This window comes from Streptomyces sp. NPDC034043 (genome assembly GCF_055575675.1).
Genome location: NZ_JBVISF010000001.1, coordinates 325,505 through 381,724 on the forward strand (window position 1 = coordinate 325,505; position 56,220 = coordinate 381,724).

General features: G+C 75.2%; 48 protein-coding genes and 2 pseudogenes (2 of these 50 only partly in view). 21 read left to right on the plus strand and 29 right to left on the minus strand.

What is annotated here, in order from left to right; genetic code table 11:
* Positions 1–220 carry the 3' end of an ROK family protein gene (locus ACZ51S_RS01855; RefSeq protein WP_388936730.1) on the plus strand. Its footprint begins 1,043 nt before the window's first position, so the window shows 220 of its 1,263 coding nt (coding positions 1,044–1,263); its start codon lies off the left edge, out of view; its stop codon occupies positions 218–220.
* 142 nt (positions 221–362) lie between these two features.
* Here the strand turns inward: ACZ51S_RS01855 and ACZ51S_RS01860 are convergent, their stop codons facing one another.
* Positions 363–908 carry an ATP-binding protein gene (locus tag ACZ51S_RS01860; protein ID WP_468476170.1) on the minus strand — a complete coding sequence of 182 codons (546 nt, stop codon included), beginning with the start codon at positions 906–908 and terminating at the stop codon, positions 363–365.
* A gap of 209 nt (positions 909–1,117) precedes the next feature.
* Here ACZ51S_RS01860 and ACZ51S_RS01865 point away from each other — a divergent pair, with 209 nt between their 5' ends.
* On the plus strand, positions 1,118–2,281 hold the full coding sequence (locus tag ACZ51S_RS01865) for a PLP-dependent cysteine synthase family protein (protein ID WP_468476171.1): 1,164 nt from the start codon (positions 1,118–1,120) through the stop codon (positions 2,279–2,281).
* Between the two features lie 72 nt (positions 2,282–2,353).
* Here the strand turns inward: ACZ51S_RS01865 and ACZ51S_RS01870 are convergent, their stop codons facing one another.
* The 5 genes from ACZ51S_RS01870 to ACZ51S_RS01890 form a co-directional block, all read right to left on the minus strand.
* On the minus strand, positions 2,354–4,819 hold the full coding sequence (locus ACZ51S_RS01870) for a right-handed parallel beta-helix repeat-containing protein (RefSeq protein WP_468801760.1): 2,466 nt from the start codon (positions 4,817–4,819) through the stop codon (positions 2,354–2,356).
* Positions 4,820–5,008: 189 nt separating this feature from the next.
* Complete coding sequence (locus ACZ51S_RS01875; protein ID WP_468885295.1) at positions 5,009–5,596, minus strand: Rv1733c family protein; 588 nt, start codon at positions 5,594–5,596, stop codon at positions 5,009–5,011.
* 188 nt (positions 5,597–5,784) lie between these two features.
* Positions 5,785–6,612 (minus strand): MOSC domain-containing protein, encoded by an 828-nt coding sequence (locus tag ACZ51S_RS01880; RefSeq protein ID WP_468959273.1) that lies wholly within the window; start codon positions 6,610–6,612, stop codon positions 5,785–5,787.
* A 103-nt stretch (positions 6,613–6,715) separates the two neighbouring features.
* The gene (locus ACZ51S_RS01885) at positions 6,716–7,258 is read right to left on the minus strand and encodes a DUF6643 family protein (protein WP_468476175.1); all 543 of its coding nucleotides are present in this window, start codon (positions 7,256–7,258) and stop codon (positions 6,716–6,718) included.
* A gap of 265 nt (positions 7,259–7,523) precedes the next feature.
* The gene (locus ACZ51S_RS01890; protein WP_468959275.1) at positions 7,524–8,708 is read right to left on the minus strand and encodes a glycosyltransferase; all 1,185 of its coding nucleotides are present in this window, start codon (positions 8,706–8,708) and stop codon (positions 7,524–7,526) included.
* A 671-nt stretch (positions 8,709–9,379) separates the two neighbouring features.
* Between ACZ51S_RS01890 and ACZ51S_RS01895 the strand changes: the two genes are divergently transcribed.
* Positions 9,380–10,174, plus strand: a complete 795-nt coding sequence (locus ACZ51S_RS01895; RefSeq protein ID WP_468801763.1) for a glutamate racemase — start codon at positions 9,380–9,382, stop codon at positions 10,172–10,174.
* A 25-nt stretch (positions 10,175–10,199) separates the two neighbouring features.
* Here the strand turns inward: ACZ51S_RS01895 and ACZ51S_RS01900 are convergent, their stop codons facing one another.
* Positions 10,200–11,099: an aldo/keto reductase gene (locus tag ACZ51S_RS01900; RefSeq protein ID WP_468476208.1), complete on the minus strand. Its 900-nt coding sequence runs from the start codon at positions 11,097–11,099 to the stop codon at positions 10,200–10,202.
* Between the two features lie 385 nt (positions 11,100–11,484).
* Between ACZ51S_RS01900 and ACZ51S_RS01905 the strand changes: the two genes are divergently transcribed.
* On the plus strand, positions 11,485–12,636 hold the full coding sequence (locus ACZ51S_RS01905) for a hypothetical protein (RefSeq protein ID WP_468801764.1): 1,152 nt from the start codon (positions 11,485–11,487) through the stop codon (positions 12,634–12,636).
* A 142-nt stretch (positions 12,637–12,778) separates the two neighbouring features.
* Here ACZ51S_RS01905 and ACZ51S_RS01910 read toward each other — a convergent pair.
* Positions 12,779–13,686 (minus strand): annotated as a pseudogene (locus ACZ51S_RS01910) (ADP-ribosylglycohydrolase family protein).
* 8 nt (positions 13,687–13,694) lie between these two features.
* Positions 13,695–14,297: a TetR/AcrR family transcriptional regulator gene (locus ACZ51S_RS01915; RefSeq protein WP_468959278.1), complete on the minus strand. Its 603-nt coding sequence runs from the start codon at positions 14,295–14,297 to the stop codon at positions 13,695–13,697.
* A 236-nt stretch (positions 14,298–14,533) separates the two neighbouring features.
* On the opposite strand from ACZ51S_RS01915, the pseudogene ACZ51S_RS01920 reads away from it, so the two are divergent.
* Positions 14,534–15,562, plus strand: a pseudogene (locus ACZ51S_RS01920) (FAD-dependent oxidoreductase); the annotation flags it as partial.
* A gap of 58 nt (positions 15,563–15,620) precedes the next feature.
* Here ACZ51S_RS01920 and ACZ51S_RS01925 read toward each other — a convergent pair.
* A complete protein-coding gene (locus ACZ51S_RS01925) occupies positions 15,621–16,145 on the minus strand; it encodes a hypothetical protein (protein ID WP_468959280.1) in 525 nt (174 codons plus the stop codon).
* A gap of 107 nt (positions 16,146–16,252) precedes the next feature.
* On the minus strand, positions 16,253–16,726 hold the full coding sequence (locus tag ACZ51S_RS01930) for a VOC family protein (RefSeq protein ID WP_468476183.1): 474 nt from the start codon (positions 16,724–16,726) through the stop codon (positions 16,253–16,255).
* Positions 16,727–16,854: 128 nt separating this feature from the next.
* On the opposite strand from ACZ51S_RS01930, the gene ACZ51S_RS01935 reads away from it, so the two are divergent.
* The 3 genes from ACZ51S_RS01935 to ACZ51S_RS01945 all read left to right on the plus strand — a co-directional run bounded on the left by ACZ51S_RS01935 (position 16,855) and on the right by ACZ51S_RS01945 (position 19,648).
* Positions 16,855–17,370, plus strand: a complete 516-nt coding sequence (locus tag ACZ51S_RS01935) for a hypothetical protein (protein WP_388937486.1) — start codon at positions 16,855–16,857, stop codon at positions 17,368–17,370.
* Between the two features lie 90 nt (positions 17,371–17,460).
* Positions 17,461–19,086, plus strand: a complete 1,626-nt coding sequence (gene lnt / locus ACZ51S_RS01940) for an apolipoprotein N-acyltransferase (protein ID WP_468959282.1) — start codon at positions 17,461–17,463, stop codon at positions 19,084–19,086.
* A gap of 37 nt (positions 19,087–19,123) precedes the next feature.
* Positions 19,124–19,648, plus strand: coding sequence for an NUDIX hydrolase (locus ACZ51S_RS01945; protein ID WP_468476185.1), 525 nt, complete (start codon positions 19,124–19,126; stop codon positions 19,646–19,648).
* Here ACZ51S_RS01945 and ACZ51S_RS01950 read toward each other — a convergent pair.
* Positions 19,627–20,397, minus strand: a complete 771-nt coding sequence (locus tag ACZ51S_RS01950) for a trypsin-like serine peptidase (protein ID WP_468476186.1) — start codon at positions 20,395–20,397, stop codon at positions 19,627–19,629. The genes ACZ51S_RS01945 and ACZ51S_RS01950 overlap by 22 nt on opposite strands.
* 291 nt (positions 20,398–20,688) lie before the next feature.
* Here ACZ51S_RS01950 and ACZ51S_RS01955 point away from each other — a divergent pair, with 291 nt between their 5' ends.
* Positions 20,689–21,978 carry an ATP-binding protein gene (locus ACZ51S_RS01955; protein ID WP_388936679.1) on the plus strand — a complete coding sequence of 430 codons (1,290 nt, stop codon included), beginning with the start codon at positions 20,689–20,691 and terminating at the stop codon, positions 21,976–21,978.
* Positions 21,979–22,139: 161 nt separating this feature from the next.
* On the opposite strand, the gene ACZ51S_RS01960 is transcribed toward ACZ51S_RS01955, so the two are convergent.
* From ACZ51S_RS01960 to ACZ51S_RS01980, 5 genes are all read right to left on the minus strand, one after another.
* Positions 22,140–22,754, minus strand: coding sequence for a hypothetical protein (locus tag ACZ51S_RS01960; RefSeq protein WP_468885285.1), 615 nt, complete (start codon positions 22,752–22,754; stop codon positions 22,140–22,142).
* Positions 22,751–24,373: a serine/threonine-protein kinase gene (locus ACZ51S_RS01965; protein WP_468959284.1), complete on the minus strand. Its 1,623-nt coding sequence runs from the start codon at positions 24,371–24,373 to the stop codon at positions 22,751–22,753. Before ACZ51S_RS01965 ends, ACZ51S_RS01960 begins: the two co-directional genes overlap by 4 nt.
* A gap of 145 nt (positions 24,374–24,518) precedes the next feature.
* The gene (locus ACZ51S_RS01970; protein WP_468476189.1) at positions 24,519–25,775 is read right to left on the minus strand and encodes a Tm-1-like ATP-binding domain-containing protein; all 1,257 of its coding nucleotides are present in this window, start codon (positions 25,773–25,775) and stop codon (positions 24,519–24,521) included.
* A gap of 48 nt (positions 25,776–25,823) precedes the next feature.
* Positions 25,824–26,318 (minus strand): NUDIX hydrolase, encoded by a 495-nt coding sequence (locus ACZ51S_RS01975; protein ID WP_468476190.1) that lies wholly within the window; start codon positions 26,316–26,318, stop codon positions 25,824–25,826.
* Between the two features lie 73 nt (positions 26,319–26,391).
* The gene (locus tag ACZ51S_RS01980) at positions 26,392–27,435 is read right to left on the minus strand and encodes a cation diffusion facilitator family transporter (RefSeq protein WP_468476191.1); all 1,044 of its coding nucleotides are present in this window, start codon (positions 27,433–27,435) and stop codon (positions 26,392–26,394) included.
* A 160-nt stretch (positions 27,436–27,595) separates the two neighbouring features.
* On the opposite strand from ACZ51S_RS01980, the gene ACZ51S_RS01985 reads away from it, so the two are divergent.
* Genes ACZ51S_RS01985 through ACZ51S_RS01995 form a run of 3 tightly spaced genes read left to right on the plus strand, consistent with a single transcriptional unit; the run spans position 27,596 to position 31,544 of the window.
* On the plus strand, positions 27,596–29,956 hold the full coding sequence (locus ACZ51S_RS01985) for an FHA domain-containing protein (RefSeq protein WP_468959287.1): 2,361 nt from the start codon (positions 27,596–27,598) through the stop codon (positions 29,954–29,956).
* An 8-nt stretch (positions 29,957–29,964) separates the two neighbouring features.
* On the plus strand, positions 29,965–30,585 hold the full coding sequence (locus ACZ51S_RS01990; RefSeq protein ID WP_468801773.1) for a hypothetical protein: 621 nt from the start codon (positions 29,965–29,967) through the stop codon (positions 30,583–30,585).
* Positions 30,585–31,544 (plus strand): serine/threonine-protein kinase, encoded by a 960-nt coding sequence (locus ACZ51S_RS01995; RefSeq protein ID WP_468801774.1) that lies wholly within the window; start codon positions 30,585–30,587, stop codon positions 31,542–31,544. The genes ACZ51S_RS01990 and ACZ51S_RS01995 overlap by 1 nt, the downstream gene beginning before the upstream one ends.
* A 32-nt stretch (positions 31,545–31,576) precedes the next feature.
* Here the strand turns inward: ACZ51S_RS01995 and ACZ51S_RS02000 are convergent, their stop codons facing one another.
* A complete protein-coding gene (locus tag ACZ51S_RS02000) occupies positions 31,577–32,839 on the minus strand; it encodes a streptophobe family protein (protein WP_468801775.1) in 1,263 nt (420 codons plus the stop codon).
* Positions 32,840–33,191: 352 nt separating this feature from the next.
* On the opposite strand from ACZ51S_RS02000, the gene ACZ51S_RS02005 reads away from it, so the two are divergent.
* Positions 33,192–34,304: a DUF6777 domain-containing protein gene (locus ACZ51S_RS02005; RefSeq protein ID WP_468959290.1), complete on the plus strand. Its 1,113-nt coding sequence runs from the start codon at positions 33,192–33,194 to the stop codon at positions 34,302–34,304.
* A gap of 120 nt (positions 34,305–34,424) precedes the next feature.
* On the plus strand, positions 34,425–36,545 hold the full coding sequence (locus ACZ51S_RS02010; RefSeq protein WP_468476197.1) for a SpoIIE family protein phosphatase: 2,121 nt from the start codon (positions 34,425–34,427) through the stop codon (positions 36,543–36,545).
* A gap of 3 nt (positions 36,546–36,548) precedes the next feature.
* Here ACZ51S_RS02010 and ACZ51S_RS02015 read toward each other — a convergent pair whose 3' ends face one another.
* The 3 genes from ACZ51S_RS02015 to modA all read right to left on the minus strand — a co-directional run bounded on the left by ACZ51S_RS02015 (position 36,549) and on the right by modA (position 40,512).
* Positions 36,549–37,445 carry a DUF4328 domain-containing protein gene (locus tag ACZ51S_RS02015; RefSeq protein ID WP_468959292.1) on the minus strand — a complete coding sequence of 299 codons (897 nt, stop codon included), beginning with the start codon at positions 37,443–37,445 and terminating at the stop codon, positions 36,549–36,551.
* A gap of 169 nt (positions 37,446–37,614) precedes the next feature.
* Entirely contained in the window at positions 37,615–39,543 is a 1,929-nt protein-coding gene (locus tag ACZ51S_RS02020; RefSeq protein ID WP_468476199.1) for an ABC transporter permease, read from the minus strand.
* A gap of 147 nt (positions 39,544–39,690) precedes the next feature.
* Positions 39,691–40,512, minus strand: a complete 822-nt coding sequence (modA, locus tag ACZ51S_RS02025) for a molybdate ABC transporter substrate-binding protein (RefSeq protein ID WP_468801779.1) — start codon at positions 40,510–40,512, stop codon at positions 39,691–39,693.
* A gap of 133 nt (positions 40,513–40,645) precedes the next feature.
* Here modA and ACZ51S_RS02030 point away from each other — a divergent pair, with 133 nt between their 5' ends.
* Positions 40,646–41,101 (plus strand): RNA-binding S4 domain-containing protein, encoded by a 456-nt coding sequence (locus ACZ51S_RS02030; protein ID WP_468476201.1) that lies wholly within the window; start codon positions 40,646–40,648, stop codon positions 41,099–41,101.
* 88 nt (positions 41,102–41,189) lie between these two features.
* On the opposite strand, the gene ACZ51S_RS02035 is transcribed toward ACZ51S_RS02030, so the two are convergent.
* The 5 genes from ACZ51S_RS02035 to ACZ51S_RS02055 all read right to left on the minus strand — a co-directional run bounded on the left by ACZ51S_RS02035 (position 41,190) and on the right by ACZ51S_RS02055 (position 44,572).
* Positions 41,190–41,597 (minus strand): PTS-dependent dihydroxyacetone kinase phosphotransferase subunit DhaM, encoded by a 408-nt coding sequence (locus tag ACZ51S_RS02035; protein WP_468959295.1) that lies wholly within the window; start codon positions 41,595–41,597, stop codon positions 41,190–41,192.
* A complete protein-coding gene (gene dhaL, locus ACZ51S_RS02040; protein WP_468801781.1) occupies positions 41,594–42,202 on the minus strand; it encodes a dihydroxyacetone kinase subunit DhaL in 609 nt (202 codons plus the stop codon). Before dhaL ends, ACZ51S_RS02035 begins: the two co-directional genes overlap by 4 nt.
* Positions 42,203–42,242: 40 nt before the next feature.
* On the minus strand, positions 42,243–43,250 hold the full coding sequence (gene dhaK / locus ACZ51S_RS02045) for a dihydroxyacetone kinase subunit DhaK (protein WP_468801782.1): 1,008 nt from the start codon (positions 43,248–43,250) through the stop codon (positions 42,243–42,245).
* Positions 43,251–43,419: 169 nt separating this feature from the next.
* Complete coding sequence (locus ACZ51S_RS02050) at positions 43,420–43,983, minus strand: dihydrofolate reductase family protein (RefSeq protein ID WP_468479905.1); 564 nt, start codon at positions 43,981–43,983, stop codon at positions 43,420–43,422.
* 124 nt (positions 43,984–44,107) lie between these two features.
* Positions 44,108–44,572, minus strand: coding sequence for a MarR family winged helix-turn-helix transcriptional regulator (locus tag ACZ51S_RS02055; protein ID WP_468479904.1), 465 nt, complete (start codon positions 44,570–44,572; stop codon positions 44,108–44,110).
* 111 nt (positions 44,573–44,683) lie between these two features.
* Between ACZ51S_RS02055 and ACZ51S_RS02060 the strand changes: the two genes are divergently transcribed.
* Positions 44,684–45,241: a DoxX family membrane protein gene (locus ACZ51S_RS02060; protein WP_468479903.1), complete on the plus strand. Its 558-nt coding sequence runs from the start codon at positions 44,684–44,686 to the stop codon at positions 45,239–45,241.
* 55 nt (positions 45,242–45,296) lie between these two features.
* A complete protein-coding gene (locus ACZ51S_RS02065) occupies positions 45,297–47,090 on the plus strand; it encodes a glycoside hydrolase family 15 protein (RefSeq protein WP_468479902.1) in 1,794 nt (597 codons plus the stop codon).
* A gap of 165 nt (positions 47,091–47,255) precedes the next feature.
* Here the strand turns inward: ACZ51S_RS02065 and ACZ51S_RS02070 are convergent, their stop codons facing one another.
* Both ACZ51S_RS02070 and ACZ51S_RS02075 read right to left on the minus strand, forming a co-directional pair.
* Entirely contained in the window at positions 47,256–49,460 is a 2,205-nt protein-coding gene (locus ACZ51S_RS02070) for a PP2C family protein-serine/threonine phosphatase (RefSeq protein WP_468801955.1), read from the minus strand.
* Between the two features lie 46 nt (positions 49,461–49,506).
* Entirely contained in the window at positions 49,507–50,979 is a 1,473-nt protein-coding gene (locus ACZ51S_RS02075) for an MFS transporter (protein ID WP_468801956.1), read from the minus strand.
* Positions 50,980–51,148: 169 nt separating this feature from the next.
* Between ACZ51S_RS02075 and ACZ51S_RS02080 the strand changes: the two genes are divergently transcribed.
* Positions 51,149–52,057 carry a LysR family transcriptional regulator gene (locus tag ACZ51S_RS02080; RefSeq protein WP_468801784.1) on the plus strand — a complete coding sequence of 303 codons (909 nt, stop codon included), beginning with the start codon at positions 51,149–51,151 and terminating at the stop codon, positions 52,055–52,057.
* Positions 52,058–52,159: 102 nt separating this feature from the next.
* Positions 52,160–52,876, plus strand: coding sequence for a class I SAM-dependent methyltransferase (locus tag ACZ51S_RS02085; RefSeq protein ID WP_468959298.1), 717 nt, complete (start codon positions 52,160–52,162; stop codon positions 52,874–52,876).
* A 116-nt stretch (positions 52,877–52,992) separates the two neighbouring features.
* Here the strand turns inward: ACZ51S_RS02085 and ACZ51S_RS02090 are convergent, their stop codons facing one another.
* Positions 52,993–53,904 (minus strand): alpha/beta hydrolase fold domain-containing protein, encoded by a 912-nt coding sequence (locus tag ACZ51S_RS02090; RefSeq protein ID WP_468959300.1) that lies wholly within the window; start codon positions 53,902–53,904, stop codon positions 52,993–52,995.
* Positions 53,905–54,131: 227 nt separating this feature from the next.
* Here ACZ51S_RS02090 and tdh point away from each other — a divergent pair, with 227 nt between their 5' ends.
* Complete coding sequence (tdh, locus tag ACZ51S_RS02095) at positions 54,132–55,160, plus strand: L-threonine 3-dehydrogenase (protein WP_468959302.1); 1,029 nt, start codon at positions 54,132–54,134, stop codon at positions 55,158–55,160.
* Positions 55,161–55,654: 494 nt separating this feature from the next.
* Positions 55,655–56,220 carry the 5' portion of a glycine C-acetyltransferase gene (locus ACZ51S_RS02100; protein WP_388936610.1) on the plus strand. It continues 643 nt past the right edge of the window, so only the first 566 of its 1,209 coding nucleotides appear in the window; its start codon is at positions 55,655–55,657; its stop codon lies beyond the right edge, outside the window.

Below are 56,220 nucleotides of genomic sequence, written 5' to 3' on the forward strand. Positions count from 1 at the left end.
CCCGGACCGGATCATCCTCGGCGGACTGCACCGGGAGCTGCTGTACGCCGACCCGGAGCGGCTGCGGGCGGTGGTCGCCGACCGCAGCCTGTGGGGGCGCAGCGGGGGCGTGCCGATCCTGCCGTGCACCCTGGACCACAACAGCCTGGTCGGGGCGGCGGAGCTGGCGTGGCAGCCCGTACTGGACGATCCGTTGGGGGCGCTGGGCGCCGCCGTCTGAGCCGGGCGGCCGGGCCGGTGCATGAGACGAGCCGTGTGCAGGGCAGCCGTCTGAGCCGGGCGGCCGGGCCGGTGCGCCCCTGCGGGGGCCGGCCGGGTGTCCGGGCCGGGGTCCGGGGGCAGGGCCGGTGCCCGAGGGGGAGTCAGCCGGGCCCGGTGCCGGCCGTGACCGACGCCGGCACGCCGGTCCCGACGGCCCGGGCGTCGACGGCGGCGAGCACCGGGCGGGCGGGTCCGCGTACGGTCTTCTTCACGCCGATACTGACCGTGCGCGTCGGCGCCGCCGGTGCGGGGGCCGCCCGCATCGAGAACCACACCACCTTGCCGGGGCCGTCCGCGCGGTGCCGGGCCCCCCAGGCCTCGCTGACCGCCTCGACCAGCGCCAGTCCGCGCCCGCAGGTCTCCAGGCCGTCGGCCGCCCGGCGGACGGGCAGCCGCGGATCGCTGTCGTGGACGGAGACGGTCAGCCGCCCGAGGCGGAGTTCGATCTCGACCGTGCACGCCTTGTCGGGCTGCGCGTGGCGGTGGACGTTGCTGAGCAGCTCCGTCACGCCGAGCGCAGCCCGGTCTATGAGCGGGTCGAGCTGCCAGTGGCGCAGTTGCGCGGAGACGATCCTGCGGACCTGACCGATCCGCGCTGGCAGGGCCTGCAGTTCGACGACGCAGTGCCTGCGGGAATGACTGATCACGGCTGCGACTCCCCGACATCATTGTTACGGGTGCTGCACCCTCGGTGACGCGAGTACCAGGGTCACCCACCGTGGCGCCGCCCGCAACCGAACGCGGCGGAATGGGGCCGAAAGCGATCCGCATGGAAACCCAAAGCAATCATTTGCGCAGGTGAGGAGGGTACATTGCGAAAGGAGGGGGCCCTGGAACCGACAAAGGAGCAAGGCGCATGAGCACCACCGGCACCACCGGTACACCGGCCTCGAACACGGCCGGAAGCACGGTGACGACGACGGTCGACGTCGACCGCAGCGACGCCGCCTACCGCGCCTGGCTCAAGGAGGCCGTGCGCAAGGTCCAGGCGGACGCCAACCGCTCCGCCGACACCCACCTGCTGCGCTTCCCGCTGCCCGAGGCGTGGGGCATCGACCTGTACCTGAAGGACGAGTCCACCCACCCGACGGGCTCCCTGAAGCACCGCCTCGCCCGCTCGCTGTTCCTGTACGCGCTCTGCAACGGCTGGATCCGTCCCGGCCGCCCGGTCATCGAGGCCTCCAGCGGCTCCACCGCCGTCTCCGAGGCGTACTTCGCCAAGCTGATCGGCGTCCCGTTCATCGCGGTGATGCCGAGGACCACCAGCCCGGAGAAGTGCCGCCTCATCGAATTCCACGGCGGCGAGTGCCACTTCGTCGACGACTCGATGAAGATGTACGAGGAGTCGGCCGACCTCGCGGCCCGCACCGGCGGCCACTACATGGACCAGTTCACCTACGCCGAGCGCGCCACCGACTGGCGCGGCAACAACAACATCGCCGAGTCGATGTACCAGCAACTGCGCCTGGAGCGGTACCCCGAGCCCGCCTGGATCGTGGCCACGGCCGGCACCGGCGGCACCTCCGCGACCATCGCGCGCTACGTCCACTACATGCAGCACGACACCCGCATCTGCGTCCCGGACCCGGAGAACTCCTGCTTCTTCGACGGGTGGACCAACAACGACCCGCACGCGAGCAGCGACTGCGGCTCGCGCATCGAGGGCATCGGCCGGCCGAGGATGGAGCCGAGCTTCGTGCCGGGCGCCATCGACCGCATGATGAGGGTGCCGGACGCGGCGTCCGTCGCCGCCTGCCGCGCCCTCGAACAGGCCATAGGACGCAAGGCCGGCGGTTCCACCGGAACCGGCCTGTGGAGCGCCCTGAAGATCGTCTCCGAGATGGTGGCGGAGGGCCGCACGGGCAGCGTCGTGACCCTGCTCTGCGACCCGGGCGACCGCTACCTCGACAAGTACTACTCGGACGAGTGGCTGGCGGCCCAGGGCCTCGACATCGCCCCGTACTCCAAGACGATCCGGACCCTGCTGGAGACCGGCGACTGGCGCGAGCCCCAGGCCTGAGCCCGGGGGCAGCGGGGTCTCAACCGCGGGTGCCGCCGCCGGCCGGCCGTCAGACGCCCCCCGCCCAAGGGGTCAGCACGACGACGGCAGAGCCGGCAGGTCCTCCGGGAAGAGCAGGGTGAGTTCGTCCTTGTCCGGGTCCGCCAGCTGAGCGACCCGCCCCGCGTGCCGCTCCACCATCGCCTCGAAGGTCTGGCGCGCGGTGCGGCCGTTGCCGAAGGCCGGACCCTTGGGCAGCTCCGTGAAGTACTTCAGCAGCGCCTCCCCGGTGCCCTCGCCGAGCCGGTACTCGTGCTCCTCCGCCTGCTGCTCCACGATCCGCAGCAGCTCCGGCGGCCCGTAGTCCCCGAAGGTGATGGTGCGGGAGAAACGCGACGCCACCCCGGGGTTGACCGTCAGGAAACGCTCCATCTCCTCCGTGTACCCGGCGACGATCACCACCACCGCGTCCCGGTGGTCCTCCATCAGCTTCACCAGCGTGTCGATCGCCTCGCGCCCGAAGTCCCGGCCCGAGTCCTCCGGGGCCAGCGCGTACGCCTCGTCGATGAACAGTACCCCGCCCCGCGCCCGGTCGAAGGCCTCCTGCGTACGGATCGCCGTGGACCCGATGTGCTCGCCGACCAGGTCCACCCTGGACACCTCGACCAGGTGGCCGCGCTCCAGCACCCCGAGGGAGGCCAGGATCTCCCCGTACAAGCGGGCGACCGTGGTCTTGCCCGTACCGGGGGAGCCCGTGAAGACCAGGTGCCGGCGCACCGAGGCCGCCTTCAGGCCCGCCTGCTGCCGCCTGCGCCCGACCTCGATCATGTCGGTGAGGGCCCGCACCTCGCGCTTGACGCTGTCCAGCCCGACCAGCGCGTCGAGCTGCCCCAGCACCTCGCCCGAGCCGCGGGGGACCCGCGCCGCGGCCGGCGTCCCGGCCGGATCCGGCACCTCCCCGGCCCGGGAGGCCGGTACCCGGTCCGCGGGCCGTACCGCCGGGCCCTGGACCACCGTGGCCGTACGCTGCCCCCCGCCCGCCTGCTGCGCCCCGGCGGGCGCTCCGCCCGCCGCCCGCGCCGCGGGCCCCGTACCGGCCTCGTCGCCGGTGCACCCCTCGGCGAGGGGGCCGTCCTCCGCGAACTCGTAGCCGCCGCGCGCGCAGCGCTCGGTGTGGCACCGGGTGAGGGTGGTGCGGCAGCCGTCGATGACGTGGAATCCGAACCCGGAACTGCCCGTCACCCGGCAGGCCGTGAAGGTGCCCCGGCCGCCCGCCGACACGTAGAACCCGGCCTCGGCGGCGGAGGTCACCGTGCACCGCTCCAGGGTGGGATCGGCGCCCTTGGTGACGATCACGCCCGTCTGCACGGCGTCGATGGTGCAGTTGGCCAGGGCGCCGCCGCTGCCGTGGTCGCGGAACCACGCCCCCGTGCCCGCCTCCCGGATCCGGCAGTCGTCGAGCTGCACGCTCGCGCCGTCGCTCACCGAGACGGCCGTGTTGCGGACCTGCGACAGATCGCTGTCGACCACGTCCACGCGCGAGCCCCGGTCCAGGACGAACAGCGCGTCGGGCACGTCGTGCAGGCGGCAGGAGTCCAGCGAGGCGGTGGCCCCGTCGCTCACCCACACCGCCGGATAGTCGCCCGTACTGTCGTGGATCTCGCAGGACTCGGCATCCACCCTGGTCCCCGGGTCCCACACCGACAGGCCGTTGCGCCCGAACCGGCGCACCGTGGTGCGGCTGAGGGTGAGCACCGAACGGGAGCGCAGGTCGACGGCGTTCTCCGGGACGTCGTGGATGTCGCAGCCGGTGAGCGTCAGCACCGCGTCGGTGTCGAGGGTGATCCCGTCGGCGGACGTACGGTGCACCGCGCAGTCGGTGAGGCGGGCCGCCGCGCGCGCCGCGACGTGCACACCGGCGCCCTTGACCTCGTACACCTCACAGCCCAGCGCCTCCAGGCCCGAGCCCTCGCCGGTGACCGAGATGCCCGCGCCGGCGGCGTGGTGGATCCGGCAGCGCTCCAGGCGCGGATGCCCGCCGCGCACCGAGACGCCGGCCTGCCCGGCGGCGACCACCTCGCACTCCTCGAACACCCCGCCCCCACCGTCCAGGACGGAGATCCCGGCCCCGGCCGGATTCTCCACCGTGCACCGGCGCACCAGGGGCCTGGCCCCGCCGCGCACCTCGATGCCGGACGCCGACCGGGTGTGCACGCGCAGGCCCGTGAGCTCCGGCGAGCCCTCCTCGACGAGCAGGGCGGGCGCCGTCCGGTCGGCTCCCTCCAGGTACAGGTCCTGGACCACGGCCGAGGCGCGAACGGTCAGCGCGACCCCGTCGAGCGGGGCGATGCGCACCGACCCGGCCACCGCCCCCTCGGACCCGCGCAGGGTGACGGCATGACGCAGGACCAGGTTCTCCCGGTAGGTGCCGGGGGCGATGGACAGCACGTCGCCGTCGCCCGCCGCGGCGAGCGCGGCGGTCAGCGTCGGATACTCACCGGAGCGCCGCCGCCACCGCGAGGCCCCGCCGTGCGTCACCTGGACCGTGCCCTGAGCCATCGTGCTGTCGTGCCCCCACCCATGTACTCGCGCTGCCGGACCGGCGGAAGCGACTGAAGCAACTGAAGCGACCGGAGTGGTCGAAGTGGTCCGAGTGCTCCGGGAGTTCCGCGGCTGCCGGAGCCGCTCACGCGACCGGACCGGCCTCCGGCTCCACCGTAGCGCGCGTGGGGCCGGTGAGTGACCAGGTCAGCTGCCCGCGCCCGCCCGGCCCCAGTCGGGCCACGCCGCCGCCCACGCCCGGTCCAGCCGCATGTACCGCTGATGCATGAGCCGGCGTACGACCAGCCGGCGGACCGTCTCCGCCAGCGCGGCGGCGGTGAGCGCGGCGGCCAGACCGGCGGTACCCGCGTGGAAGGAGGCGGCGGAAGGGTCGAGCGGCTGCCCCACCAGCCGGCCGCGGATGTCGGTCCATATCCGGAACCGGTCGCCGGCGCGCGGCGGTTCCTCCGCCGCCGGGACCGTGCCCTCGTGACGGCTGCCGTCGGGCGCGGTCCAGGAGGCCACGATCCGGGTCCGCTCGGGCGCCTGCCGCTGCGCCGACGGATCGGCGGCCGCGCCCGGCGCGGACCGGACCACCACCGCCGGGACCAGGTACCGCTCGTGCCGCTGCTCGCGCGCGGCCCGCTGCAAGGTCCCGTCCACCTGGAGGCCCGCCGCCCAGCCGACGGCCGGGGCCACCAGCAGGACGCACACCAGCGCGGCGAACGCCACCCACGCCTCGAAGAGATCGGTCGGCCTGCGCAGCGGATTGCGCCGCCAGCGCCATACACCCATTGCTGTCCGCACGGTCCGGCTCCCCCTGCCCCATGCCCGGTCTTCGTCTTCCTCTGCCGTCCTGAATGCTCCAACGGCCCCGCGCGGCCCGTTGGTTCCAGTGGATGCCAGGAGCCCCCCGAAGGTGTCATTCCGTCGGCCCGCCGTGGTCAGCGGCGGGCTCTGGGGCTCCGGGCGCGGCGGCGCGGTCACTCCAGGACGCGCACCTCGTCGCCCACCCGCACCGTGCCCGTGACGACCGGCACCAACTGGCGTCCGAAGGCCAGTGACTTCCCGATCCGGCGGTGCTTCGCCAGGGTCTTCAGGGGTTCACGACCGCGCTCCGCGGTCCGCTGGTCGGTGGTGGTCACGATGCAGCGTCCGCATTCGCGCACCCCGCGGAACACGGCGTCGCCGATCGCGATGCGCCGCCAGCCGTCCTCGGCCCACGCCGCGGCGGGTCCGCCGACCACCAGATTGGGCCGGAAACGGTTCATGGGCAGCGGCCCCTCCTCCGGGTGGTCGCCCTCGGCGATCAGCGCGTTGAGGGCGTCCAGCGAGGCGTTCGTGGCCAGGAGCAGGGGATAGGCGTCGGCGAGGCTGACCGTCTCCCCGGGCAGTGCGTATCTCGGGTCCACGGGCCGGCGGACGGCCGGGTCGTCCAGGTGCACGAGGCGCGCGTCCTGGCCCAGGTAGGCGGTGAACCACTCGGCGGCGGCACTCGCCGCGACCACCGTCTCGATCTTCTGGCCGAAGAGCACGACCGGCTCCAGCGGGCCCGACCGCGGCACCTCCACGACGAGGGCGGGCATGCCCGGTCCCGACAGCTCGACCCGCCCGCCCGGCAGCGGCCGCGCCGAGGCCAGGGCCAGCCGCGCCTGCTGGCGCTGGGTGATGACCGCGCCGGTCGTGTCGATCACGGCCCAGCGGCGGTCCCCGGCCGGTCCCCAGGGCTCCACGGCCATCTCGTCGGGCGCGGCCCCCGCCACCGACTTGACGGGATGGACGTGGAGTGACTGGACGTGCAAATTCGACATGGGGGCATTGTGACAGCTGCCCCCGCCGGCCCCCCAGGGACCGTGTGCACGTCAGACGGCACACGGTGCGCGGGACGCCGGCTCGCGGTCGGCGGCCGCCCGGTCAGTAGCCCCGCTGCTGGTACTGGCGGCCGTACGGGTCCTCGTACGAGGGGACGGCCGCCGCGGACACCACCGGGGCCATGGGGGCCACGGGGGCCATCGGGCGCGGAGCCGCCGGGCGCATGGCCTCGTACCCGGTGCCCATGGCGGCCGGGCGGGGCTGCTGCGGCTGGGGCTGCGGCGGGTAACCGGCCCGACCCGCGAACTGCTGCTGCTGCTGCGGGATGTACGGGGCCGGCGCGTGCTGAAGCGGAACCGGCATCTGCTGGGGCTGGGGCATGGCCTGCTGCGGGTACCCGTAGCCGTACGCGGGGGCCGGCGGCTGCGGCGCCGCGGGCGGCAGGGCGGGCATGGACGAGGCGAGGGCCGGCAGGTATCCACCGCTCGAGTAACCGGCACTGGGGGACTCGTACGCGGCCGGAACGCGGATCGGGGCGATCTGCGGAGTGCCGCGTTCGGCGACGAGGGAGTCGTAGATGGGGGTGTCCGGGAAGGAGGGCGCGGAGTAGTAACCGCCGCCATAAGTGGAGCGGGGGGAGGTCATGGGAGACAAGTTAAGCCCACGGCTTCACCGGGTCCATAGCCAGGCTCCGTCAACACCGCGCTGACCTGCATATTCGCAGGTCAGGGCCACAGCTTTCACATGACGTCCACCTGCACGATTCGTCACTTGCGCCCCGGCTTGATGCTACTCGTACTCGCCGGTTGGCCTTTGCACGCACTTGGAACTGACGGAGAGTCACAACGCGATGACCTTGGATGACGCTTCCTCAGGAGGGCGAATTTTCCGTTTCCGCCCCCCAGGCGCTTCAGGCGTCGCTCGGGCGGGCATAGGTGCGGCCCTTCCAGGCGGCGCCGCGCCCCCGGTAGTGCTGGACGGCCGAGTCCACGGTCATCAGGAGGTACAGCAGCGCGGTGAGCGGCAGCAGCGGAGCCAGCGCGGCCGACTGCCGGTAGTAGCGCAGCATCGGCAGGTACGTCCCCGCCATCAGCAGCCACGCGAGGCCCCCGCCCCAGGCCGTCGCGGTGCTCTCCGCCGAGGCCGGGCCCGCCAGACCCGCGAACAGGGCCGCCGGGGGAACCAGGTACACCAGCGTCAGCCCGGCGACCGTCCCGGCCAGCAGCAGCGGCTGGTGGCGCAGTTGGGCGTAAGCACTGCGGGACACCATCCGCCACAGGTCCCGCAGCGCGGGGTACGGGCGCACGCTGTCCACCCGCTCCGCCAGCCCCAGCCAGATCCGCCCGCCGGAACGCTGGACGGCGCGGGCGAGGGAGACGTCGTCGATGACGGCCTGCCGGATCGAATCCGGGATTCCCGCGCGGACGGCGGCCTCCGTCCTCAGCAGCACGCAGCCGCCGGCGGCCGCGGCGGTCCGCGAGGCGGGACGGTTGACCCGGCGGAAGGGGTACAGCTGCGCGAAGAAGTACACGAAGGCCGGTACGAGGAGCCGCTCCCAGAAGCCGGCCACGCGCAGCCGGGCCATCTGGGAGACGAGGTCGAGGCCGGCGCTGGTCGCCGCGGCGACCAGTTCGCGCAGGCTGTCCGGCTCGTGCGCGATGTCGGCGTCGGTGAGGAGGAGGAACTCGGGCTTCTGGCCGTCCGGACCGGTACGGGCCTGCGTGATGCCGTGGCGCAGCGCCCAGAGCTTGCCGGTCCAGCCGGGCGGGGGCTCCCCGGGGGTGACGACGGCGAGCGGCAGCCCGGGCTGCTCGGCGGCCAGCCGGCGGGCGAGGTCCGCCGTGCCGTCGGTGCTGCCGTCGTCGACCAGGACGATCCGCGCCTCGCCGGGATAGTCCTGGGCGAGGAGGGAGGGCAGGCTCCGGGGGAGCACCTCGGCCTCGTCCCTGGCCGGTACGACGACGGCCACGGAGGGCCAGTGGGCGGGGGCGGAGCGCGGGGGGAGGCGGACGTCGGTGCGCCAGAACATGCCCTGGGCGAGGGTCAGCCAGAGCCAGGCGGCGACGGAGGCGTAGGCGGCGATGAGGAGGCCCATGGCGGCAGTGTTGCCGAAGCGGCGCCGGCGCGGGGCCGTCTTCCGGGCAAGCCGGATCCCGGGCGCGTCGGGGGCGCCCTCTGGGCAAGCCGGATCCGGGGGGGGCGGGACCGGCCGGGCGTGGGCGGGGACGGGACGGCGGGCGAAGGCCGGCACGGCAGGCGGCGGCCGGTGCCGGGTCGCTGTTGCCGACACCGGGAGCGGCACCGGCTCCGCGCAGGCCCCCTGCGGGCCTTCCGCGGCCCGGCCCCGGCCCGGATTCCAGGCCGCCGCCCGACCCTGCCGGGCCCCGGAACCCGGACCGGCCTTCGGCCCTACCGCGCCGGGTCCGGAAAGCGGCTCGGCCGGATCGGCCCGGAACCCGGACCGGTCTTGCCGCGCCGGGTCCGGAAAGCGGCCCGCCCGGCTCGGCCCGGCCCGGAACCCGACCCGGCCTTGTGCTGCCCTGTCGGGCCGGAACCCGGACCGTGCCCCGCCCGGAACCCGGACCGTGCCCCGCGTCCCGGCGTGCCGTGGCCATCGGAACCGGACTTCGGCCGGGGCCGTGGGGCCTGGTAAGGGGGTTCCGTGCTGGTGAGGGCCCTGGGCGGGGGTCGCGGGGACGCGCCGCGGGCCGGGTGCGCGGGGCGCGGGTTCGCCGGTGCGGTGGGTAAGTCGACTAAGGTGACCAGGTGAAGATCGCGCTCATGGACTCGGGAATCGGCCTCCTCGCTGCGGCCGCCGCGACGCGTCGGCTGCGGCCCGACGCCGATCTGCTGCTGTCCTCCGACCCTGACGGGATGCCCTGGGGCCCCCGTACGCCCGCCGATCTCACCGAGCGGGCGCGCGCCGTCGCCCGGGCCGCCGCCGCGCTCGGCCCGGACGCGCTCATCGTGGCCTGCAACACCGCCTCCGTGCACTCCCTGCCCGCGCTGCGGGCCGAGCTGGAGCCCGGGATCCCCGTCATCGGCACCGTGCCGGCGATCAAGCCCGCCGCGGCCGCCGGTGGGCGGGTGGCCATCTGGGCCACCCCCGCCACCACCGGCAGCCCGTACCAGCGCGGGCTGATCCGCGACTTCGCCGCGGGGGCCCGCGTCACCGAGGTGCCCTGCCCGGGACTGGCCGACGCCGTCGAGGCCGGTGACGAGGCGGCCATCGCGCGCACGGTCGCAGCCGCCGCCGAGCTCACCCCGGCCGACGTCACGGACGTGGTCCTCGGCTGCACCCACTACGAGCTCGTCGAGGAGGCCGTCCGGGCCGCCCTCGCCGCCCGCACCGGGGGAGCGGAGCTCAGGTTCTACGGTTCCGCCGAGGCCGTCGCCGTGCAGGCGCTGCGCCGCATCGGCATCGGGCCCGCGCCGGAACTGCCCCCCACCGGCGGGCTGACCGTACTGCACAGCGGGCGGACCGCCGCCCTCCCGCACGCCGCCCTCGCCTATGCCGAAGGCCGGCTCCTCGCGGAACTGGAGCGGGTCCACCAGCACTGAGCCCCCGCCGCCCCGACGTCCCGGATCAGGCGCCGGTCCCGCGGTCCGGCAGCGCCGCCTCCAGCTCGGCCAGTTCCGCCGCCTCGAGCTCGATCTCCGTGGCCCGGGCCGAGTCCTGGACCGAAGCCGGACGGCTGGCTCCCGGCACGGGGATGACCCTCGGGGAGCGGGCCAGCAGCCAGGCCAGGGCGATCCGCTGCGGACTGACGCCGCGTTCGGCCGCGACGCGGTGGAAGGCGGTTCCCGCGGAGGTGGGGCCGGACGGGCCGTCCAGGGAGCTGCGGGAGATGCCGCCCAGCGGGCTCCAGGGCAGGAAGGCCAGGCCGAGCCGGGTGCTCAGCTCCAGCTCGGGCTCGGCGTCGCGGACCGCGGGGGAGTACTGGTTCTGCACGCAGACGAGCGCGTCACCGAGGACGGCATGGGCCTCGCGGATCTGGCCGGTGGTCACGTTGGAGATGCCCGCGCTGCGGATGGTGCCGGCGTCGAGGAGCTCGCGCAGGGCGCCGACCGATTCCGCCCAGGGCACGTCGGGGTCGGGCTTGTGCAGCTGGTAGAGGCCGATGGACTCCACTCCCAGGCGCCTGAGGGAGTCCTCGGCGGCTCGCTTGAGGTGGGCGGGGGTGCCGGTGACGGTCCAGCCGCCGTCGCCGGTGCGGCCCCGGCCCCCCTTGGTGGCGACCAGGACGTGGGAGGTGTCGCCGCCGTAGCGGGCCAGGGCGCGGGCGACGAGGAGTTCGTTGTGGCCGCGCTCGTCGGGGTGCCAGTGGTAGCTGTCGGCCGTGTCGATGAGCGTGATGCCGGCGTCGAGGGCGGCGTGGACGGTCGCGACTGCCCGCGCCTCGTCCGGGCGGTTCTCGATGGACAGGGGCATGGCGCCCAGGGCGATCGCGCTGACCGTGGTGCTCCCCAGGGGGCGGTACTTCATGTGCGTCCGTTCTCCGGTGTCGGTGGTGCGCGGGCCGGGGCCGAGGGGCCGGGGCGCCGGGTGCGCGGTCCTCATCCTGGGCGGGTGCGGCCGGCGCCGGAAGTGCCGGATCGGTGGGCACGCGTGAAGGGAAACTGTCGACCGATGCGCGCCGGCCCCGGCGGCCGGAGCCCCCTGACGGGGCGGACGGCGAAAGGCGGTTACGCGGGGCGGCCCGGGCTCGCATACTGGGCCTGTGATTGCCTATGCCAAGCACCTTCCCGCCGGGGTGATACCGGCAAGTGATGTGCGGACATGGGGCGTCGAGGAGTCCGAGCGCTGGCGCAAGGCCCGGACCCCGGTCATCTTCGCTCCTTGTGCGGGGAGTTGGATTCTCGCCGTCCTGGTGACCGTCTCACTCGTGCTGGCCCTCCGTGACGGGGGGCCGGCCGGTCCAGTGGGCACGTCGTGGCGGTTCTATCCGGCGGCGGTGCTGCTGGTGGCCCTGCCCCTGTGGTACCGGTTCCTGCCCGGCGCGGCCGCCGTGGCCGCCGCCGTGCTCGTGGCGGAGTCGGCCGCCGCCCTGTCACGGGGCCCGGCGGCCGTCCTCGTGTGTCTCCTGGCCTCCTGGGCGCTGGCCGGGTCGCTGCTGCGGCTGTGGGCCCGGCGCCGGCAGGAGCGGCTGTTCCTCGACGCCGCCGGAGCGGCCCGCTTCCCGCTTCCCGAGCGGATGCCGCACGGCCAGGAGGGGCGCGGCAACAGGCGGATCATGGGCGGGGGCCTCCTCTGCCTGTTCGCCGTCGTCGTCCTCGTGGACGGCCTCCTCGACGACCTCGGGACCGGCCCCGGCGACCATCCCTACGACGCCGTCGGCCAGCAGTGCCTGGCCCTGGTCCTGGTGGTGCTCGGGAGCACCCTCCTGGGCCGGGGCTGGGCCGCCGACCGGGCCACGCGCCGCCTGTACGCCGGGAACCAGCCGGTGCGGGTCGTCGGCGTACGGATCTCCCCCTCGGGGCACTTCTGGCTGCTGCCGGACGCCGACGACACGACGGGCCGGCCCCTGGCCTGCTACCGCCCCCGGGACGGGGACACCCTCGAGGGCTCGCGCCTGCTGGCCGCGGGGACGGCGGGCCTGCCCCGGGACGGGCTGCACGACATCGACGCCCGCGCCGAACCCTTCGAGGCGCTGCTCCAGGGGGTGCCGTACGAGGGCGGCGAGGTCATCCTGGAGTACGCCGTGCACGAGGGCTACGGCGGCATCACCGGCCAGGTCGCGGGCGTGTCCCTGCAGCCCCGCCGCCGGCACGGGCTCGGCCCCTGGAACCCGGCCGGGTCCTCCTACCGCGCGTCCGCCGAGGGAAGGCGGAAGCGGGACGAGGAACGCCGCAGGGAGCAGGAGCGGCTGCTGAAACAGGCCTCCCGCAGTACGACGAAGGCGCAGCGGGCCACGGCCTCCGGGACCGCCGGCACCACCGGGGCGGGCAGCTCCGGCAGCTCCAGCAGCTGCGGGGGCGGCTGCGGAGGAGGTGGCGGCTGCGGGGGCTGCGGCTGCGGCTGACCCGGGCTCCCCGGCGGGACGCCGCCCGTCCGGGGGTGCGGCGGCCGGTCCGCAACCGCCACCCGGGCGCGCCGGACCGGCGGGCGGCGGCGGGCCTCAGCCTGTCCCCGCGAGCCGCCGAGCCAGGTCGGGCCGGCGGGCCTCAGCCCGTTCCCGCGAGGCGCCGGGCCAGGTCACGCAGCGCTTCGGCGTCCAGGACCCGGTCGCCGAAGCCGGGCAGCGGCACGTGCAGCGGGCCCGTCACCGTTCCGGGACCGCCGCCTGCCCGTACACGGCGCCGGCCAGGGTCCCGGTCACGGCGGCGACCGTGTCGGTGTCGCCGCCCAGGTCCACGGCGGCCCGCACGGCTTCCGCGAACCCGCCGGCCGTGCGCAGGGCCCACACCGCCGAGCCCAGGCAGGGCCACACCGCCCCGTTGAACTCGGTGGCCAGCCCCGGATGCCAGTCGGGGGCGAGCACACGGGCGTACCGGTCGCGATGGTCCGGGTGCACCGCCTCCAGCGCCTCCGGGAGCGCGTCCAGCGGATCACCGCCGTCCAGGGCCACCCGTACGAGCTCGTGCAGGAGGGCGGTGCCCTCCCAGGCGGCCCGGTCGCCGTGCGTGAGGGTCGCGATCCGCCGGGCCGCGTCCATGGAGGCCTCCCGGCCGGCGGCCGCGAAGTACACCGCCGAGCCGGCGGCCCGCATGAGGGAACCATTGCCCGCGGCCCGGGCGTTGACCTGGAAGTGGTGGGCGGCGGCCAGATCCCAGGGCAGACCGTTGGACAGCACGTCCTCGGTCTGGAGCCCGATGTCCTTGGGCTGCCCGGCGGCCCACCGCTGGAAGCGGCCGAAGATGTCGGGGAGTTCGAGCCCGCCGTGCTCCAGCAGGGACTCGGCGACGAGGACCGCCATCTGGGTGTCGTCCGTCGCCTCGCCCGGATCCCAGCCGCCGCCCCCGCGCATCTCGGCGCCCCGCGCGCTCAGTTGCCCCGCGGGCCCGAACTCGTACGGAGCCCCCAGCGCGTCACCCGCGGCCGAGCCCAGTACGGCGCCCACGGCGCGGTCCAGCCGGGTCGTCACCGGGCCTCCTCGCCGCGCACCCCGGGGCACACGGAGGCCAGCAGGCCGCGCGTGAAGCCGTCGAGGTCGTCGAGCCCGGCCGCGGCCAGCGCGTCCGGGGTTCCCGCCAGCAGGTGCGGGATCGCGCCGTGCAGGGAGAGGGTGAGGGTGCGGGCCTGCTCCGCCCCGGCCGGGAGGCCGGCTCCGGCCAGCAGGGCCCGGTACGCGGCGAAGTCCCCGGCGGCGATCGGGTCCAGCAGCCCGGCCAGCCAGGGCCGCCGGGTGGCTTCGGTCCGCAGCTCCAGGTAGGCCAGCAGGCGCGGCCGCCCCGGCCCGGCCACGTCCCGCATCAGGCCGGCCAGCAGCGCCGCCAGCCCCGCCCGGTCCGAGGGCCCCGGCCCGGCTGCCGCCGGCGCGGCGGTCAGGGCCCGGTACTGCTCCAGGCAGCGCTCGGCCACGGCCCGCAGGAGCGCGTCGCGGGTCGGGAAGTAGTTCTTGGCCGTGCCCAGCGGCACGCCCGCGGCCGCGTCGACGGCCCGATGGGTGAGCCCGCGCCCACCCGCCTCGGCCAGCACCGCGATGGCCGCGTCGCGCAGCCGGTCCCTCCGGTCCTGATTCACCTTGCCAGGATAACCACAGGCGTGGTACCACGAATGATGTACCACGCCTGTGGTGGTGTGGCCCTGCTCTGTACGTCCGACGGATCGAAGGGCACGTCATGGCGAACGACCGGAACGACCGGAACGACCGGAACGGCAAGACCGACCGGAAGGGCAAGGCCGACCGGAACGGCTAGGACGGGGAGCGTGCCGACAACGCCTCCGGGAACGGCCGGGGCCGCCGGAGCGGCGCCCCCGGCACGGCCGTCGTCGTCGGCGCCGGCGTCGGCGGACTCGCCACCGCGACCGGACTCCGCTGCGCGGGCTGGTCCGTGCGCGTCCTGGAAGGCCGTACCGCCCCGGAGCGCTACGGCACCGCCTTCGGCATCCACCCCACCGCCCAGTCCGCCCTGGACCGGCTCGGCCTGGGCGAAGCCCTCGCGCGGGCGCTGCCCTACCGCCGGGCCCACATCCGGCGTCCGGACGGCAGGGTGCTCGCCGCCCTCCCGCTCGAACGCGTCGAGCGCAAGGCGGGCCGCCCGGAACTGCTCGTCTCCCGGCCGCACCTGATCGACGAGCTCCTCACCGCGCTCGGCCGGCTCGGCGGTACGGACGTCGAGTACGGGCGGCGCCTCACCGATCCCCGCGCCCTCGACGCCGACCTCGTCGTCGGCGCCGACGGCATCAACAGCACCGTCCGCACCGCCCACTTCGGCACCCGCAGCGGAGTGCGCGCCATCGGCACCGTCGCCTGGATCGGCATCGCGGACTTCGAGACCGCGGTCCACGGGGAGACCTGGGGTGACGGGCGCTTTTTTGGAATCACCCCCGTCGAGCCCGGCCGCACCAACTGGTACGCCGCCGTCCCCGAGGCCACCACCGCCGACGGGCTGAGGGCTGCCTTCGAGGGCTGGCACGACCCGGTCCCGCGCCTGCTCGCCGAGACCGACCCCGCCGGCTGGATCCGGTACGAGATGCGCCACCTCCACCCGGCGCTCCCCGCCTTCGTCACAGCCGGCCGGATCGCCCTGGTCGGCGACGCCGCGCACGCCATGACCCCGAACCTGGGCCAGGGCGCCTGCACCGCCCTCCTCGACGCCGAGGCCCTCACCCGGGCCGTCGCCGCCCACGGCCGAACCGGTCTGCCCGCCGCCCTGCGCGCGTACGACGCGGAGCGCCGCCGCAGCGCCCAGCGCGTGGCCCTCGGCTCGCGGGCCCTGCACCGCTTCGTGACGATCCGCCGCCCGGCCCTGCGCGACGCCCTGACCGCCCTCCTGCCCGTCTGACCTGTCCGGCGGGCCGGTGACGGACCTCTCCGCCCAGTCGGTGAGCCCGTGGCGCGGCTCATGGGGCGAAGAGCGGCTCGTAGGGGTGTCCCTCTGGCGTGTAGATCAGAACGAAGTCTTCCCCCAGCCGGGTGGCCACCTCCCTCAGGCGGGCCAGGGCCTCTGTCTGACGCGGTAGGTCGAGGCCGAGGGCTGCGGCGGCGCGGTCTCTCCGGGGCACGAGGTCCGGCACGTCCTCCAGATGGTCAGCCGCAAGCCGGCGACTCTCCTCGTCCGTGAACGCCCGGCAGTCACGCCGCCAAGGGACGGCCAGCAGCAGCCGCACCAGCTCGGGCAGGCCGATGGCGATCAGAGCGGCACCGCCTTCGGAGTCGGCATAGAGGACGGGACGTTCTTCGCCGCCTTCACCGCAGAAGAAGTACGTGCCGCCGGCACCGTCGCCTGCGAAGCCCTCGAGCGCGGCGCCCGAGGCGAGGTGCACTTCTTCGACGTGGTCGCCCCGGTCCAGGTCGAAGTCACCCGGCCAAGCGAGAAAACGGGCAGCGTCTTCCTGCTCACGGACGGCAGCGATCAACGATTCCATGGCCGCAGCCTATGGTCCGCACCTTCTGGGGCCGGAGCCCGGGCGTTCCCCGGAAGGGCCGCGGAGCTGATCCTTTCGGACCGGCCCGCACGACCGTCGGCACCCGCTCAGGCCGCCGCCGCCCGTGCGGCCAGTTCCTCCCCGGAGACGTCCTCCAGGTGGGTCAGGAACACCCACACGTGCCCGGACGGGTCGCGGAGGACGGCGGTGCGGTCCCCGTGGAACTGGTCCGCCGGTGCCTGGAGCAGTTCCGCTCCGGCCGCCACGGCCGTCCGTACGAGGGCGTCCACGTCCGGGACGTACACGTGCAGGGCCGTCGAGGTGCCGCCGAGCGAGGCGGGGGAGGCGAAGTGGCCCTCGGCCGCGTCGCCGAGCATCAGCACCGCCCCGCCGACCCGGATCTCGGCGTGCAGCACCCCACCGCCCGGGGCGGGGAGGCGGAACTCCTCGACGGCCCCGAAGGCCCGCGTGTAGAAGGAGAGCGCCTCGGGCGCGTCGGCGACCATGATGTGCGGGACCACCGCCATGCGGTAGCGCTCGGGAGCCGCGGAAGTCGTCTCGTGGTACGTCTGGTTCGTCATGTGCACGACCGTAGAACCTCAAGTTTGGTTGAGGTCAAGAGCGGGCAGGTACCAGCCCTCCCCGGCACGATGCGCCGAGTGGCGCAGAGGTGGTGGCGCTCATGCGGAAGCTGAGTACGCTGCTGCTCATGACGGGTCACCCCCCAGGTCCGCTCTGGACGGGCCGGGCCTCCAACCGGGTGCAGTGGCTGCTCGCCGCAGCCGGTGCGGCCTGTCTCGCACTGGGCGTGCAACTGGCCGTCGCCGGCTCCTGGACCGCCGGATTCGTCCCCCTGCTGATGTCCGTGGTCGGCTGCATCGCCGGCGGGCTGCTGATCCTCTACGGCACCCTGGCCTTCGTCCACGTGGCGGTCACCGTCGACGCGGAGGCCCTGGAAGTGCGCTGCGGCCACATAGGACTGCCCCGCCGCAAGATCCGGCTCGCGGAGGTGGCCTCCGCCGAGTTCTGCCCGCGCATCACCCCACAGCAGTGGGGCGGATGGGGCTACCGCTGGCGCCCCGAGAAGGGCACCGCCATCATCGTCCGGCGCGGCGAAGGGGTGGAGCTGCGGCTCGGCGACGGCAAGCTGTTCACGGTCACCGTCGACGACGCGGAGAACGCCGTCCGCGTCATCCGCACCCACCTGCGCACCCTCGCCCGCTAGACCCCGCCGCGCCGCCGGGGAGGCGCCCCCGGCCCGGTGGCGCGCGGTTGCTTACCGGTCCTCGGGGTGCGGGGACGTACACTCCGCCAAATGAGCAGCAGTGTCACCCGCGCCGCCGAGAGCGAGCCCTCGCAGCCCGCCGGACGAAGCGCAGCCGTCGCCCCGCCCGAAGCCGCCGACGGCCCCCGCCCGGGGCGGCGCAAGGGTGCCCGGCCGGCTCGGGCCGCCCTGGCCGCGCTCGCCGGTGTCCTGCTCTACCTCAGCTTCCCGCCCCGCCCCCTGTGGTGGGTGGCGCCCCTCGCCCTCGCGCTGCTCGCCGGCTGCCTGCGCGGGCGCCGCGCCCGGGCCGGCTTCGGCCTCGGCTTCCTCTTCGGCCTCGGTTTCCTGCTGCCGCTCCTGGTGTGGACCAGCGAGGGCGTCGGCCCGGTCCCCTGGATCGCGCTCGTCACCCTCGAGTCCCTCCTCATCGGCCTCACCTGCCTCGGCGTCGCCCTCGTCAGCCGGCTGCCGGGCCGGCCCCTGTGGGCCGCCGCCGTCTGGGTCGCCGGGGAGGCCCTGCGCGCCCGGGCGCCCTTCGGCGGCTTCTCCTGGGGCAAGCTCGCCTTCGGCCAGGCCGACGGTGTCTTCACCCCGCTCGCCGCCGTCGGCGGCACCCCGCTGCTCTCCTTCGGCGTCGCCCTGTGCGGTTTCGGCCTGTACGAGGGCCTGCGCATCGCCCGCCGGAACCCGACGCGCGGCGCCGCGGCCCTCGCCGCGCTCGCCGTCGCCGCCCCGGTCGGCGCGGCGCTCGCCGCCCGCCCGCTGGTCTCCGGCGCCGCCGAGGACGGTACGGCCGTGGCCGCCCTCATCCAGGGCAACGTGCCGCGCGCCGGACTCGACTTCAACGCCCAGCGCCGCCAGGTCCTCGACAACCACGCGAACCGCACCCTCCAGCTCGCCGCGGACGTCAAGGCCGGCCGCGTCCCGAAGCCCGACTTCGTCCTGTGGCCGGAGAACTCGTCCGACATCGACCCCTACACCCAGCCCGACGCCTACGCCGTCATCGACAACGCGGTCAAGGCCATCGGCGTGCCCGTAGCGATCGGCTCCGTACTGGCCCCCGAAACCGGACTCCTGCGCAACACGATGATCCTGTGGGACCCCGTCAAGGGCCCCACCGACACCTACGACAAGCGCAAGATCCAGCCCTTCGGCGAGCGCATCCCGATGCGCTCCTTCGTCCGGCTCTTCAGCTCCGACGTGGACCGCGTCCGCCGCGATTTCGGCCCCGGCAAGGAGCCGGGGGTCTTCGACATGGCGGGCAGCGGCATCGGCATGGTCACCTGCTACGAGGCCGCCTTCGACGACGCCGTCCACTCCACCGTGCGGGCCGGCGCCCAGGTCATCGCGGTGCCCAGCAACAACGCCACCTTCGGCCGGACCCAGATGACCTACCAGCAGCTGGCCATGGACCGGATCCGCGCCGTCGAGCACAGCCGGACCGTCCTCGTCCCCGTCACCAGCGGAGTCAGCGCGGTCATCCAGCCCGACGGGAAGGTCACGCGGCAGACGGAGATGTTCACCGCCGACGCCCTCGTCGCCGAGATCCCGCTGCGCTCCTCGCAGACCCCGGCCACCCGCCTGGGCACCCTGCCCGAGTACGCGCTGCTCCTGGTCGCGGCCGGCGGTCTCGGGGCGGTGCTGACCCGCCGGGTCCGCGCCCGCCGCGCCGCCTGACGACGGCGGCCGCGGCACGGCCCCGTAGGGTCGGGGCATGACCACGCCCGAGTTCATCCGCGAGATCAGGGAGAGCGGCGCCGGCCACAGGCTGCTCCTGCTGCCCGGCGTCACCGCCGTCGTCGTCGACGACCGGGGCCGGGTGCTGCTCGGGCGCAGGGCCGACAGCGGCAGGTGGTCGGTGATCGGCGGGATCGCCGAGCCGGGGGAGCAGCCCGCCGGGACGGCCGTGCGCGAGGTCTACGAGGAGACGGCCGTACGGTGCGTCCCCGAACGGGTGGTCCTCGTCCAGATGCTCCAGCCGGTCACCTACCCGAACGGCGACGTCTGCCAGTTCCAGGACATCACCTTCCGCTGCCGCGCCACCGGCGGCGAACCCCGTGCCGCCGACGGGGAGCTGCTGGAAGTGGCCTGGTTCGCCCCGGACGCCCTGCCGCCGCTGGAGCCCTTCGCGCTGGACCGGGTACGGCGCTCCCTGAGCGAGGACCCGACCTGGTTCGAGGACCCGAACCGGTGCGAGGCGCCGGCCGCGGGCGGGGATCAGCCGGCCGCCTCGCGGTAGAGCTCCCGGGCCGCACCGCCCAGGACGGCGCTGTACGAGACCTCCGGCACCGTGCCGCCGCCCTCGTGGCCGCCCAGCACCCCGGCCAGGGCGCCGTCCACCAGCCAGGGGCTGCCGCTGGTGCCGCCGCTGAGGGCGGGGCAGCCGATCCGGCGCTGGGTGGCCGAGAACAGGCTCGTCCCGTTGGTGCAGCGCAGCGGGGCGTCCTCGGTGCTCGGGTAGCCGACGACGGTCACCCTCACGTCCCGCGGCTGCCCGACGGCGACCGGGAAGCCGCCGACCACGTCCTCCACGGCGCCGGTCTCCGAGCCGTCCGCCGGGACGACCCTCGCGAAGGCGATGTCCGCGTCGGGGTCCTCGCCCACCGCCCAGCCCGGGGCCGTGTAGACGCCGGTTAGCCGCCACAGCCCGTACGGGGCCTCCCCGTCCCGGTAGCCCGGGGCGAAGACCGTGCTGTCCGGGTGGTCCAGGCAGTGTGCGGCGGTGGCGATCAGGTCGCGGCCGGTGCTGCGCACCACGGAAGCGGTGCAGAAGTGCCCGCCGTCCGTCCCGCCCGCGAACAGCGCGCCCACCCGGGCCGCCGTGGCGTCCGCGTCGGCCCGGACGGTGACGCCGGGCGGGGGCAGCGCCCCGGCCTCGGGGAGGTCCAGGCTCAGCAGGGCGGCCACCGTGGTCAGCGCGAGCGGGATCCGTGCCGCCCGAGGGGCGCGGGGGCGGCCGGCCGGTCGTGGGAGGGTGCCGGGGATCATGGTCCGAGCCTCCCCGGCGAACCTGTGCCCGGGGCCCGGTGGCCGCTGTGAATCCCCTGTGAATCCGGGCCGCCCGCGGCCGTATTCGGCGTCCCCGCCCGCCCCTCGTGCCGCACGCATGTCGGAAGCCCCGAAGGCGGCGGCGTCCCGGGCGGGCCGTTTCGGCGGAAGATCCAGTCTATGGACGCCGCGGCGGACTTCCGGCCCGGCTGTTGTGCACCGCGGTGCGTGAACGCCGGGCCCGCCCGCCCCTAGCCTCGCCGCAGGAGCACGAACGAGGGGCGGTACCCGGTGAACTGGCTCATCCACGACTACCGCGAGAGCGATCTCGCGGCGGTGGTCCATCTCATAGACACCACGGCCGAACTGGGCCAGGAGTCCGTGTTCTCGCTCGCCGAGTGCATCAGCGCGCTGACCGACCGGCAGCCCTGCGTCGTCGCCGTCCACCAGGGCGTCCCGATCGGCGCCGCCCTGGCCTGCGTGACCGGCGAACGCGCCTGGGTGATGCGGATCGCGATCGCCGCCGGATGGCGCGGCCGGGGCCTCGCCAGCGCCCTCCTCGTCGAACTGGAGCGCCGCCTGATCGCCGCCCGCGTCGGCCGGATCGCCTACGTGCTGCCCGAGGAGGACCTGCTCGGCGAGGGCCTGCTCAACGCCGGCTACACCCGGCAGCCCGCCGTCGCCTACTTCGAGAAGACCGAGCCGCTGCACGGACCCGCGGCAGGCCTCCTCGACGACCTCGGCGGCCGCTTCCTGCCCAACGACCTGTGGGCCAAGGTCGCCGGCATGGAGAAGGAGAAGGAACTCATCGAGCGGCGCGTGGTGCTCCCGCTCGCCGAGCCGGAGCGGGCCGCCGCCCACGGGGTGCGGCCGCCGCGCGCGATCACCCTCTTCGGGCCGCCCGGCACCGGCAAGACCACCTTCGCCCGGGCCATCGCCTCCCGGCTGGGCTGGCCCTTCGTGGAACTGCTGCCCTCACGCCTCGCCGACGAGGGCAACCTCGCCGCCGCGCTGCGCGTCGCCTTCGCCCGGATCGCCGAGCTGGAGCGGGTCCTCGTCTTCATCGACGAGGTCGAGGAGATCGCGCCCGTCCGCACCGAGCCGGCCCAGCCGGGCGGCATCCACGGGGTGACGAACGAGCTGCTCAAGCTGATCCCCGGCTTCCGGGAGGGCGACGAGCGGCTGCTCGTCTGCGCGACGAACTCCATCCGCTCCCTCGACCCGGCCTTCCTGCGGCCCGGCCGCTTCGACTACCTGATCCCGATCGGCACCCCGGACGCCGGGGCGCGCGCCGCGATCTGGTCGCGCTACACGGCCGGGCGGGCCGACGTGGACGTGGCGGCGCTGGTGGCGGCGACCGAGCTGTTCACCCCCGCCGACATCGAGCACGCCGCGCGGATCGCCGCGCAGGTGTCCTTCGAGCGGGACCTGGAGGCGGTGGGCGCGCGCGGTGCGGCGGCCGCACGGTTCGGCGCGACGACGGAGGACTACCTGGCGGCGGTGGCGCAGTCCAGGCCGACGGTCACCCCCGCGATCACGGGGGAGTTCCAGGCCGACATCACCGCGCACGCGCGGTTCTGAGGACCGTCCGGACGGGGCATCCGTCCGGACCGGGAGCCGTCCGGCGCCGTCCCGCCGGCCGCTTCCCACCGACTCCGTCCCCCGGTTGCGGCGGGGGACGGGAACGCGGATCGGCCCGCGGCGGCTCCCCGGAGCCGCCGCGGGCCGATCCGCGTTCACCGCTACCGGGGGCACCGGTAGGTGAAGTCGGCCGCCGCCGTCCTCCGCTCGGGCGAGAGCAGCTGGAGTTCGGCGCGCGCGGGGTAGCCGCCGGTTCCCCGGAAGGTCCACAGGAGGTGCAAGGTGGCCTCCTCGCGCCCGCCGGGCACCCGCTCCGTGAGCTCCTCCGACCGGGTGCCGTCGCTGCGGACCCAGCGGTAGGTGAGGGTTCCCGGGCGCCCGTTGGTGCGTACGACGGCCACCACATCGGCGGTCGCGTCGCACCCGGGCCCCCGCGGGTCGGTGGCCACCGACAGGTCCCGTACCTCGACGGCCGGCCCGAACCGCTGCCAGCCCAGGTAGCCGAGCACCGCGGCGAGCACCACGGCGGCCAGGGTGTACCGGCGCCAGCCGCCGCCCGGCCGCGCGGCCGGGCGGGGCGCGGGCGGCCCGGGGTGGACGGGGAACGGCGGGGCCATCGCCGCCGTCACCCCCGGCCCGAACCGCAGTACGGAACCCTCGACCCGGTCGGGCGCGGCGTCCGCCGGGGGCGGCGGACCGCTGAACCAGTGGCTGCCGAGCACGGTGGCGCTGTACTCGTCCTCATCGGGGCCCAGCGGGGCGCGCGGATCGCTCATCGTGGCGGCTCCTGGGTGGGCTCCTGGGTCTGGCAGCGGGCCAGCAGCTGGGAAGCGGAGGCCGAGCCGTTCCCCGCGGCGGGCCGGGTCGTGACCCGCACGCCGCCGTAGCATCCGTGGCCCCGGCTGAAGGTGTGGGCCTGGACCACCTGGGCGAGGGAGCCGGCCCGCACGACGACGGTGTCGGTGCCGTCGGGAACGGAGTACGAACCCGGCTTGCCGCCCAGGAACCACTCCAGTACGACGGTGACCGGCCCGCTGCCCTGGGCAGCCACCGAGACGGTGGCCTCGCCCCGGTAGACCCCGGGCTTGAGCGCGACGTCGACCTTGGTCACCCTCAGCGTGGGGGAGGGCGTCGGGGTCGGCCAGTGGGTCACCGTCGGCTTGGGCGTCGGGCTCGGCGACGGGCTCGCGCTCACCGGGTGCGACGGGGTGGGCGTCGGCGTCGGGGTCGGCGTGGCACCGGCCGACGGGGACGCCGACGGGCCCGCCGACGGCGACGCCGGGGCCGGGGCGGACGGCCCGGGCGCGGGCGACGCGGACCCGGGCGGTGCCGGGCTCGTCGTGGCGACGTCGCTGAGCGCCGAGGCCGCGGGCGGGGTGCCGCCGATCGCGTCCGTCGTGAGCACCAGCAGCGCGCCCAGCACCAGGGCCAGGCCCGTGGCCAGCCAGCCCCCGCGCCCGGGAGCCCAGCCGGCCCGGCCGACCGTGGTCGTCGCCACCGCCGTGGTGCCCGCCGCCGCGCCGGCCGCGGACGGGAACAGCAACGGCAGCAGGGCCGCCAGTGCTGCGAGCCTGCGCTGCCCGCGCTCCTCCCACTGGGGGCCGTAGGCAGCCACCGCCACCGCCTCCAGCTCCGCGACGAACGCCTCGGCGTTCTCCGGGCGTTGCTCCGGCCGCTTGGCCAGCCCCCGGCGGATGAGCGGGCGTACCGGCTCGGGGGCCTCGGTCTCCGGCACCGGGGCCTCGATGTGCTGGACGGCGAGCTCCGCGAAGCTCGCCCCGTCATACGGTTTGCGGCCGGTCAGCAGCTCGAAGAAGGTCGCGGTGGCCGCGTACACGTCGGCCGTCGGCGAGGCCGGCCGCCCCTGCCACTGCTCCGGGGCCATGTAGGCGGGGGTGCCCGCCACCCCCGGGGTGGTGTCCCGGCCCGCCGCGATGCCGAAGTCCACCAGCTTGGAGGAGCCATCGGGTGCGACCAGGACGTTCTCCGGCTTGTAGTCGCGGTGCACGACACCGGCCCGGTGGGCCGCGGCCAGCCCGAGCAGGGAGCCCTTCAGCACCACCAGCGCGGCCTCGGCGTCCGCCGGCCCCGACTCCCGCATCACCGCGCGCAGGGAGATCCCGTCGACCAGCTCCATCACGATCGCCGCGCCGCCCGGTGCCTCCACGTACTCGTACAGGCCCACCACGTACGGCGACACGAGCCCGCCCAGCAGCCGGGCCTCCGCGCGGAATTCCCGTACGAAGGCCGGGTCCTCGCGCATCCGCTCGCTGAGGTACTTCACCGCGACCGCGGTGCCCGTGGCGTCGTGGAGCGCGAGCACGACCCGGCCGCTGCCGCCCGCGCCGAGCTCCCGGACCTCGGTATAGCCGGGTACCGTCCACCCGTTGCCCATCCTGCGCCCCCGTCCGTGGCGTCGCCGGCCGCCCGCGGCGGCCGGCCGGTCGTCGAACCGGGCCGGCCGCCGCGGTCTGTTCCCTCCGGAGGACGGCTTTCCGCCACGGCCGGTTCCCCACCCCGCCGCGTGTCCCGGAGCGTGGTCAGGCCGCCGCCGCCACCGCCCCGATCATGGCGTGCAGCCGGTCGGCAGCCGCCCGCCCGAAGGACGGGTCGTTGATGTGGGTGTCGTAGTCGTAGAGCCGGGCCGCGCTGCCCCGCAGCCCCTCGCGCAGCGCCGAGAACAGCGCCAGGTCGGCGCCCGGGTCGTGGTACGGGCCGCCCGGCGCGCCGAGCGTGGACAGCCCGCGCAGCGGGAGGCACACCGCGGTCGGTCCGGTCGCCGCGCGGAGTTTGCCGGCCACCCTCCGCCCCAGCTCGGCGCATTCCGACTCGGTCGTACGGATCACCGTGATCGACGGGTTGTGGACGCGGACCCGGCGGTAGCGCACCCGTTCGGGCAGGGTCTCCATCGGGCCGAACTTCACCATGTCCAGCGCCCCCAGGCTCACCACCTGCGGAACCCCGGCCCGCCCCGCCGCGCTGAGCCGGTCGGGGCCGGCGCTCAGGATGCCCCCGCACAGGTCGTCGGCGAGTTCGCTCAGGGTCAGGTCCAGCACCCCCGCGAACGCCCCCTGCCCGGCGAGCGTCTCCAGGGTGCGGCCGCCCGCGCCGCTGACGTGGAAGACCAGGACCTCGTACCCCAGCTGCTCCAGCCGCTCCCGGGCCGCGTCCACCCCGGTCGTGGTCACCCCCGCCATGCTCGCGGCCACCAGCGGCCGCGAGCCGGCGCCCAGCCGGGCCGGCCGGCTGCGGTCCAGCACGGAACGCGCGAAGCCCTTCGCCATCCCGGCCATCGCCTCCGCCGCATTGGCCAGCACCGGTTCCGAGACGCTGTTGATCCCGGCGATGTCCACCACGCTGTACATCATGGTGATGTCCGCGGAACCCACGTAGGGGGACACGTCCCCGGACGCCATCGACGAGACCATCATCTTCGGCACGCCCAGCGGCAGCGCCCGCATCGCCCGCGTCGCGATGGAGGTGCCCCCGCTGCCCCCGATCGCGAGCACGCCGTGCAGGCGGCCCTCGGCGTGCAGGCGCAACAGGGTCGCCTCGGCGCCCCGGGCCATCGTGGTCACGGCCGCGCCCCGGTCGGCGGCCGTGCGCAGTTCCGGCAGTTCCGTGCCCGCCGCCCGCGCCACCTCCTCGCGCGGCACGTCCGCGGTCACCCGGGGCTCTCCCATGATCCCCGTGTCCACCAGCACCACTTCGACGCCGGCGCGCAGCAGCCTCTCGCGCAGCCAGCCGTACTCGACACCCTTGGTGTCCAGGGTTCCCACCAGCACGACGTTCGTCATAGGTGCAATGTCCACGGAGGTGGCGTTTGTTGGCAAGTAAAGGTCAGGTCAATCTGACAAGAGCACCATGAGACGGTCGAGAAAAGGAATTTGACTGACAATCAGTTTGGTGCGTGCGAGCGGGGGCGCGAACCAGGCCACCCGGTCCAGCTCGGGGAACTCCCGCTCGACGCCCGAGTGCGGCGGCCACTCCATGGTGAAGGTGCCCGGCACCGTCAGCGCGGGGTCGAGGTCCGCCTCCACGGCCCAGATGGTCACAAGCTTCCCGCTGCTCAGCCGCACGTCGCCCAGCGGCAGGTACTCCCCCTCCGGCGGAGGCAGCCCCAGCTCCTCGGTGAACTCCCGGCGGGCCGCGTCCCGGGGCGTCTCGTCCGGCCCGTACTCGCCCTTCGGGATCGCCCAGCCCCCGTCGTCCCGCCCGGCCCAGAGCGGACCGCCCATATGGCCGAGCAGCACCTCCACCCCGTTTCCGGTGGTCCGGCGGAACAGCAGCAGGCCGGCGCTCCGCCGGTACCTCTTCGCATCCGTCACGGGGCCATACATGCCCCGCCGAGCCCCGCTCAGTGCTCGGCCGCCGCCGGGCCGGCCGCAGCCGGCACGTGGCGCGGGCCGGCCGTCAGTGCGCGTGCGGCCCCTCGCGGTGCACCGGGCCGTGGGCGTCCGCGCAGTGCGGGTCCGCGCCGCCCGGCGCCTCGCCCGCCCGGCCGACCGACAGCAGGGCGTCCTGAACGTGGTCCACCTGCAAGGTGGTGTGGGTGATCCCGTACTCCTTCGCCAGCAGCAGCTCCAGCTCCCGCCGTACCGCGTGGCAGTCGCCCGCCGGCTCCACCAGCACGTGCGCGGACAGGGCCGCCTGCCCGGAGGTGATCGTCCAGATGTGCAGGTCGTGCACCTCGGTGACGGGCGCGTGGTGCACCAGGCGGTCGCCGACCGCGTCCGGGTCCACGTGCGCCGGCGCGGCCTCCAGGAAGATCCGGCCGGAATCGCGGACCAGCCCGTAGCCCGCCTTGACCATCAGCACCACCACGACCAGCGTGGCGATCGCGTCGGCCTGTACGAAGCCGGTCGTGAGCACGATCAGACCGGACACGGCCGTCCCGATGAAGGCGAACAGGTCGTTCAGGATGTGCTGGTAGGCGCCCTCCACCGCGAGCGAGGACCGGTTCGCCCGCGAGATGCACCAGGCCGCGCCGATGTTCACCACGATCCCCGCCAGCGCCGTCACCAGCACCAGCCCGCCCTCCACCGGAGGCGGATCCATCAGCCGCCGCACCGCCTCGTACGCCAGCCAGACCGCCAGCAGCAGCAGGGTCAGCCCGTTGGCCTGCGCGGAGAGTATCTCCGCACGCTTGAGGCCGTACGTGAAGCCGCCCCGCGCCGGGCGCGCCGCCAGCCGCATCGCGATCAGCGCGAGGACGATCGAGACGGCGTCCGTCAGCATGTGCGCGGCATCGGAGATCAGGGCCAGGGAGTGGGCCATCACGCCGATGACCACCTCCACGGCCATGAAGCCGCCGATCAGCCCGAGGGCGATCGCCAGCCAGCGGCGGTCCGCGTCCGCGCCGACACCGTGGCTGTGCCCGGCGTGCCCGTGGCCCGCGTGCCCGTGTCCGGTGTGGTCCGCCCCGGTGTCCTCGTGCGCGTGGTCGTGCCGACTCATGGCTTCCCCCGTCTGTTCGGTTCCGACGCGTGAAGTGAAGCGCACTGCGGCGAGATCGGCAAAGGCTGCAACGGGGACCGTTGTCATTCCCCATAAGAACCCTCTGACCTGGGGTGATGTCTCTTCTGCCGGTTGCGCCGGTTCATGGGAAAATCTGTTCATGGTCCAGCGGCCCGGTGCGGCGACCGCGCCCGAACTCGTCCTGGAAACCGCCACGGGCTCCACCCCCATCAGCCCGGGCCGGACCTACCACGTCGGCCGGGACCCCCTCTGCGAGATCTGCCTCGAGGACGCCCGCGTCTCCTGGCACCACGCCGTCCTGCGCCCCGAGGGGGACCACTGGACCGTCGAGGACGAGGGCAGCACCAACGGCACCTGGGCCGACGGCCACCGCGTCCACGAGTGGGCCGTCGGCCCCGGCAGCGAACTGCGGTTCGGGAGCGCGCAGGACGGCCCGCGCGCCGTCCTCACCACCCGTACGCCGCCCCCTGCCGCCGCCTCGCGCCCCTCCCGCGTCGCAGATCCGGCCATGACCGGAACCTTCCGCAGCCCCACCAGCATCCGGCCCCTGCCCGCCCGGACCACCGTCCGCATCGGCCGCGGCCCGGGCAACGACCTCGTCATCGACGACCTCGTCGTCTCCCGCCGGCACGCCGAACTGCGCGCCCTCGCCGACGGCAGCTACGAGATCGCCGACCTCGGCAGCCACAACGGCACCTACCTCAACGGCGCCCCCGTCGGACGCGCCCCCCTCACCGAGGGCGACATCGTCGGCATCGGCCACTCCGCCTTCTGCCTCGTCGGCGACCAGCTCCAGGAGTACACCGACACCGGCGAGGTCTCCCTCGACGTCCAGGACCTCGCCGTCGCCGTCGACCACGGCCGCAAGACCCTCCTCGACCACGTCTCCTTCCCGGTCGGCGTCACCTCCCTGCTCGCCGTCGTCGGCCCCAGCGGCGCCGGGAAGTCCACCCTCCTCGGCGCCCTCACCGGACTGCGCCCCGCCGACCACGGCACCGTCCTCTACGACGGCCGCGACCTCTACCGCGACTACGCCGAACTGCGCTCCCGCATCGGGCTCGTCCCCCAGGACGACATCCTGCACGCCCAGCTCACCGTCCGCCGCGCCCTCGCCTACGCCGCCGAACTGCGCTTCCCGCAGGACACCGCCAAGGCCGAACGGCTCGCCCGGGTCGACGAGGTCATCGACGGGCTCGGCCTGGAGCAGCGCGCCGACCAGCCCATCCACAGCCTCTCCGGCGGCCAGCGCAAACGCGTCTCCGTCGCCCTGGAACTGCTCACCAAGCCCTCCCTGCTCTTCCTCGACGAACCCACCTCCGGCCTCGACCCCGGCATGGACCGCTCCGTCATGCACATGCTGCGCGGCCTCGCCGACGACGGCCGCACCGTCATCGTGGTCACCCACAGCGTCCTCAGCCTCGACGTCTGCGACCGGCTCCTCGTCCTCGCCCCCGGCGGCCGCGTCGCCTGGTACGGACCGCCCGGGGAAACCCTCGGCTTCTTCGGCTTCGACCAGTGGCCCGAGGCCTTCGAGGCCTTCGAGAACCAGCGCGACCGCGACTGGGCGGGCGAGTACGAGGCCTCGCCCCAGTACCGCGCGTACGTGGCGGGCGCCCTCCGCCGCCCTCCGCCCCCGGACACCGGGGCGCCCGGCCCGGCCGGCTTCGCCGCCCCTCCGCCGAAGGCGCAGAGCCGGCGCTCCCAGCTCTCCACCCTGATCCGCCGGTACGCCACCGCGCTCAGCGCCGACCGCACCTTCCTCGCCATCATGATCGCGCTGCCGTTCGTGATGGGCGCCATGGCCCGCGCCCTGGCCGGCAGCGCCCTCACCCGGGAGACCGCGATCAACGCCCTGCTCATCCTGTGCGTCGGCGGCGTCCTGACCGGAGCCGCCAACGCGGTCCGCGAACTCGTCAAGGAACGCGTCATCTACCAGCGTGAACGCGCCGTCGGACTGTCCAGATCCGCCTACCTGCTGTCGAAGGTGGCGGTACTCGGCGCGATCACCGTGGCCCAGGCCGTCGTCCTGACGCTCGTCGGCCTCTTCGGCGTGCGGCTCGGACCGCCCGGCGCCACCGGGGTCTTCCTGCCGCGGCTCGCCGAGATCACCCTCGCCGTCGCCCTGCTGTCCTTCACCGCCATGATGCTCGGCCTCCTGGTCTCCGCCCTGGTCAGGAAGGAAGAGGTCACCATGCCGCTGCTGGTCCTCCTGGCCATCGTGCAGGTGGTCTTCTGCGGGGCGCTCCTCCAGCTCGACGGTGTGCCGGTGATCGGCCAGCTGGCCTGGCTGGTGCCCTCCCGCTGGGCGCTCGGCGCGATGGCCGGCACCATCGACCTCGGCGGGATCGTGCCCGGCACCCTCACCGACGACCCGCTCTTCGCCCCCTCCCCCGGGGTCTGGCTGCTGGACGTCGGCATGCTGGCCGCCCTGTCCCTGCTCTTCGGACTCCTGGTCGCACGGCTGCTGAGGCGGCACGAACCCGCCGTGATGCGGAAGTAGGCCCGGCGATGACCGACTCCCCGGAGCCCGGCGCCGGCTTCCGCCCCACGCACGTGGTCCCGCAGGACGGGCTGCCCGCCTGGGAGGCCCCGGACGTCTCCCGGCCCACCACCGCCCTGGACCCCTTCCTCCCCGTCCGGCTGCTGTCCCGGCACGGCGAATGGGGGGAGATCGAGTGCGCCAACGGCTGGACCGCCTGGGTCGACGGACGGCTGCTCGTCGCCGTGCCCCGGCCACCGCCGACCGCCGGCCGCTCCCTGGAGCGGACCGAGGACCCCGGACCGCTCCTCACCCGCACGGCCGACGCCCTGGAACGCTACCGGCGGGCCCTGCGGGAGACCGCCCCCGGCGCCACCGCCGGCGACGGCTTCCGGCAGGCCGTGGAGGGCCTGCGCGCCGGGATCGTGATCGACGGCGAGTCCGTATGGGTGTACGAGGAGGCGGCGGGACGGTGGGTGTACGCCGACGGGAGCCGACTGACCACCTACGCGGTCGTCTCGGAACCGAGTGCCCCGCCCGCGCCCGGGCCGGCGCGGCGGGAGACGGACACCGGGGAACGTGCCGGCGTACGCGAGGAACCGCACGAGCCCACGCGCGTCGCGGACCGGCCCGACGGAGGAGGCCGCTGATGGGGGACACCGCCTCGCCCGTGGGACGGGCCTCGGAACTGACCGGCAGGCGGTTCGCCGGGTACCTCGTCGAGGACGAGATCGGGCGCGGCGGGATGGCGGTCGTCTACCGCGCCCGGGACCTGCGCCTGGACCGGACGGTCGCGCTGAAGCTGCTGGCCCCCCAGCTGGCCCTGAACGACACCTTCCGGCAGCGGTTCGCCCACGAGTCGAAGGTCGCGGCAGCCATCGACCACCCGCACATCGTTCCCGTCTTCGAGGCGGGCGAGACCGACGGCCTCCTCTACATCGCCATGCGCTACGTCGCCGGACAGGACCTGCGGGCCCTGCTGGACCGCACGGGCCCGCTGCCCGTCGAGGCGGCGGCCCGGATCGCCGGCCAGGTGGCCTCCGCGCTCGACGCCGCGCACGCCCACGACCTGGTGCACCGGGACGTGAAGCCCGGCAACGTCCTGATCGCCGAGGGCACCGACAGCGAACACCCCGAGCACGCCTACCTCACCGACTTCGGCCTCACGAAGAGGTCCCTGTCGCTCACCGGCTTCACCAGCGTCGGACAGTTCGTCGGGACCCTGGACTACGTGGCGCCCGAGCAGATCGCCGGGAAACCGGTCGACGGGCGCTGCGACGTGTACAGCCTCGGCTGCGTCGTCCACGAGATGCTGACCGGCGGCCCGCCGTTCCGGCGGGAGGACGACATGGCCCTGCTCTGGGCCCACCAGTACGATCCGCCGCCCCCCGCCCGCGAGCGCCGCCCGGAGCTGCCGGCCGCGGTGGACGAGGTGCTGGCCAAGGCCCTCGCGAAGTCGCCCGGTGAGCGGTGGGGGACCTGCCTGGAGTTCACCGGCGCGCTGCGCCGGGCGGGTGCCGGAGCGCCCCGGGCGCACGGGCCGGGCCCGGACGGGGCCCCGCCGCCCCCGCCGCCGCGATGGGCGCTGCCGGTGTTCCGGGGCAGGTAGGACGGGGTGCGGGGACCGGGGGCGGTTCCGGTTCAGGGGACCCGGCCCGGGTGGCGCAGGGGGCGGGCCAGGAGTGCGCCGAGGAAGCCGGCCACCGCGCCCCACAGCAGGGCGAGGCCGGTCGTCCGCCACAGCAGGGCGGTGAGCTCCACGCTGCCGCCGAGCCCGGAGACGTCCCCGAGCCCCAGCAGGGACAGCCCCAACCGGGCCCGCACCCCGGCCAGCAGACACACCGTCAGCGTGGCCAGCGCCAGGGCCACCGCAAGGTGCAGCGCGTGCTGCCAGGGGCGGACCTCGGCGGGGGAGCGTACGGCGGCCAGGACGCCCGTGCCGAGCAGCGCGACGGCGGCCACCGCGACCAGCCACCACGCCCGCGGGTCCCGCTGCGCGAGCGAGGCCACATCGACGGTGGACCCGCCGGGGCCGCGCAGCAGCTGGTCCAGCAGCTGCGGCACCGGCAGGCCGAAGGGCCCCTCGGCCGCCCCCTGCCAGGCGCCGCCGAAGCCCACGGTCAGGGCGAGCCAGGCCAGGTTCGGCAGGCCGAGCAGGAGCACGGCCAGGGTGCGGGCCGCGTGCCCCTGGGTGGCGGCCACCACCAGGCCGGTGCCGATGCCGAGGACCACGTACGCCAGCAGCAGCACGGCCGTCGCGTGCGCGGCCGGACGCACCGCCGTGTGGAAGCGCAGCAGCCCGGCCGGGAGCGGAGTGCGGCGGGAGACCAGCAGGGCGATCAGCAGCAGGCCCAGGAACCACAGCAGCCCGGAGAAGAGGGTGGGCCCGACCGGGGCCCGGAACCCCGCCGTCGGCGCGGAGTCGAGGAGCTCGCCGAACTCCCCGAGCGGGGAGTCACCGGGGGACAGCCCGAAGGTCCGGCGGGCCGGCAGCGCGAACAGGGCCAGCAGCGCCAGCCACAGCACCGCCGCCCGGCCCGCCCGGGCCGGCAGCTCACGGGGCCCGGCCACCGCGCGGTGGCGCAGCGGCCGCAGGAAGAGGTACCCGGTGGTGAGCGCACCGGCCAGGCTCACCGAGAGCGGGAGCACGGACAGGGTCGCCTCGGCACCGGCCAGGAACCCGGCGTCCCCGGACACCTCGACGGTACCCCCGGCCGCCAGCACCACGACCGCGGCGACCACCCTCGGGAAGGCCCCGCCGGGCAGGTCTCCGGCACCGGCGCTGGCCAGCCCGGCGGCGGCCACCGCGGTCATCACGGCGAAGCCCGCCACGACGGCGACCAGGGCGTCCCGCCAGGCGCGCAGGGAAGGCCGCGCCGGGGTCCTCGCGGAGGTACGGCTCACCCTGCAACGGTGGCACCCCCGGCTTGCGGGCACCAGCCGGACGGCGCACACAATGGGCGGCAACAGGTCTGGAAATCCAGGTATGCCGGTCGTTTCCGTATTCCGCCCTCAGATCTGATTCCTGATGTACCGGGATTCCGCTGCCAGGGAAGAGGAGCCCGTGACCACGCAACCCTCCGGCGAGCGGCCGCCCCAGCCGCACCGGCCGCCGACACCGCCGTCGTCAGCCGGGCGGCCCACCGGGCCGCCGTCCGGCCCGCTTTCGGGCGGCGGCGGGGAACCCCCGCCTCCACCGCCCGCCCCGCCCGGCGGGCCCGGTGCGGAGCCGCCCCGGGGCCCCTGGTGGCGGTCGGTGCCCGGGCTGGCGACGGTGGCCGTGGCGCTCGCCGCCGTGGTCACCCTGGTGGTGGTACTCACGCGGCCCGGTGATGGCGGGGGTGGCACCCCGCAGCAGGCCGAGGCCGAGGTGTTCCTCCAGCCGGCCGCCGCGGCCGGCCGGGACCCCTTCACCGAGTCCACGGCGGCCGAACGGGCGACCCCGCCGCCGCAGCCCCCGCCGCAGGACACCGCCACGCCGACGGGCCCCTCGGGCACCCGCAGTGTCAGCGGCTCCGCGCCGGGCCTCTACGGCGGCACCAAGGACGTCGCCAGCTGCCACGTGGAGAAGCAGATCACCGCGCTGACCGCGGAGCCCGCCAAGAACGCCGCCTTCGCCTCGGCCCTCGGCATCCCGGCGACGGCCGTCCCCGGCCACCTGCGCGCGCTCACCCCCGTGCAGCTGCGGACCGACACGCGGGTCACCAACCACGGCTACCGCGACGGCCGCGCCACCCCCTACCAGGCCGTGCTCCAGGCCGGGACGGCCGTGCTCGTAGACGACCGCGGGGTGCCGAGGGTGCGCTGCGCCTGCGGGAACCCACTGGGACCGCCCGTGGCGCTGAAGGCCGATCCCAAGCGCTTCGGCCGGCCCTGGGCCTCGTACCGGCCGGCGCAGGTGGTGGTCATCGCGCCGTCGGTGACGGTGGTGCGGACGTTCGTCATCTACGACCACCACGACCGCCGCTGGCTGGAACGGCACCGCGGCGCGGACCGGCGGCCGGACAGGCCCGTCACGCCGCCGGTCGGGCCGCCCGTCGTGTCCCCGCCGGCCGTTTCCCCGCCCGTCGTGTCGCCCCCGCTCCCCGTCACGCCCCCGCTGCCCGTCACGCCCCCGCTCCCCGTCGCGCCGTCGGAACCCGACCCCCCGTCGGACCCCCCCTCCCCGGCGACCACACCGCTGCCCTCCCCTTCGGAACCCGCGACCGAAGCGGGCACCCCGACGGCCACCGGCACGGACGCCGCCACCCGGTCCGCCCCGCCTCCGGGCACCACCGACCGGACGACGGCCCCGCCGCCCGCCACCCCCTCCTCGCCCGGCGCGCTCCCGCCGGACGCGGACGCGGGGGCCGCCTCGCCCCCCGCCTGAGGCCCAGGGGCAGAGCGTGCCGAGGGCGCCGCGCCGGGCGCCGCCAGGGACCCGCCGGGGCAGGGCTCCTGACGGCGCGCAACGGCTGCCGCGCGAGGGGAACAGTGAGACCCTGGCTGCATGGACCAGCGGGGACGGACCCCGGAGGTCGACTGGCCCGCGCGGCCCGACCTGAGCCTCGCGCTCAACCGGATGGGCACCTTCGACTGGGACCTCGACAGCGGGCGCATGCACCTGGACACCACCGCCCTCGAGGTCCTCGGCCTGCGCCCGGAACAGTTCGACGGGACCCCCGCCGGGCTGCGCCGCCGTGTCGTCCCCGGCGACCGGGCACGGCTGGACGGCCGCGTGGAGCAGGCGCTGAGGGACGGCCGCAGCCACTACGGCGCCTACTTCCGCACCCTGGGCGAGGACGGCTCGACGGCCTGGACCCACGTCCAGGGCCACATCCTGCGGGACCCGCACGGCCGCGCGTACCGGGTCATCGGGGTCCTCCGCGACGCCGCCGAGGACCCCGGTGAGCCCGGGGCCGCGGGCGAGCGCGACGAGGGCCGGCGCCGGATGACCGGGGTCGTCGAGCGGACCACCGCGATCCTCGCGCACGCCCGCACCGTCAACGACGTGACCGACGTCCTCAAGGACCCCGAGGCCCTCGGACACCTCGGCGCCGTCAGCGTCATGCTCGGCGTCGTCGACGGCGGCCGGATCCACCTGGTCGCGGAGGGCCAGCTGGGCTCGTACGTACCCGAGATCGAGTACACGCGCATCGACGCCGACTTCCCGATGAGCGAGGCCGTACGGACCCTGCAGCCGGTCTTCCTCGCCTCGCGGGAGGAGTTCCAGCGCCGCTACCCCCTGCTGTGGCCGTACATCGAGCCGCTGGCGGTGCGCAGCGGGGTGTACCTGCCGCTCATCGCCCAGGGCCGGCCGGTCGGCGCGCTCGGACTGCTGTACACCCGCGACGGGGACTTCAACGCGGAGGAACGGAACCTGCTGGTGGCGCTCGGCAGCGGAATCGCGCAGGGGCTCCAGCGGGCCATGCTCTTCGAGCAGGAGCACGACCTCGCCGAGGGGCTCCAGCGGGCCATGCTGCCCCGGGTGATTCCGCAGGTGCCGGGCGCGCAGATCGCGGTACGGTACCGGGCCGCCCGGATCGGGCGGGACATCGGCGGCGACTGGTACGACGTGGTCCCCCTCGGCGAAGGACGCGTCGGGGTGGCGATCGGGGACGTCGAGGGCCACGACACGGACGCGGCCGCCGTCATGGGCCAGCTGCGGATCGTGCTCCGCGCCTACGTCCTGGAGGGCCACACCCCCGGCACGGCGATGGCGCGGGCCTCGGCCTTCCTGCGCGACCTGGCGACGGAGCGCTTCGCCACCTGCACCTACGCCGAACTCGACCTGAACTCCGGGATGCTGCACATCGTGCGGGCCGGTCACCTCGACCCGGTCGTGCGGCGCGGGGACGGCAGTTGCCACCGGATCCAGGTGGCCGGCGGGCTGCCCCTCGGCCTGCCCCCGCGGGAGCAGCGGGGCAGCGGTACCGGATACCCCGTCACCACCCTCGAACTGCACCCCGGGGACACCCTGCTGCTGTGCACCGACGGCCTCGTCGAACGGCCCGGCGACGACTCCGAGACCGGGATGCGGGAATTGCTGGAGGCGGCCGAGCACGGCCCGGCCGACGTCGAGGAACTCGCCGACGTGCTCGGCGACCTCGTCGGGGACGCGGGCGGCGGGGACGACATGGCCCTGCTCCTGCTGCGCCGGCGCGGCGCCCCCGCCCCGCGCGGCGGCGGTCCGCTCCACCAGCGCCTGGTGCCCGGGGATCCGGACGGCCCGGCGATGGCCCGGCACCTGATCCGGGCGGCCGCGGCCGCCTGGGGCGCCCGGGAGCGGGCCGACGAGGTAGAGCTGGCCGCCGACGAGCTGATGGTCAACGCCCTCGTCCACACCGACGGGGGCGGGCAGGTCTCCTTGCGGCTGACGGCCGCGGGCCGGATCCGGATCGAGGTCGAGGACCACAGCAGCGCCATGCCCCGCCGCCGCGAGGCCGACGACTGGGCGGTGTCGGGCCGCGGCCTGCTGCTGGTCGAACGGCTCGCGGACGACTGGGGAGTGGAGCCCCGGGGCGCCGGGAAGTGCGTCTGGTGCGAGTTCGCGGTCCCCGCACCCGGCCGGGCGGACGGCCGGGTGGACGACACCGCACACGGCCGGGCGGACGGCCCCGCGGATGGCTGAGCGTCAGACGGCGGCGTACGGGCCCTGTGCCGACTTCACGTTCTGCAGGGTGGTCAGCTTCCGGACGAACAGCACCGCGAGGACGGCCGCGGCGACCACGGTCAGGTCGGCGACGGCGCCGAACGCGGAGACGTCGCGCAGCTTCTCCGGGGACTCGGCGCGGACGTAGAGCACGCTGAAGACCCGTTCGAGGACCAGCGACACGGCCCACACGATCCACCAGGAGGTCACCGGAACCGTGGACACGTGGCGGTACGAGCCGTCCGGCGCGAGCTGGACGCTCGCCTCCCAGGTCTGCTTGGCCACCCGGTACGGCAGGAAGAGGTTGCCGACCGGGACGAACCAGGAGCCGATGGCCCAGCCGCCGGCCAGGGTGAAGCCGTCGGGACGGAAGAGCTGGCCGTTGACGCGGACCCGGTAGAACCAGATGACGAACACCACGGCCGTGACGGACAGGAACAGCCCCTGGAGGCCCCCGGCGAGACCGGTCAGCAGGTCCGACCGGTCGAGCGAGTCGTCCGGGACCGAGGAGGGGTTCGCGGCGACGTCCCGCATCAGCGACCACGCGTACAGATTGGCGGCGGCCGAGTAGAGGTTGACCACGCCCGCGACGCCGAGCAGCAGCGTCAGCGCGGTCGAGAGGCCCTGCGGGGAGCGCAACTGCTGGACCGCCGGCGGCGGGGCGGGGTAGGGCTGCCCGGGGTAGGGCTGCCCCGGGTAGGGCTGCCCCGGGTAGGGCTGCCCGGGGTACGGCTGCCCGGCGTACGGCTGTCCGGGCACCGGCTGGCCGGCGTAGGGGGGACCCGTCGGCGCGGGGGCGGCCGGGTACGGGGCCACACCGTACGGCGGCTGGGGTACGGGACCCTGCGGCGGGGGCGATCCGGGCGCGCTGAAGGACATGGTGAAGGACCCCCCACGGGACGTGCGAAGAATGCGGTGACGAACGGCGGCGAACGGCGGCGAACGAGGTACCGGCGCCGGCCGGCGCGCCGGTCCGGGCAGCGTTGAACATATGTCAGGGCCGCGTCCGCCGTCCAAACGGTTCTCCTCCGGCCCCTCCCCGGCTCGGTCAGAGGGGAACCAGCGTGACCTCCGTGGCCTTCACGCTCGTCCAGACCCGCACGCCGTCCGCCACGCCGAGTTCGGCGGCCGCCTCCGGGGTGATCTCCGCGACCAGGTCGGGCGCCTCGCCCGAGGAGACCAGCACGCGCAGCCGGCTGCCCGCCGAGGTGACCTCCCGTACGGTGCCCGGCCACACGTTGCGGGGGCTGCCGCCCGGGCGCTCCCGGTGCAGCGACACCGCCTCCGGGGCGATGATCGCCAGGGCCTGCGATCCCTCCGGCAGCGGCTCCGCCACCACCAGCCGGCCGCCGTCCGCCAGCGCGAGCCCCTCGGCGGAGGCGGTGCCGGGCCAGGCGTTGCGGCCCAGCATCCGGGCCACCCACGGCGAGCGGGGGTGCCGGGTGACCTCGGCGGGGGGCGCGTCCTGGAGGGTGCGCCCGTCGGCCAGTACGAGGACCCGGTCGGCCAGCGACACCGCCTCGACGGGGTCGTGCGTGACGATCAGGCAGACCCCGCCGAAGCCCGCCAGGTGCCTGCGCAGGGTGTGCCGCACGTGGGCCCGGGTCGTCTGGTCGAGGGCGGCCAGCGGCTCGTCGAGCAGCAGCAGCCGGGGCCGGGCGGCCAACGCCCGGGCCAGGGCCACCCGCTGGGCCTGCCCGCCCGACAGCTGGGCGGGCCGGCGCCGGGCCAGGTGGCCCACGCCGAGCCGGTCCAGCCACAGCTGCGCCTCGCGGCGGGCCCCGGCGCGCCCCACCCCGCGGGCCCGCAGCCCGTACGCGGTGTTGGCCAGGGCGTTCAGGTGCGGGAACAGCGCGCCGTCCTGCGGGACCCAGGCCACCTGCCGCCGGTGCGGGGGCAGTGCGGTGACGTCGGTGTCCCCGAGCCGGAGCGCGGCGCGGGCGCGCGGGGTCAGGCCGAGCAGGGCGCGCAGCAGGGTGGTCTTGCCGGCGCCGTTCTCGCCCACCACGGCGATGGTGGTGCCGGGTCCGGCGTCGAGGGTGAGCTCGTTGAAGCCGGTCACTTCGGCGTGCAGGGCCCAGCGGCCGTCGTCGGCCGGGGCGGGGGCGGGCGGCTCCTCGGCGCCGGCGGGGGCGCCGGCCGGGGTCGCGGGTGCTTCCGGGCCGCCCCCGCGGGCCCGCGCGGTCACGGGCATGCCGTTCCAGCGGCCGCGCAGGGCGATGAGCACGCCCATGGCGATGGCGAGCAGCAGCAGCGACACCGAGGTGGCCGCCTCCGGCTGGTCCTGGAGCAGCAGGTAGACCTGGAGCGGCAGGGTCTGGGTGGTGCCCGGCAGGTTCCCGGCGAAGGTGATGGTCGCCCCGAACTCGCCGAGCGCGCGGGCCCAGGTGAGGGCGGCGCCCGCGATCAGGCCGGGCGCCACCATGGGCATGGTCACCGTGAAGAAAACCCGGACCGGTGAGGCGCCGAGGGAGGAGGCGGTCTCCTCGTAGCTCTGCTTCAGCCCGCCCAGTGCGCCCTCCAGGCTGATCACCAGGAACGGCATGGCGACGAACGTCGCCGCGACGACCGCGCCGGAGGTGTGGAAGGGGAGCGTGACGCCGAAGGTGTCCTCCAGCCACGGCCCGAGGAGTCCGCGCCGTCCGAAGCCGAGCAGCAGCGCGACACCGCCGACGGTCGGCGGGAGCACCATCGGCAGCAGTACCAGGGAGCGGACGAAGGCCTTGCCCCGGAACTCGACCCGGGCCAGCAGCCAGGCGAGCGGTACGCCGAGGACCAGTGAGAGGCCGAGCGCCCAGAAGGACACCAGCAGCGAGAGCTTCAGGGCCGTCACCACACCGGGGTGCCCGAGGTGGCCGCCGAGTTCGCCCCACCGCGTATGCGCGAGGATGCCGACGAGCGGCAGCAGCAGGAACGCGACGGCGAGCAGCGCGGGGAGCGCCAGCGTCACGGGGGGCCGGGTGCGGAGTCTGCTCATGGGGTGAGGGCGGTTCCTGGTCGGGGCCGGGGAGGGATCCTACGGAGCGTACGGGCGCGGGCGCCGGACACGCCGGAAGGGCCGCCCCCCGGGCCGGGCAGCCCTCCGAGGGGCCGTGGCGTTGCAGCCCTCCGAGGGGGCCGTGCGCTAGGCCTTCTGGAAGCCGGCGTCCTGGAGGATCTTCTGCGCCTCGGGGCCGCCCAGCCAGGCCACGAACGCGGCGGCGGCTCCGGCGTTCCGGGACTGCTTGAGGGCGGCGGCGGGGTAGGAGGCGACGGCGTTCTGGCCGTCCGGGATGTCCACGGTGACGACCTTGTCGCCGGACTTGGCGGAGTCGGTCTTGTAGACGAGACCGGCGTCGGCCTCGCCCAGCTCGACCTTGCTCAGGACGGCGCGGACGTTGGGCTCCTGGGAGACGGGCCTCACCTCGATCTTCTGGGCGTCGAGGATCTGCTTGCCGTAGCGCCCGACCGGGACCTCGGGCGCCGCCAGGACGACCTTGATCCTGGAGTCGCCGAGGTCCTTGAGCTCGTCGATCCCGAAGGGGTTGCCCTTGCCGGCGGCGATGACGAGACGGTTCTTCGCGATGACCGTGGCGTCGCCGGTCTCGGCCCGGAGGGCGTCCATGGTCTTGGTGTCGGCGGTGACCAGCACGTCGGCCGGGGCGCCCTGCTTGACCTGGGCGGCGAGTTCCTGCGAACCGGCGAAGGAGATGTTCACCCTGGTGCCCGGGTGGGACTTCTCGTAGGCCTCCTTCGCCGTCCTGAAGGCGTCGGTGAGGGAGGAGGCCGCGAGGACGGTGAGGTGCGCGCCCTTCGCCCCGGCCGGGGAGGAGGGGGAGCCGGCGTCCGCCTCCTCGCCCGCGCCGCCGCCGTTCCCGCAGGCGGACAGCGGGACGAGCAGCGCGGCGGTGAGCGCGGCGGCGACGGTGCGGCGGATGCGGGGAGCGGCGGAGACGTGGGGCTGCATGTGCGTCAAGGTAGGCCCATCGAAGCGGCATGTGCAATTAGTTTGGCCGCATCTCCATGGCAGATGCCATGACGCTTGTGGTATCCGCCGAAACCGTTCGGCTCCCGGGCCGCCGGATCGCTAGAGTCGGGACATGGCGGACGTGGCAGGCACGGCCGACGCAGGGACGGAGGCTCCGTTGACCGGTACGAGGACCACGGACGCGGGGGCGGCCCCGCTGGAGACGGGAACGGCGCGGGTGGACGCCTGGATCTGGTCGGTGCGGCTCACCAAGACCCGCTCCGTCGCGGCGACCGCCTGCCGGGCGGGCCACGTGAAGGTCAACGGCGAGCGGGCGAAGCCGGCGCAGCAGGTCCGGGCGGGCGACGAGGTCCGGCTCTTCCACGCGGGCCGGGAGCGGATCGTCGTGGTCCGGCGCCCCGTGACGAAACGGGTCGGCCCCCCGGTCGCCGCCGAGTGCTACGTGGACAACAGCCCGCCGCCGCCGACCCCGGTGGAGGCGGCGGTGGTCGGCATCCGCGACCGCGGCACGGGCCGCCCCACGAAGCGGGACCGCCGGGAGATCGAAAGCCTCCGCGGCCGCCCGTAGCCCCCGGCCGGCTCCCGGCTCCCCGGCCGGCTCCCGGCTCCCCGGGCGCGCCCCGGGGAGCCGGGGCGCGCCCCTTCGGCCGGGGGGTTCAGGCCTTGCGGTACGCGTAGGCTTCTTCGGCCGCGGCCGCCACCCCCTCCAGGGTGGCGCCCGCCGAGGCGGCCACCAGGGCCGCCACCGCGCCCTCCAGGAACGGGGCGTCCACCAGACGGGACCCCGGCGGCAGCTCCCCGTCCTCCAGGAGCGCCTTCACCGTCAGCACCGAGCTGCCCAGGTCCGCGAGGAGCGCGACCCCGGCCCCCCGGTCCACCGCCGCCGCGGCCCGCGCGATGCGCTCCGCGCTCGTGCCCAGCCCGCCGTCGGAGGTGCCGCCCGCCGGAGCCACCGGAGCCAGTGCCCCGCCCGCCGCGAGGCCCCGTGCCAGCTCCGCCACCGACTCCGCGACCCCGGCGCTGTGCGACACCAGCACGATCCCGACCAGCTCCCCGGCGCTCACGCGGCCCCCTCCGCCGCGTCGGCCAGCGCGCCCAGCAGCAGGGCGGCCGAGGTGGCTCCCGGATCCTGGTGCCCGACGCTGCGCTCCCCGAGGTAGCTGGCGCGGCCCTTGCGGGCCAGCATCGGAACGGTCGCCCGGGCCCCGCCCTCCGCCGCTTCCCCGGCGGCGCGGTACGACGTACCCAACGCCGCGACCCCCGGGAGCAGAGCGTCCAGCATCGTCTTGTCGCCCGGCGCCGCCCCGCCCAGCCGGGCCACGGCGTCCACTCCGGCGTCCAGGGCGCCGCGCAGCTCCTCGTCGGTGACTTCGGCGGCCTCCCCGAGCTCCTTGCCCGTGCGCCGCAGCAGCGTCCCGTACAGGGGTCCGGACGCGCCGCCGACGGTGGAGATCAGGGTGCGTCCGGCCAGCTGGAGCAGTGCCCCGGGCGCGGCCGCCGGGTCGGCCCCGGCCAGCGCCGCCCGTACGGCCGTGAAACCCCGCAGCAGGTTCGTCCCGTGGTCGGCGTCCCCGATCGGGGAGTCGAGCTCGGTCAGCCGGTCCGCCTCCCGCTCCACCGCCGCCGCGGCGGTCTCCATCCAGCGCCGGAAGAACTCCGCGTCACGCATCCCGTCTCCTCCACCGTCGTCCCGTACGTGCGCCACGCGCTCAGCAGCCCCAGCGCAGGGCGGCCGTCCGTACCGGCGCGTCCCACAGGCGCAGCGTCTCGTCGTCCGCCCGGCACACGGTCACCGAACAGCCTGCCATGTCCAGGGAAGTGACGTAGTTTCCGACGAGGGCCCGCGCCACCGGCACGCCCCGCGCCGTCAGCACCGCCGCCACCTCCGCGTGGAACCCGTACAGCTCGAGCAGCGGGGTCGCGCCCATCCCGTTGACCAGGAGCAGTACCGGTCCGCCCGCCGTGGGGCCCGTCTCCGCGAGATCGTCCAGAACGGCCCCCACGGCCACCTCCGCGATCTCCCGCGAGGTCATCGTCGCGCGCCGCTCCCGGCCGGGTTCACCATGGATCCCCACCCCCAACTCCAGCTCCCCGTCCGGGAGGTCGAAGGTCGGGCTGCCCTTCGCGGGGGTGGTGCAGGCGCTGAGCGCCACCCCGAAACTGCGGGACGAGTCGTTGACCCGCCGGGCGAGGGCGGCGACCGCCTCCAGCGGCGCGCCCTCCTCGGCGGCCGCCCCCGCGATCTTCTCCACGAAGAGGGTGGCGCCCGTGCCGCGCCGCCCGGCCGTGTACAGGCTGTCGGTCACGGCGACGTCGTCGTTGACGAGCACGCGCTCCACCCGCATGCCGTCCTCCTCCGCCAGTTCGGCGGCCATCTGGAAGTTCAGCACGTCCCCGGTGTAGTTCTTGACGATGAACAGCACCCCCTGACCGGCCTCGACGGCGCTCGCCGCGTGCAGCATCTGGTCGGGAACGGGCGAGGTGAAAACGGCGCCGGCGCAGGCCGCCGAGAGCATCCCGGGACCGACGAAGCCGGCGTGCAGGGGTTCGTGCCCGGACCCGCCCCCGGACACCAGCCCGACCCGTCCGCCCGCCCGCGCGTCACGTCGTACGACGACCTGGCGCTGCACGTCGACGTCGAGTTCGGGGTGCGCGGCGGCCATTCCGCGCAGCGCGTCGGAGACCACGGTGTCGGCGGAGTTGATGAGCATCTTCACGGAAACCTCCCGGTGCGGTGGAGTCCTGTCCTGTGACCCGCTGCCGACGGTAGGCCAGAGCACCCTGCGGGATCTCGGAAACCGCGCCGCGGTGCCGGGAGGACAGCCTTCGACGACGGGCATGGCGTGAACCGATCGGCCACCGGGGGGCCCGTCGCACGGCGGGCGCTCAGCGCCTCGTCTCGTACCTGGTCAGGATCACGCCGCAGGGCAGCGTCCGCGTCTCCACCAGGTTCAGGTTCACCCAGCTGTCCAGCGCGGAGAAGAACGGCGTGCCGCCGCCCACGAGGACCGGCGCGGTGGCCAGCACGTACTCGTCGATCAGCCCTGCCCGCATGGCCGCCCCGGCGAGCGTCGCGCCGCCGATGTCCATCGGGCCGCCGTCCTCGGCCTTGAGCCGGGTGATCTCGGCGACCGCGTCGCCGGTGACCAGGCGGGTGTTCCAGTCGACCTCGCCGACCGTCGAGGAGAACACCACCTTCGGCATGTCCCGCCAGCGGCGCGCGAACTCGATCTCCGCCGGGGTGGCGGTGGGCTGCCGGTCGCCGGTCGGCCAGTAGGAGCTCATCGTCTGCCACAGCTTGCGCCCGTACAGCGTCAGGTCGGTCGCCCGCAACTGGTCGGACCAGAACTGGAACAGCTCGTCGCTCGGCGCGCTCCAGCCGATGTCGTCACCCGGGGCGGCGATGTAGCCGTCCAGGCTCAGGTTCATGCCGTAGATCAGTTTCCGCACGGCGCCAGCCTTCCACGAGTCGGTCGCGGGCTGACGGACCGGCGCGGCGCGGGAGGCTCATCGGTGCGTGATCCGAGCTCGCGTGCGGGAGGGCGCTCCGCGCACCCCGGAGCCGGGCCGGGCGTCAGGCGCCCTGTTCGCGCAGGCGGCGGCTGACCTCTCCGAGCCCGTCGGCCAGGGCGTCCAGCTGCTCGGGGGTGAGGACGTCGACGAGGACCTCGCGCACGGTGGTGACATGGCCGGGGGCCGCCTCCTCCAGGCGGGCGCGGCCGGCGTCGGTGAGGACGGCGAAGATCCCGCGCACGTCGGAGGGGCAGCTGCGGCGGCGGACCAGGCCGGCCTTCTCCATCTGCCCGACCTGGTAGGTCAGGCCGCTCTTGGAGTTGATCAGCCCGTTCGCGAGCTCCGTCATGCGCAGCTCCTGGCCGGGTGCCGCCGCGAGCCGCACGAGGATCTCGTACTGGGGATGGGAGAGCCCCGAGTCGTCCTTGAGCTGCTGGTCGAGACGCCGGTTCACCAGTGCCGAGGCGGCCAGGAAGCCCCTCCAGGCCCGCATCTCGCGGTCGTCCAGCCATCTCGTGTCAGCCATGGCGTCAGGGTACACGAGTTGTTCGAATTTGAATCAGTGGCTAGGCTCGGGTCGCCGGTTCGAATTTGAACTATTCCCCTCGGGCCGCGAACGACCGGAAGGACCCCCCCCATGACCAGCGCCTCCGCCACCCTGACGAAGACCCCGGCGGCCGCCCCCGCCGCGCCCGCGGCCGACACCTCCGCCCACGACGCCGGACTGCTCCTGCTGCGCGTCGTGCTCGGCCTCGCCGTCGCCGCCCACGGCACCCAGAAGCTCTTCGGCTGGTTCGGCGGCGGCGGGATCGGCGGCACCGGCCGGTTCTTCACCGCCGTCGGCTACCCGGCGGGCGACGCCATGGCCGTCGTCGCCGGCCTGACCGAGACCCTCGGCGGTCTCGGACTCGCCCTCGGCCTGCTGACCCCCCTCGCCGGAGCGGCCGTCACCGGCACGATGATCAACGCCCTGGCCGTCCACGGCGCCGGCGCCTTCTTCGCCCCGAAGGGCATGGAGTACGAGCTCCTGCTCGCCGCCGCCGCGGCCGCCCTCACCCTCGCCGGCCCCGGCCGCCACGCCGTCGACCGCCTCCTGCCGGTGCCCGCGCTGCGCACCCACCGGCTGGCCCTCGGCGCCCGGGCGCTCGCCCTCGGCGTGGTCCTCGCCGTCGTCGCCCTGCTCATCCGTCACTGAAACACCCGTGCGGGCGGACTGATTGACCCCCCGCGTTTGCGGGAAAAGCGGATGAATGACACAACCCATCGAAGACTACGCACTGATCGGCGACCTGATGACCTGCGCACTGGTCGGCCGCGACGGGTCCATCGACTGGCTGTGCCTGCCCCACTTCGACTCCGCCGCGTGCTTCGCGGCCCTCCTCGGCGACAAGGAGAACGGCCACTGGCGCATCGCCCCGGCCGGCGCCGAGGAGGGCGAACGGTGCACGCGGCGGGCGTACCTCGACGGCTCGCTGGTCCTCGAGTCCTACTGGGAGACCGACGAAGGCACTGTCAAGGTCGTCGACTTCATGCCGCAGCGCGACAGCGCGCCCGACGTCATGCGGATCGTCGAGGGGGTGTCCGGCCGGGTCACCGTCCGCAGCACCCTGCGGCTGCGCTTCGACTACGGCCACGTCGTGCCGTGGGTCCGGCGCAGCGAGGGCGACCGCGTCGCGATCGCCGGACCCGACTCGGCGTGGTTCCGCAGCGAGCCGCCCGTACGGACCTGGGGCGAGGACCGCAGCACCCGCTCGGAATGCACCGTCGGCCCGGGGGAGAAGGTCGCCTTCGTGCTGACCTGGCATCCCTCGCACGAGCCGCGGCCCGAGACCGTCGACCCGTACGGGGCGCTGGAGCACAGCCTGTCCGACTGGCGCGAGTGGGCCGCCCAGTGCCGCTACGAGGGGCCCTACCGGGAGGCCGTGACCCGCTCCCTGATCACCCTCAAGGCCCTCACGTTCGCCCCCACCGGCGGGATCGCCGCCGCCGCCACCACCTCACTGCCCGAGGAGATCGGCGGGGTCCGAAACTGGGACTACCGCTACTGCTGGCTGCGCGACGCCACCCTGACCCTGGGGGCCCTCCTGTCCACCGGCTTCCTCGACGAGGCCCGCGCCTGGCGGTCCTGGCTCCTGCGCGCCATCGCGGGCGACGCCGCCGACCTCCAGATCATGTACGGCATCTCCGGCGAGCGCCGCATCCCCGAGACCGAACTGCCCTGGCTGCGCGGCTACGAGGGCTCCGCGCCGGTCCGGGTCGGCAACGCCGCCGTGAACCAGCTCCAGCTGGACGTGTACGGAGAGGTCCTGGACGCCCTCCACCTGGCCCGCGCCTCCGGGCTGGCCTCGGAACGGCACGCCTGGAAGATCCAGCTGTACTTCCTCGACTTCCTGGAGCGCAACTGGCGCCGGCCGGACGAGGGGCTGTGGGAGGTGCGCGGGCCGCGCCGCCACTTCACGCACTCCAAGGTGATGGCCTGGGTCGCCGCCGACCGGGCCGTGCGGACCCTGGAGGGCGCCCCTCACCTGCCGGGCGACATCGAGCGCTGGCGGGCCATGCGGGACGAGGTGCACCGCGACGTCTGCGAGAAGGGCTACGACCCCGAGCGGGGCACCTTCACCCAGTACTACGGCTCCCGCGAGCTGGACGCGGCCACCCTGCTCATCCCCCGCGTCGGCTTCCTCCCGCCAGACGACCCCCGGGTGACCGGCACCATCGACGCGGTGTGGGCGGAACTGGGCAGCGGCGGCCTGGTCCGCCGCTACAGCACCGAAGGCCTCCCGGTCGACGGCCTCCCGGGGGACGAGGGCGCCTTCCTGGCCTGCTCGTTCTGGATGGCCGACGCCCTGCACATGACCGGCCGGACCAAGGAGGCCCGCGAGCTCTTCGAGAGGCTGCTGGCGGTACGCAACGACGTGGGCCTGCTGGCCGAGGAGTACGACCCCCGCGCCGGCCGCCAGCTCGGCAACTTCCCGCAGGCGTTCAGCCACGTCGGCCTGGTGAACACCGCGATCACCCTGTCCGCCGACGGATCCGCCGGCTGAACCCGCCCGTGCCACCGGGGCCGCCGCGGATCGCGGCGGCCCCGGTGGCCGCACTCCGGGCGCGGGGGGCCGGCCGCGCCTGTGGGTCAGTGCCGCATGCGCCCGAATCGTTCCGGGGGCCGGGCGGCGGGCGGGCCGATGCGCCCACCGGCGGTGGGCGCCCGCTCAGGCAGGTCCGGCGGGCGGCTCCGGCGCGGCGCCCGCACCTGGGTGCGGGGCCGGATCGCGGGAGGCGAGGAGGAGGGCGATGTCGTCCGGGCGGTCGGCGGTGCGGGCCGCCTCGGCGACCAGCCGGTCGGCCGTCTCCGTCAGCGGCGACGGCCGGGCCGTGGCCAGCGCCGCCCGCAGCCGCTCCACGCCGTCGTCGATGTCCGCGCCCGGCGTCTCCACCAGCCCGTCGGTGTACAGGGCCAGCACCGCGCCCGGCGCCAGTTCCAGCTCCGTCACCGGGTACCGCGCCCCGGGGTCGACGCCGAGCACCACCCCGCCCGCCAGGTCCAGCACCTCGGCCCGGCCGTCGGCGTGCCGCAGCAGCGGCTGCGGGTGCCCGGCACGGACGGCCAGGGCATGGCCGGAGCCCGGGTCGAGCAGGACGTAGCAGCAGCTGGCGAACTGCCCCGGGTCCAGGTCCATCAGCAGCTGGTTGGTACCCCGCACCACCTGCTCCGGGTCATTGCCGCTGAGCGCGAAGGCCCGTACGGCGCTGCGCAGTTGGCCCATGGTGGCGGCGGCCGCCACCCCGTGGCCCTGGACGTCGCCGATGACCAGCGCCAGCCGGCCCTCGGCCGCCTCGATGACGTCGTACCAGTCGCCGCCGACCTCCATGCCGTCCGTCCCGGCCAGGTACCGGCCCACCGTGGTCACCTCGCCCCGCACCGGCAGCCGGTGCGGCAGCAGCGCCGCCTGGAGCCCCCGGGCCAGCGCCGCCTCGCTGTCGTAGCGCCGCGCCCGCTCCAGGGCCTGCGCGATCAGGCCAGCCAGCGCCGTGAGGACCGTACGCTCCTCCGGGCTGAAGCCGCGGCGCTGGTCGAAGCCGAGGATGCAGGAGCCGACCGGGCGGCCGGAGGCGATCAGCGGCAGGAAGGCCCGGGCCCCGATCTCGGCGTCCAGCGGGATCCCCGGATAGGCCTCCGCCAGGCGCTCCATCGACTCGAAGAACAGCGGCCGGCCCGAGGTCAGGGTCTCCACGCCGGGGAGCCGTTCGTGGAGCGAGACCCCGTCGAACCGGTTCAGGAACCCCTTGGGGAAACCGGTCTCCCAGGCGAGGTACAGGTGCCGTTCGTCGAGCACGTAGATCGCCAGCTGCCGGCCGCCGAACGCGGGCAGCAGCTCCTCGGTGACCACGGCCGACACCTGGCGCGCGGTGACCGCCTCGGTCAGCGCGATGGCCAGGGCCACCGGCCGGTAGAGGGAGGAGGCACGGTCCGCCGGCGAGCCGAGCCCGGCGCCGGGGCGGGTCACCGACCCGGGGGCGTAGGCGGGAGGGTCGGCGGCCTCCAGGGTGACCGTCACCCCCGACGGCCCCGGATACAGGCCCACGGACAGCCACTCCGCGTCCGGCCCGGGGGCAGGGCCGGTGCCGGTGCCGGGACCGGAGGCGCCGGTGCCGGGACGGGCGTCGCCGTCCGGCGGAGGGCCCCGCCGGGCCGTGAAGCGCACGGGCTCGCCCGAGATGAAAACCCCCCGCACGTGGTCCTCGTAGGCGGGGTGGCCGAGCCAGGGCAGCGCCTCCCACAGCACGCGTCCCCGCAGCCGGGGCGCGTCCCGCCCGAGCAGCTCCCCGGCGGCGGTGTTGGCGAAGGCGATGCCGCCCTGCCGGTCCACGGACAGGACCGCCGTCTCCAGCCGGTCCAGGGCCTCCCGCGCCTCGTCCGCGGCGGCGGGTACGGGTACGCACAGCGGGTCGCCGTCCCAGCGGACCGCTTCCCCGGCGGCGTCCAGCGCGGCCAGTTCCTCCGCCAGCCCGGCGGCGGCCTCCCGCAGCCGCTCCCGGGCGCCGGCCCCCAGTTCCTCGCCGGGCGTCGCGGGCCGCAGCACCAGCAGCACCCCGAACCGCTCCGCACCGGCGGTAACCGGCTCGTAGAACGACCCGAACGGGAACGGCAGCCCGGCCATCAGCTGCGGGAAGCGCCGCATCGCGGCTTCCGCGTCCGGCAGGTGCACGGACTGCCCGGTGCGGTACGCCTCGGCGACCGGGTACGGCCGGTTCACCTGCATCCGCCACCAGGGCCGGAACAACCGCACGGGCAGCCCCGTGACCACGGCCATCCGCAGCAGCCCGTCCGTGTCCGAGCGCAGGTAGACACCGCCCGCGTAGCCGCCGACGGCCCGCATCGCGCCGGCCGCCGCCCGTGCGAGCGCCCGGCCCATGGCGACGGAGGAGGGGCCGCCGCCGTCCGCTCTCGCCGTCACACAGTCAGGATGCGCCCTCGCCCCCCGCGGCTGCACCCGCGCGGCCCGGGCGCCCCCCGTCCGCGCCCCGGTATCCCCGGACCACCACCGCCGCGGCGACGACCAGTACGGCGGCCACCGTCCGCAGCCCCACCCCCATGGCGTCGGTGAAGGCGGCCGCCTGCGCGGGATCCGCCGGGTCCCCGTGGAACCGCGAGGCCAGCACCGTCCCGACCACCGCCACGCCCAGCGCCGCGCCGATCTCCCGCGCGGCGGTGTTCAGCCCCGAGCCCAGCCCCGCCTGGTGCGCCGGCAGCTCCGAGACCACCGTCAGCGTCAGCGGGGGCGCGCACAGCCCGGTACCCACCGACAGCACCAGCAGGTAGCCCGCGTACGCGGCGTACGGGGTGCCCGCGTCGGCGGTCGACACCAGCAGCAGCCCGGCCGCGATCAGCAGCATCCCCGCCCCCGCCGGCAGCCGCGGCCCCGCCCGCTCCGCGAGCCGCGCGCCGAACCGGGGCACCACCGCCATGCCGACGGTGAGCGGGACGATCGCCAGCCCCGCCAGGGCCGGCGAGAAGCCCTTGGCGTACTGGAGGTACTGGGCGTTGACGAAGAACAGGGCGAAGAGCCCGAAGAAGGCGGCGCCGATGCCCAGCGTCCCCGCGCGCAGCCCGCGCGAGGCGAAGACCCGCGGGTCCAGCAGGGGGCGGGCGGAGCGCAGCGCGTGCGCGGCGAAGGCGGCCAGCAGCAGCGCCCCGCCCCCGAAGGAGCCCAGCACGCGGGCCGAGGACCAGCCGTACGAGGGGCCCTCGATGATGCCGTGGACCACCGCGAACAGCGCCCCCGCCAGGAGCAGGGCGCCGAGCGGGTCGACGGCCGCGTCCGCGCGCGAAGGCGTACGCGGCACCGTGCGGGCCACGGCGAGGGCGAGCAGCGCGCCCAGCGGGACGACGGCCCAGAACAGGGCCCGCCAGGTCAGGAACTCCCCGGCCAGACCGCCCGCCACGTTGCCCGCCAGGCCCCCGAGGCCGGCGGACAGCGTCCAGGTGGCGAGTGCCCGCCCGCGCCGCTCGGGCGGGCTCAGGTGGACCAGTACGGACATGGTGGCGGGCATGATCAGCGCCGCTCCGGCCCCGCACACCCCGCGTCCCGCGATCAGCGTGGCGGGGGCGGCGGCGAGCGCGCTGAGGGCACCGCCCGCGGCGAACAGGCCGAGCCCGGCCAGCAGGGCGCCCTTGCGGCCGTAGCGGTCGCCGAGCGCCCCGGCCGGGATCAGCAGCGCGGCGAAGACGATCACGTACGCGTCGACCGCCCACAACAACTGGCCCGGACCCGGGTGCAGGGCGGAGGCGGCGAGCTGCGGGATCAGCAGGTTCACGGCGGCGACCATGCCCTGGGCGACGAGCACGCAGGCGCACAGCGCGAGCAGGGCGGCGCGGGACGGACCGGACGCGCAAGCGTCGGCCGGCGGCGGCGGTGGCGTCGACGGCGGCAGCGGCAGCGGCGGTGACGGTGTGCGGGCACGGCGGAGCACGGCTCCTCCTGGGAGTCGACGGTCGGTGGGGACGGGATGCGCGGCGGTCCGGTCCGGTCTGCCCGAACACCCCGGAACCACCGTAGGGTTGGCGTGACCTGCTTTCCAGTGCAAGTTCTGCAAGGGATGAATGCGCGTGACGCAATCCGCATCCGGGCTGGACCTCAACCTGCTCCTCGCCCTCGACGTCCTCCTGGAGGAGTCGAGCGTCTCCCGCGCCGCCGCCCGCCTACACCTCTCCGAGCCCGCCATGAGCCGGACCCTGGGCCGGATCCGCAAGGCCCTCGGCGACCCCGTGCTGGTCCGGGCCGGCCGGACGATGGTCCCCACCCCGCACGCCCTGTCCGTCCAGGGCGAGGTCCGCGCCGTGGTGGAGCGGGCCCGCGCCCTGTTCCTCACGGGCGGCCAGGTGGACCTGGCGACCCTGACCCGCACCTTCACCGTCCTGTCCCACGACTCCTTCGCCGCCGCGTTCGGAGCCGCGCTCTTCCGGCGGACGGCCCGCGAGGCGCCCGGGGTACGGCTGCGGTTCCTGTCCGAGAGCCACGTCGACCTGCCGGTGCTGCGCGAGGGGGTCGCGGACCTGGAACTCGGCGTCATCGACAGCCGTTCCCCCGAGGTGCGCGCCGAGCACCTCTTCGACGACCGGATGCTGGGCGTCGTACGCGGCGGGCACCCGCTGCTGCGAGGCCGGATCACGGCGCGCCGGTTCGCCGCGGGGGAGCACCTGACCGTCTCGCGGCGCGGCAGGCTGGAGGGACCGGTCGACGCCGCTCTGGCCGAACGGGGGCTGTCCCGGCGGGTGGTGGGCGGCGTCGGCTCCTTCCCGGCCTCCCTCTTCGTGCTGCGGGACACCGACCTGATCGGCCTGATCGCCTCCCGCAGCGTCCCCCAGGCCGAGGCCCTCGGCCTCGTCACCTTCGAAGTCCCCCTGGAGCTCCCGCCGCTGCCCGTGGGGCTCGCCTGGCACCCCCGCCACGACGCCGACCCGGCGCACGTCTGGCTGCGCGCCTGCGCCCGCGAGCTGCTGCCCGGCTGACGGGGTGCTTCCGGGGCGGCGATGCGCCGAACGCCTCCCCCGAAGGGGGGACGCGACACCGCGCACGCCGTCAGCGGCGCCCCCGCCGGGGAGGCATCCGGCATGCGACCCCCGTACGACGACACGCACCCGGCGCCCCGCGCCGCCTTCACGGCGGCCGACGCCTTCACCCTCCGCACCGCCCTCGACGCCCTCGGCGGGGTCCGCGACCTCGACACCCTCGACGTGGCCTGCGGGCACGGCGGCACCGCCGCGCTGCTGGCGAGCGGCGGCGCCCGGCGCACGGTCGGCGTGGACAGCTGCCCGGACCGGGTCCGCCGGGCCCGGGCGTCCGTGCCCCCCTCCGCCGCCGTCGAGTACGTGGTCGCGGACGCCGCCGACATGCCGCAGCTCGGCCCCTTCGACCTCGCCACCGCCGTCTACCTGTTCAGCCACGCCCCCGACCGGGCCGCCCTGCACGCCATGTTCCGCGGCATCCGGGCCAACCTGCGCCCCGGCGGACGGCTGCTGACGCTCGTGCGCAACCCCGGCGCGTACCCGCGCGTGGACTGGTCGCCGTACGGGATGCGCATCCTCGACCGGGTGCCGGACGGGGACGCCCCACTGCTGAAGGCCCAGTTCCTGACGGAACCCCCGCAGCACTTCGAGTACCGCGAATGGGCGCACGCCGACTTCGCCGAAGCCGCCGTCGACGCGGGCTTCAGCACCGTCGGCTGGCAGCCCTCCCGCACCCCGCCCGCCGACGCCGCGCGCGACGAGGCGTACTGGACGGCGTACCGCGCCTGGCCGGTCAGCTCGCTCATGACGTGCACCGCCTGACCTCCCGCGGCGCGCACCGCCCGACCGCGGGCGGCGTCCCGGGCGGTGCGGCTCCGGCCGGTCCAGGTCCTGTCGTCACAGTGGCGCAGGCCGGGCGGGACTTTGACGACAGGGCCTCAGCCGCCGTCCGCGGTCTCCCCGATCAGCTCGACGATCCTGTTCCGGGCCGCCCGCCCCTCCGGGACCGGCAGCAGCGGGTACCCGTGCGGCAGGCCCGGCTCCTCGTGCCACTCCACCCGGACCCCGGCCGCCCCGGCCCGCCGCCGCAGCTCGTGGCTGTCGGTGGCCAGCACGTCCCGGGTGCTCGTGAACACCGTCAGGGGCGCCAGCCCCTCGAAGGAGCCGTGCAGCGGGCTCACCCGGGGGTCGTCCACCGCGAGGGTCCCCGCGTACAGCCGTCCCGCCTCGGCCAGACCGGCCCTCGCCAGCACCGGATCGGCCGCCTCCAGCGCCTCCTGGCCGGGGTGGCTCATGCTCAGGTCCAGCCAGGGCGAGATCAGCACGATCCGCGACGGCTGCGCACCGGTGCGCTCCCGAAGCCGCTGCGCGGCGGCCAGCGCCAGCCCGGCCCCGGCACAGTCCCCGACCAGTACCGTCCCGCCCGCGCCGCCGCTCTCGATCAGGCCGCTCAGCAGATCGGCGGCCACGGGGACGTTCCGGTCGGCGGTCCCGCGCGGGGCGAGCACGTACGCCGGTACGACCACCCGGGCGCGGGCCCGCGTCACCAGGCTCCGGATCAGCGACCAGTGCGGCCCGACCAGCTCACCGATGTACGCGCCGCCGTGCACGTACAGCACCTGGGCCACGGGCTCTTCCCCGCGCGGCGAGGCGTCGTACACCGGCCAGGCCCCGACGAAGGTCCGCGACAGTTCCGCCACCCGTCCCAGCGAGCGCGGGGGCAGATGCGAAGCGGGCCTGCGGGCCGCCTGTGCCACGGCCGCCCGCACCGCCTCGGCGGTCGTGAACCGTCTGCGCCGCCGCATCGCGACCAGTGCGGCCGAAAGCGCCCTGCTGCGCAGACTCGGCACGCCCCTCACCTCCCCTTTTCCCCGGTGAGGGACCATAGCGCGGCTTCCGCCCCCCGGTCCCCTCCCCGTCACGGGAGGAGCATAGGCGTGAAGCTGCGCTGTCGACCCGCTTAAGAAAGTCTCGATGGACTGATCACCGAGCCGATCGGCAGATTGGTCCCCGTCACTCACGCCCCCCGCGCGCCAGCGGGAGCGGCGCTCCCTTCCGCATGCCTGGAGCCACCGCCATGAAGGCACTCGTCAAGCACAAGGCCGAGCCCGGGCTGTGGCTCATGGACGTCCCCGAGCCCGAGTACGGCCCCGGCGACGTGCTGATCAAGGTGCTGCGCACCGGCATCTGCGGAACCGACCTGCACATCCGTGCCTGGGACGGCTGGGCGCAGGGCGCGGTGAAGACCCCGCTGGTCCTCGGCCACGAGTTCGTCGGCGAGGTCGCGGCGGTCGGCGCGGACGTCCGCGACATCGAGACCGGCGCCCTGGTCAGCGGCGAGGGCCACCTGGTGTGCGGCAAGTGCCGCAACTGCCTGGCCGGCCGTCGCCACCTGTGCCGCTCCACGATCGGGCTCGGCGTCGGACGCGACGGGGCCTTCGCGGAGTACGTGGTGCTGCCCGCGCAGAACGTGTGGGTGCACCGGACCGCCGTGGACCTCGACGTGGCGGCCATCTTCGACCCCTTCGGCAACGCGGTGCACACCGCGCTGTCCTTCCCGCTGGTCGGCGAGGACGTGCTGATCACCGGCGCGGGCCCGATCGGCATCATGGCGGCCGCCGTGGCCCGGCACGCCGGCGCGCGCAACGTGGTCATCACCGACGTCAGCCCCGAGCGCCTGGACATCGCGCGCAAGGCGGGCGCCGCGCTCGCGGTGAACGTCGCCGAGTCCTCCATCGCCGAGGCACAGACCAGGCTGGGGCTGCGCGAGGGCTTCGACGTCGGCCTGGAGATGTCCGGCCGCGCCGAGGCGATGCGCGACATGATCGACAACATGACGCACGGCGGCAAGATCGCGATGCTCGGCCTCCCGGCCCAGGAGTTCCCGGTGGACTGGGCGAAGGTCGTCACCTCGATGATCACCATCAAGGGGATCTACGGCCGCGAGATGTTCGAGACCTGGTACGCGATGACCGTGCTGCTGGAGGGCGGGCTCGACCTGTCCCCGGTCATCACCGGCCGCTACTCGCACCGCGACTTCCAGGCCGCCTTCGACGAGGCCGCGACCGCCCGCAGCGGCAAGATCATCCTGGACTGGACGGCCTAGGTCCTGTCGTCAAAGTAGCGCCGGTCAGGCCTGCGGCGTCCGGTGCCGTGCGTCGCAAGGCGGAGGGGCGCCCCCGTACTGGACGTACTTGGGTGCCCCGACAACGCGGCGAGGTGCGGTGCCGGGGGCCGCGGGCCAGGCGGGACTTTGACGACAGGGCCTAGGGCGACACGGCCCTGGTCCACGGCGGTGGCTCCGGCCGTGGCCGGGCCGGGCCCCCGGCCGGGCCTGGGCCCGGGCCCCGGATCACCGATCCGGGCCGCCGGACCGGCGCCCGGCCGCCGCCGCAGGACCGGTGCTCCGGGCCAGGGCCCACGAGCGGCACCCCGGCCGCCCGGGCGACCGCCGCAGCCGGGGCCACGCGACCACCGCGACCACCGCACGAGACCAGCTCCCTCCGGGCCGGGCCCCGCCAACCCTCCCCCCTCCGCGGGGCCCGGCCCCCTCCTCCCCGTCCGCCGGACGGCGATCCGCACAAGGAGAATCCGAAGCCCATGTTCGAGTCCGTACGCGAAGACCTCCGCACCACCCTCGACGAGATCCGCGCCGCGGGCCTGCACAAGCCCGAGCGCGTCATCGGCACCCCGCAGAACGCCGCCGTCGCCGTCACCGCGGGCGGCGCCCCCGGCGAGGTGCTGAACTTCTGCGCCAACAACTACCTCGGGCTGGCCGACCACCCCGACGTGGTCGCCGCCGCGAAGGACGCACTCGACCGCTGGGGCTACGGCATGGCCTCCGTCCGCTTCATCTGCGGCACCCAGGAGGTGCACAAGGAGCTGGAGGCCCGCCTGTCGGCCTTCCTCGGCCAGGAGGACACGATCCTCTACTCCTCCTGCTTCGACGCCAACGGCGGCGTCTTCGAGACCCTGCTCGGCGCCGAGGACGCGGTGATCTCCGACGCCCTCAACCACGCCTCCATCATCGACGGCATCCGGCTGTCCAAGGCCCGCCGCTTCCGCTACGCCAACCGCGACATGGCCGAGCTGGAGGCGCGCCTGAAGGAGGCCACCGAGGGCGGAGCCCGCCGCAAGCTCATCGTCACCGACGGCGTCTTCTCCAT

Bases quoted from the DNA above. Each gene is read 5' to 3' on its own strand.
- ACZ51S_RS01865 (WP_468476171.1), top strand. From the start codon at position 1,118: ATGAGCACCACCGGCACCACCGGTACACCGGCCTCGAACACGGCCGGA.
- ACZ51S_RS01870 (WP_468801760.1), bottom strand. From the start codon at position 4,819: ATGGCTCAGGGCACGGTCCAGGTGACGCACGGCGGGGCCTCGCGGTGG.
- ACZ51S_RS01875 (WP_468885295.1), bottom strand. From the start codon at position 5,596: ATGGGTGTATGGCGCTGGCGGCGCAATCCGCTGCGCAGGCCGACCGAT.
- ACZ51S_RS01880 (WP_468959273.1), bottom strand. From the start codon at position 6,612: ATGTCGAATTTGCACGTCCAGTCACTCCACGTCCATCCCGTCAAGTCG.
- ACZ51S_RS01885 (WP_468476175.1), bottom strand. From the start codon at position 7,258: ATGACCTCCCCCCGCTCCACTTATGGCGGCGGTTACTACTCCGCGCCC.
- ACZ51S_RS01890 (WP_468959275.1), bottom strand. From the start codon at position 8,708: ATGGGCCTCCTCATCGCCGCCTACGCCTCCGTCGCCGCCTGGCTCTGG.
- ACZ51S_RS01900 (WP_468476208.1), bottom strand. From the start codon at position 11,099: ATGAAGTACCGCCCCCTGGGGAGCACCACGGTCAGCGCGATCGCCCTG.
- ACZ51S_RS01925 (WP_468959280.1), bottom strand. From the start codon at position 16,145: ATGGAATCGTTGATCGCTGCCGTCCGTGAGCAGGAAGACGCTGCCCGT.
- ACZ51S_RS01930 (WP_468476183.1), bottom strand. From the start codon at position 16,726: ATGACGAACCAGACGTACCACGAGACGACTTCCGCGGCTCCCGAGCGC.
- ACZ51S_RS01935 (WP_388937486.1), top strand. From the start codon at position 16,855: ATGACGGGTCACCCCCCAGGTCCGCTCTGGACGGGCCGGGCCTCCAAC.
- lnt (WP_468959282.1), top strand. From the start codon at position 17,461: ATGAGCAGCAGTGTCACCCGCGCCGCCGAGAGCGAGCCCTCGCAGCCC.
- ACZ51S_RS01945 (WP_468476185.1), top strand. From the start codon at position 19,124: ATGACCACGCCCGAGTTCATCCGCGAGATCAGGGAGAGCGGCGCCGGC.
- ACZ51S_RS01950 (WP_468476186.1), bottom strand. From the start codon at position 20,397: ATGATCCCCGGCACCCTCCCACGACCGGCCGGCCGCCCCCGCGCCCCT.
- ACZ51S_RS01960 (WP_468885285.1), bottom strand. From the start codon at position 22,754: ATGAGCGATCCGCGCGCCCCGCTGGGCCCCGATGAGGACGAGTACAGC.
- ACZ51S_RS01965 (WP_468959284.1), bottom strand. From the start codon at position 24,373: ATGGGCAACGGGTGGACGGTACCCGGCTATACCGAGGTCCGGGAGCTC.
- ACZ51S_RS01970 (WP_468476189.1), bottom strand. From the start codon at position 25,775: ATGACGAACGTCGTGCTGGTGGGAACCCTGGACACCAAGGGTGTCGAG.
- ACZ51S_RS01975 (WP_468476190.1), bottom strand. From the start codon at position 26,318: ATGTATGGCCCCGTGACGGATGCGAAGAGGTACCGGCGGAGCGCCGGC.
- ACZ51S_RS01980 (WP_468476191.1), bottom strand. From the start codon at position 27,435: ATGAGTCGGCACGACCACGCGCACGAGGACACCGGGGCGGACCACACC.
- ACZ51S_RS01985 (WP_468959287.1), top strand. From the start codon at position 27,596: ATGGTCCAGCGGCCCGGTGCGGCGACCGCGCCCGAACTCGTCCTGGAA.
- ACZ51S_RS01990 (WP_468801773.1), top strand. From the start codon at position 29,965: ATGACCGACTCCCCGGAGCCCGGCGCCGGCTTCCGCCCCACGCACGTG.
- ACZ51S_RS01995 (WP_468801774.1), top strand. From the start codon at position 30,585: ATGGGGGACACCGCCTCGCCCGTGGGACGGGCCTCGGAACTGACCGGC.
- ACZ51S_RS02010 (WP_468476197.1), top strand. From the start codon at position 34,425: ATGGACCAGCGGGGACGGACCCCGGAGGTCGACTGGCCCGCGCGGCCC.
- ACZ51S_RS02015 (WP_468959292.1), bottom strand. From the start codon at position 37,445: ATGTCCTTCAGCGCGCCCGGATCGCCCCCGCCGCAGGGTCCCGTACCC.
- ACZ51S_RS02020 (WP_468476199.1), bottom strand. From the start codon at position 39,543: ATGAGCAGACTCCGCACCCGGCCCCCCGTGACGCTGGCGCTCCCCGCG.
- modA (WP_468801779.1), bottom strand. From the start codon at position 40,512: ATGCAGCCCCACGTCTCCGCCGCTCCCCGCATCCGCCGCACCGTCGCC.
- ACZ51S_RS02030 (WP_468476201.1), top strand. From the start codon at position 40,646: ATGGCGGACGTGGCAGGCACGGCCGACGCAGGGACGGAGGCTCCGTTG.
- dhaL (WP_468801781.1), bottom strand. From the start codon at position 42,202: ATGCGTGACGCGGAGTTCTTCCGGCGCTGGATGGAGACCGCCGCGGCG.
- ACZ51S_RS02055 (WP_468479904.1), bottom strand. From the start codon at position 44,572: ATGGCTGACACGAGATGGCTGGACGACCGCGAGATGCGGGCCTGGAGG.
- ACZ51S_RS02060 (WP_468479903.1), top strand. From the start codon at position 44,684: ATGACCAGCGCCTCCGCCACCCTGACGAAGACCCCGGCGGCCGCCCCC.
- ACZ51S_RS02065 (WP_468479902.1), top strand. From the start codon at position 45,297: ATGACACAACCCATCGAAGACTACGCACTGATCGGCGACCTGATGACC.
- ACZ51S_RS02070 (WP_468801955.1), bottom strand. From the start codon at position 49,460: ATGGGCCGGGCGCTCGCACGGGCGGCGGCCGGCGCGATGCGGGCCGTC.
- ACZ51S_RS02080 (WP_468801784.1), top strand. From the start codon at position 51,149: ATGCGCGTGACGCAATCCGCATCCGGGCTGGACCTCAACCTGCTCCTC.
- ACZ51S_RS02085 (WP_468959298.1), top strand. From the start codon at position 52,160: ATGCGACCCCCGTACGACGACACGCACCCGGCGCCCCGCGCCGCCTTC.
- tdh (WP_468959302.1), top strand. From the start codon at position 54,132: ATGAAGGCACTCGTCAAGCACAAGGCCGAGCCCGGGCTGTGGCTCATG.